56 protein-coding genes (1 of these 56 running past the window's edge) are annotated in these 56,453 nt (G+C 71.9%); 30 read left to right on the forward strand and 26 right to left on the reverse strand.

Annotation, left to right across the window (positions count from 1 at the left end; genetic code table 11):
* Positions 1-108 precede the first annotated feature (108 nt).
* On the reverse strand, positions 109-1,875 hold the full coding sequence (locus AB0L00_RS14200; protein ID WP_364433013.1) for a nitroreductase family deazaflavin-dependent oxidoreductase: 1,767 nt from the start codon (positions 1,873-1,875) through the stop codon (positions 109-111).
* A 225-nt stretch (positions 1,876-2,100) separates the two neighbouring features.
* Between AB0L00_RS14200 and AB0L00_RS14205 the strand changes: the two genes are divergently transcribed.
* The 3 genes from AB0L00_RS14205 (at position 2,101) to AB0L00_RS14215 (ending at position 5,536) form a co-directional block, all read left to right on the forward strand.
* Positions 2,101-3,108: a Gfo/Idh/MocA family oxidoreductase gene (locus AB0L00_RS14205; RefSeq protein WP_364433016.1), complete on the forward strand. Its 1,008-nt coding sequence runs from the start codon at positions 2,101-2,103 to the stop codon at positions 3,106-3,108.
* Complete coding sequence (locus AB0L00_RS14210; protein WP_364433019.1) at positions 3,105-3,983, forward strand: TIM barrel protein; 879 nt, start codon at positions 3,105-3,107, stop codon at positions 3,981-3,983. Before AB0L00_RS14205 ends, AB0L00_RS14210 begins: the two co-directional genes overlap by 4 nt.
* Positions 3,984-4,228: 245 nt before the next feature.
* A complete protein-coding gene (locus tag AB0L00_RS14215; protein ID WP_364433021.1) occupies positions 4,229-5,536 on the forward strand; it encodes a hypothetical protein in 1,308 nt (435 codons plus the stop codon).
* Between the two features lie 32 nt (positions 5,537-5,568).
* Here the strand turns inward: AB0L00_RS14215 and AB0L00_RS14220 are convergent, their stop codons facing one another.
* Positions 5,569-7,275, reverse strand: a complete 1,707-nt coding sequence (locus AB0L00_RS14220) for an NAD-binding protein (protein ID WP_364433023.1) — start codon at positions 7,273-7,275, stop codon at positions 5,569-5,571.
* 158 nt (positions 7,276-7,433) lie between these two features.
* On the opposite strand from AB0L00_RS14220, the gene AB0L00_RS14225 reads away from it, so the two are divergent.
* Positions 7,434-8,186, forward strand: coding sequence for a hypothetical protein (locus tag AB0L00_RS14225; RefSeq protein WP_364433025.1), 753 nt, complete (start codon positions 7,434-7,436; stop codon positions 8,184-8,186).
* A gap of 4 nt (positions 8,187-8,190) precedes the next feature.
* Here the strand turns inward: AB0L00_RS14225 and AB0L00_RS14230 are convergent, their stop codons facing one another.
* Positions 8,191-9,105: a TIGR03621 family F420-dependent LLM class oxidoreductase gene (locus AB0L00_RS14230; protein WP_364433028.1), complete on the reverse strand. Its 915-nt coding sequence runs from the start codon at positions 9,103-9,105 to the stop codon at positions 8,191-8,193.
* Positions 9,106-9,285: 180 nt separating this feature from the next.
* On the opposite strand from AB0L00_RS14230, the gene AB0L00_RS14235 reads away from it, so the two are divergent.
* From AB0L00_RS14235 to AB0L00_RS14250, 4 genes are read left to right on the forward strand one after another with little or no spacing between them, the layout of a single operon-like run.
* Positions 9,286-10,059, forward strand: a complete 774-nt coding sequence (locus AB0L00_RS14235) for a phytanoyl-CoA dioxygenase family protein (protein ID WP_364433030.1) — start codon at positions 9,286-9,288, stop codon at positions 10,057-10,059.
* 1 nt (position 10,060) lies between these two features.
* Positions 10,061-11,023 carry a phosphotriesterase-related protein gene (locus tag AB0L00_RS14240; protein WP_364433032.1) on the forward strand — a complete coding sequence of 321 codons (963 nt, stop codon included), beginning with the start codon at positions 10,061-10,063 and terminating at the stop codon, positions 11,021-11,023.
* Positions 11,020-12,249 carry a cytochrome P450 gene (locus tag AB0L00_RS14245; RefSeq protein ID WP_364433034.1) on the forward strand — a complete coding sequence of 410 codons (1,230 nt, stop codon included), beginning with the start codon at positions 11,020-11,022 and terminating at the stop codon, positions 12,247-12,249. The genes AB0L00_RS14240 and AB0L00_RS14245 overlap by 4 nt, the downstream gene beginning before the upstream one ends.
* Positions 12,246-13,043: an SDR family oxidoreductase gene (locus tag AB0L00_RS14250; protein WP_364433036.1), complete on the forward strand. Its 798-nt coding sequence runs from the start codon at positions 12,246-12,248 to the stop codon at positions 13,041-13,043. The genes AB0L00_RS14245 and AB0L00_RS14250 overlap by 4 nt, the downstream gene beginning before the upstream one ends.
* 92 nt (positions 13,044-13,135) lie before the next feature.
* Here the strand turns inward: AB0L00_RS14250 and AB0L00_RS14255 are convergent, their stop codons facing one another.
* A complete protein-coding gene (locus AB0L00_RS14255) occupies positions 13,136-13,804 on the reverse strand; it encodes a YdcF family protein (RefSeq protein ID WP_364433038.1) in 669 nt (222 codons plus the stop codon).
* Between the two features lie 16 nt (positions 13,805-13,820).
* A complete protein-coding gene (locus tag AB0L00_RS14260; RefSeq protein ID WP_364433041.1) occupies positions 13,821-14,855 on the reverse strand; it encodes a hypothetical protein in 1,035 nt (344 codons plus the stop codon).
* Positions 14,856-15,111: 256 nt separating this feature from the next.
* Between AB0L00_RS14260 and AB0L00_RS14265 the strand changes: the two genes are divergently transcribed.
* Genes AB0L00_RS14265 through AB0L00_RS14280 form a run of 4 tightly spaced genes read left to right on the forward strand, consistent with a single transcriptional unit; the run spans position 15,112 to position 17,436 of the window.
* Positions 15,112-15,396 (forward strand): hypothetical protein, encoded by a 285-nt coding sequence (locus tag AB0L00_RS14265; RefSeq protein ID WP_364433043.1) that lies wholly within the window; start codon positions 15,112-15,114, stop codon positions 15,394-15,396.
* A gap of 32 nt (positions 15,397-15,428) precedes the next feature.
* On the forward strand, positions 15,429-15,755 hold the full coding sequence (locus AB0L00_RS14270) for a hypothetical protein (RefSeq protein WP_364433045.1): 327 nt from the start codon (positions 15,429-15,431) through the stop codon (positions 15,753-15,755).
* Positions 15,752-16,888, forward strand: a complete 1,137-nt coding sequence (locus AB0L00_RS14275) for an adenosylhomocysteinase (protein ID WP_364433047.1) — start codon at positions 15,752-15,754, stop codon at positions 16,886-16,888. The genes AB0L00_RS14270 and AB0L00_RS14275 overlap by 4 nt, the downstream gene beginning before the upstream one ends.
* Positions 16,885-17,436 carry an NUDIX domain-containing protein gene (locus AB0L00_RS14280; protein ID WP_364433049.1) on the forward strand — a complete coding sequence of 184 codons (552 nt, stop codon included), beginning with the start codon at positions 16,885-16,887 and terminating at the stop codon, positions 17,434-17,436. Before AB0L00_RS14275 ends, AB0L00_RS14280 begins: the two co-directional genes overlap by 4 nt.
* A 312-nt stretch (positions 17,437-17,748) precedes the next feature.
* Here AB0L00_RS14280 and AB0L00_RS14285 read toward each other — a convergent pair whose 3' ends face one another.
* From AB0L00_RS14285 to AB0L00_RS14300, 4 genes are all read right to left on the reverse strand, one after another.
* Entirely contained in the window at positions 17,749-18,714 is a 966-nt protein-coding gene (locus tag AB0L00_RS14285; protein ID WP_364433052.1) for a Gfo/Idh/MocA family oxidoreductase, read from the reverse strand.
* Positions 18,715-18,774: 60 nt separating this feature from the next.
* A complete protein-coding gene (locus AB0L00_RS14290) occupies positions 18,775-20,208 on the reverse strand; it encodes an aldehyde dehydrogenase (RefSeq protein WP_364433055.1) in 1,434 nt (477 codons plus the stop codon).
* A gap of 117 nt (positions 20,209-20,325) precedes the next feature.
* Positions 20,326-21,117, reverse strand: a complete 792-nt coding sequence (locus AB0L00_RS14295) for an ABC transporter permease subunit (protein ID WP_364433057.1) — start codon at positions 21,115-21,117, stop codon at positions 20,326-20,328.
* Positions 21,111-22,025, reverse strand: a complete 915-nt coding sequence (locus AB0L00_RS14300) for an ABC transporter ATP-binding protein (RefSeq protein WP_364433060.1) — start codon at positions 22,023-22,025, stop codon at positions 21,111-21,113. Before AB0L00_RS14300 ends, AB0L00_RS14295 begins: the two co-directional genes overlap by 7 nt.
* A gap of 168 nt (positions 22,026-22,193) precedes the next feature.
* On the opposite strand from AB0L00_RS14300, the gene AB0L00_RS14305 reads away from it, so the two are divergent.
* From AB0L00_RS14305 to AB0L00_RS14325, 5 genes are all read left to right on the forward strand, one after another.
* The gene (locus AB0L00_RS14305) at positions 22,194-23,363 is read left to right on the forward strand and encodes a sensor histidine kinase (protein WP_364433063.1); all 1,170 of its coding nucleotides are present in this window, start codon (positions 22,194-22,196) and stop codon (positions 23,361-23,363) included.
* A gap of 64 nt (positions 23,364-23,427) precedes the next feature.
* Complete coding sequence (locus tag AB0L00_RS14310) at positions 23,428-24,102, forward strand: response regulator transcription factor (protein WP_364433066.1); 675 nt, start codon at positions 23,428-23,430, stop codon at positions 24,100-24,102.
* Between the two features lie 104 nt (positions 24,103-24,206).
* On the forward strand, positions 24,207-24,362 hold the full coding sequence (locus AB0L00_RS14315; RefSeq protein ID WP_364433069.1) for a hypothetical protein: 156 nt from the start codon (positions 24,207-24,209) through the stop codon (positions 24,360-24,362).
* 142 nt (positions 24,363-24,504) lie between these two features.
* Positions 24,505-25,638, forward strand: a complete 1,134-nt coding sequence (locus AB0L00_RS14320; protein ID WP_364433072.1) for an exonuclease SbcCD subunit D — start codon at positions 24,505-24,507, stop codon at positions 25,636-25,638.
* A 49-nt stretch (positions 25,639-25,687) separates the two neighbouring features.
* Positions 25,688-28,702 (forward strand): SMC family ATPase, encoded by a 3,015-nt coding sequence (locus AB0L00_RS14325; protein WP_364433075.1) that lies wholly within the window; start codon positions 25,688-25,690, stop codon positions 28,700-28,702.
* Between the two features lie 69 nt (positions 28,703-28,771).
* Here the strand turns inward: AB0L00_RS14325 and AB0L00_RS14330 are convergent, their stop codons facing one another.
* On the reverse strand, positions 28,772-29,545 hold the full coding sequence (locus AB0L00_RS14330) for a helix-turn-helix transcriptional regulator (protein ID WP_364433078.1): 774 nt from the start codon (positions 29,543-29,545) through the stop codon (positions 28,772-28,774).
* Positions 29,546-30,025: 480 nt separating this feature from the next.
* Between AB0L00_RS14330 and AB0L00_RS14335 the strand changes: the two genes are divergently transcribed.
* The 6 genes from AB0L00_RS14335 to AB0L00_RS14360 all read left to right on the forward strand — a co-directional run bounded on the left by AB0L00_RS14335 (position 30,026) and on the right by AB0L00_RS14360 (position 36,153).
* Entirely contained in the window at positions 30,026-32,908 is a 2,883-nt protein-coding gene (locus AB0L00_RS14335) for an AAA family ATPase (RefSeq protein ID WP_364433080.1), read from the forward strand.
* Between the two features lie 100 nt (positions 32,909-33,008).
* Positions 33,009-33,764 carry a methyltransferase domain-containing protein gene (locus AB0L00_RS14340; protein WP_364433083.1) on the forward strand — a complete coding sequence of 252 codons (756 nt, stop codon included), beginning with the start codon at positions 33,009-33,011 and terminating at the stop codon, positions 33,762-33,764.
* 119 nt (positions 33,765-33,883) lie between these two features.
* Complete coding sequence (gene cpt, locus AB0L00_RS14345; protein WP_364433086.1) at positions 33,884-34,417, forward strand: chloramphenicol phosphotransferase CPT; 534 nt, start codon at positions 33,884-33,886, stop codon at positions 34,415-34,417.
* A 125-nt stretch (positions 34,418-34,542) separates the two neighbouring features.
* A complete protein-coding gene (locus AB0L00_RS14350) occupies positions 34,543-34,740 on the forward strand; it encodes a Scr1 family TA system antitoxin-like transcriptional regulator (RefSeq protein WP_364433255.1) in 198 nt (65 codons plus the stop codon).
* A gap of 31 nt (positions 34,741-34,771) precedes the next feature.
* Entirely contained in the window at positions 34,772-34,864 is a 93-nt protein-coding gene (locus AB0L00_RS14355) for a DUF397 domain-containing protein (protein ID WP_364433089.1), read from the forward strand.
* A 74-nt stretch (positions 34,865-34,938) separates the two neighbouring features.
* Positions 34,939-36,153 (forward strand): GDSL-type esterase/lipase family protein, encoded by a 1,215-nt coding sequence (locus AB0L00_RS14360; RefSeq protein ID WP_364433092.1) that lies wholly within the window; start codon positions 34,939-34,941, stop codon positions 36,151-36,153.
* Positions 36,154-36,202: 49 nt separating this feature from the next.
* On the opposite strand, the gene AB0L00_RS14365 is transcribed toward AB0L00_RS14360, so the two are convergent.
* The 6 genes from AB0L00_RS14365 to AB0L00_RS14390 all read right to left on the reverse strand — a co-directional run bounded on the left by AB0L00_RS14365 (position 36,203) and on the right by AB0L00_RS14390 (position 40,352).
* Positions 36,203-36,742, reverse strand: a complete 540-nt coding sequence (locus AB0L00_RS14365) for a hypothetical protein (RefSeq protein ID WP_364433095.1) — start codon at positions 36,740-36,742, stop codon at positions 36,203-36,205.
* A 100-nt stretch (positions 36,743-36,842) separates the two neighbouring features.
* Positions 36,843-37,316, reverse strand: coding sequence for a cupin domain-containing protein (locus AB0L00_RS14370; RefSeq protein ID WP_364433097.1), 474 nt, complete (start codon positions 37,314-37,316; stop codon positions 36,843-36,845).
* A gap of 227 nt (positions 37,317-37,543) precedes the next feature.
* Positions 37,544-37,714 carry a glycoside hydrolase family 47 protein gene (locus AB0L00_RS14375; RefSeq protein ID WP_364433100.1) on the reverse strand — a complete coding sequence of 57 codons (171 nt, stop codon included), beginning with the start codon at positions 37,712-37,714 and terminating at the stop codon, positions 37,544-37,546.
* Positions 37,715-37,822: 108 nt separating this feature from the next.
* Positions 37,823-38,398, reverse strand: coding sequence for a YkgJ family cysteine cluster protein (locus tag AB0L00_RS14380; RefSeq protein WP_364433102.1), 576 nt, complete (start codon positions 38,396-38,398; stop codon positions 37,823-37,825).
* On the reverse strand, positions 38,395-38,997 hold the full coding sequence (locus tag AB0L00_RS14385; protein WP_364433105.1) for a hypothetical protein: 603 nt from the start codon (positions 38,995-38,997) through the stop codon (positions 38,395-38,397). The genes AB0L00_RS14380 and AB0L00_RS14385 overlap by 4 nt, the downstream gene beginning before the upstream one ends.
* 146 nt (positions 38,998-39,143) lie before the next feature.
* On the reverse strand, positions 39,144-40,352 hold the full coding sequence (locus AB0L00_RS14390; protein WP_364433107.1) for an MFS transporter: 1,209 nt from the start codon (positions 40,350-40,352) through the stop codon (positions 39,144-39,146).
* Between the two features lie 76 nt (positions 40,353-40,428).
* Here AB0L00_RS14390 and AB0L00_RS14395 point away from each other — a divergent pair, with 76 nt between their 5' ends.
* Positions 40,429-41,397 (forward strand): LacI family DNA-binding transcriptional regulator, encoded by a 969-nt coding sequence (locus AB0L00_RS14395; protein ID WP_364433110.1) that lies wholly within the window; start codon positions 40,429-40,431, stop codon positions 41,395-41,397.
* Positions 41,398-41,451: 54 nt separating this feature from the next.
* Here AB0L00_RS14395 and AB0L00_RS14400 read toward each other — a convergent pair whose 3' ends face one another.
* Positions 41,452-44,025, reverse strand: a complete 2,574-nt coding sequence (locus AB0L00_RS14400) for a hypothetical protein (protein WP_364433113.1) — start codon at positions 44,023-44,025, stop codon at positions 41,452-41,454.
* Positions 44,026-44,217: 192 nt separating this feature from the next.
* The gene (locus AB0L00_RS14405) at positions 44,218-44,823 is read right to left on the reverse strand and encodes a Uma2 family endonuclease (protein ID WP_364433116.1); all 606 of its coding nucleotides are present in this window, start codon (positions 44,821-44,823) and stop codon (positions 44,218-44,220) included.
* A gap of 157 nt (positions 44,824-44,980) precedes the next feature.
* Between AB0L00_RS14405 and mgrA the strand changes: the two genes are divergently transcribed.
* The gene (mgrA, locus tag AB0L00_RS14410) at positions 44,981-46,006 is read left to right on the forward strand and encodes an L-glyceraldehyde 3-phosphate reductase (RefSeq protein ID WP_364433119.1); all 1,026 of its coding nucleotides are present in this window, start codon (positions 44,981-44,983) and stop codon (positions 46,004-46,006) included.
* Positions 46,007-46,009: 3 nt separating this feature from the next.
* Here mgrA and AB0L00_RS14415 read toward each other — a convergent pair whose 3' ends face one another.
* Entirely contained in the window at positions 46,010-46,648 is a 639-nt protein-coding gene (locus tag AB0L00_RS14415) for a hypothetical protein (RefSeq protein WP_364433258.1), read from the reverse strand.
* A 2-nt stretch (positions 46,649-46,650) separates the two neighbouring features.
* A complete protein-coding gene (locus AB0L00_RS14420) occupies positions 46,651-48,048 on the reverse strand; it encodes a selenium-binding family protein (RefSeq protein ID WP_364433122.1) in 1,398 nt (465 codons plus the stop codon).
* Positions 48,049-48,280: 232 nt separating this feature from the next.
* Here AB0L00_RS14420 and pdhA point away from each other — a divergent pair, with 232 nt between their 5' ends.
* Together pdhA and AB0L00_RS14430 are read left to right on the forward strand one after the other, a co-directional pair.
* A complete protein-coding gene (gene pdhA, locus AB0L00_RS14425; RefSeq protein WP_364433125.1) occupies positions 48,281-49,339 on the forward strand; it encodes a pyruvate dehydrogenase (acetyl-transferring) E1 component subunit alpha in 1,059 nt (352 codons plus the stop codon).
* A 178-nt stretch (positions 49,340-49,517) separates the two neighbouring features.
* Positions 49,518-49,751 (forward strand): hypothetical protein, encoded by a 234-nt coding sequence (locus tag AB0L00_RS14430; protein WP_345364706.1) that lies wholly within the window; start codon positions 49,518-49,520, stop codon positions 49,749-49,751.
* Positions 49,752-49,875: 124 nt separating this feature from the next.
* Here the strand turns inward: AB0L00_RS14430 and AB0L00_RS14435 are convergent, their stop codons facing one another.
* Positions 49,876-50,694, reverse strand: a complete 819-nt coding sequence (locus AB0L00_RS14435; RefSeq protein WP_364433128.1) for an NAD(P)H-binding protein — start codon at positions 50,692-50,694, stop codon at positions 49,876-49,878.
* A gap of 119 nt (positions 50,695-50,813) precedes the next feature.
* On the opposite strand from AB0L00_RS14435, the gene AB0L00_RS14440 reads away from it, so the two are divergent.
* A complete protein-coding gene (locus tag AB0L00_RS14440; RefSeq protein WP_364433130.1) occupies positions 50,814-51,134 on the forward strand; it encodes a co-chaperone GroES in 321 nt (106 codons plus the stop codon).
* 153 nt (positions 51,135-51,287) lie between these two features.
* Here the strand turns inward: AB0L00_RS14440 and AB0L00_RS14445 are convergent, their stop codons facing one another.
* The 4 genes from AB0L00_RS14445 to AB0L00_RS14460 form a co-directional block, all read right to left on the reverse strand.
* Positions 51,288-52,061 carry a serine protease gene (locus AB0L00_RS14445; RefSeq protein WP_364433133.1) on the reverse strand — a complete coding sequence of 258 codons (774 nt, stop codon included), beginning with the start codon at positions 52,059-52,061 and terminating at the stop codon, positions 51,288-51,290.
* 170 nt (positions 52,062-52,231) lie between these two features.
* Positions 52,232-52,966 (reverse strand): SDR family oxidoreductase, encoded by a 735-nt coding sequence (locus tag AB0L00_RS14450; protein ID WP_364433136.1) that lies wholly within the window; start codon positions 52,964-52,966, stop codon positions 52,232-52,234.
* A 16-nt stretch (positions 52,967-52,982) separates the two neighbouring features.
* A complete protein-coding gene (locus tag AB0L00_RS14455; protein WP_364433138.1) occupies positions 52,983-53,678 on the reverse strand; it encodes a maleylpyruvate isomerase family mycothiol-dependent enzyme in 696 nt (231 codons plus the stop codon).
* A gap of 130 nt (positions 53,679-53,808) precedes the next feature.
* Positions 53,809-54,222 carry a hypothetical protein gene (locus AB0L00_RS14460; RefSeq protein WP_364433141.1) on the reverse strand — a complete coding sequence of 138 codons (414 nt, stop codon included), beginning with the start codon at positions 54,220-54,222 and terminating at the stop codon, positions 53,809-53,811.
* A 171-nt stretch (positions 54,223-54,393) separates the two neighbouring features.
* On the opposite strand from AB0L00_RS14460, the gene AB0L00_RS14465 reads away from it, so the two are divergent.
* Together AB0L00_RS14465 and AB0L00_RS14470 are read left to right on the forward strand one after the other, a co-directional pair.
* On the forward strand, positions 54,394-55,575 hold the full coding sequence (locus AB0L00_RS14465) for a cupin domain-containing protein (protein ID WP_345364692.1): 1,182 nt from the start codon (positions 54,394-54,396) through the stop codon (positions 55,573-55,575).
* A gap of 284 nt (positions 55,576-55,859) precedes the next feature.
* Positions 55,860-56,222, forward strand: coding sequence for a hypothetical protein (locus AB0L00_RS14470; RefSeq protein WP_364433144.1), 363 nt, complete (start codon positions 55,860-55,862; stop codon positions 56,220-56,222).
* 115 nt (positions 56,223-56,337) lie between these two features.
* On the opposite strand, the gene AB0L00_RS14475 is transcribed toward AB0L00_RS14470, so the two are convergent.
* Positions 56,338-56,453, reverse strand: partial view of an ABC transporter ATP-binding protein gene (locus AB0L00_RS14475; RefSeq protein WP_364433147.1) — the end only. The gene runs 1,513 nt beyond the window's last position; only the last 116 of its 1,629 coding nucleotides appear in the window; its start codon lies beyond the right edge, outside the window — the gene reads right to left on this strand; its stop codon occupies positions 56,338-56,340.

The following is a 56,453-nucleotide window of genomic DNA, read 5'->3' on the forward strand; positions in this document are numbered from 1 at the left end:
CCCGCCGCGGGGGGGGGTGTCGGCGAGACCCCCCGCCGGGGGGGCCCCGCCCCCCCGCCGCGCCGCCCCCCCCCCGGCGGGGCGGCCCCGCCGCTCGCGTACGGGCGGTCAGTCCCGCGGTTCGAGGCGGAAGACCCGCAACTCCCGCCCGGAGCGCTCGACGTACCGGTCGAACGTCGGCCAGACCTTCACCAGCCGGGGCCAGACCTCGGCGCGCTCGGTCCCCTCCAGCAGCCGTGCGGTGACCGGGATCGTACGGCCCCGGTGGTCGACCTCGGCGTTCGGCTCGTGCAGCAGGTTCGTCGTCCACGCGGGATGGTGCTCGCGGCCGAAGTTGCTGCCGACCACGAGGTAGGAGCCGTCCGGTTCGGGCAGGCAGGCCAGCGGCGTCCGGCGGGCCACGCCGCTGCGGTGCCCGGTGGCCGTCAGCACGAGGCTGGGCACGATGTACTGCGCCAGGAGGAGCCGGCCGCCGGACAGCCGGTGCAGCGCGCGGTCCAGGGGCGGGACCACCTTCGGCCCGACCTTGGCGAACCACGCGGATCCGGCCATCCGCTGGACCGGCGGGGAGATGACGGTCTTGAGCCTGCTCGGTGCCATGACAGGTCCTGCCTTTCTGCGGGCGGCACTCGTGGTGTCGTTCGGGGCTGCGTCGCCTGAGCCCGGACCGGGCGCCGGCCGTGCGGCTCTGGCGGGGGAGGGATGTCCGGTACGGCCGGAGGTCGACCGTGCGGCCCGGGCGGGGGAGGGGCGTCCGGCACGGCCGGTGGCCGGGCGTCCTGCCCGGGCGGGAGCCGGGCGTCCGGAACGGCCGGTGGCCGGGCGTCCTGCCCGGGCGGGAGCCGGGCGTCCGGCCCGAGCCGGGGCCAGGCGTCCGGCGCGGGCCGGGGCCAGGTGCCCGGCGGCGGCGAGCCAGCGCAGGGAGTCCGTGAGGCTCTCCTCGACCGGCCGGAGCGTGAGGCCGAGCGCGTCGATGGTCGCGGCGTCGTCGGAGGGCACGAGGGTCACCATGATCCGCGCGGCGTCCTGGGTCAGCGGATAGTCGAACGTGCGGATCCGCTTGACCGCGTCCAGCAGCGCCCCGAGCGCGATCATCCCCGCTCCGGGGACCGGGATCCGGCGGCAGCGCACGCCGGTGAGGGCGTCGCAGCGGTCGGCGAGCTCCGGCCAGGTCAGGTAGTGCCCGCCCAGCATGTACCGGCGCGGCCCGAGACCGGGAACGGTCGCACGGGCCACGGCCTCGCCCAGGTCGCGTACGTCGAGGAGCGACACACCGCCGCCCGGCGTCGGCCAGATCAGGTTGAGCGCCCCGGCCAGGCCGGCCATCATCGCGTCCAGGTGCGGTTGCCGGGGGCCGATGACGCCGCCGGGATAGAAGACGGTGACGGGCGCGCCGTCGGCCTGCAGGCGGCGGACGTAGCGTTCGGCCGCGACCTTCGACAGACCGTAGTCCGTACGCGGGTGCGCGAGGGGATCGTCCGCCCGGATCACCGGCCCCGCCGGTGGGACGAACGCCGCGACCGTGGACACGTGGATCACCGGGTCGAGTCCCCGGGCGACCGCGCCACCGACCACGTTGCGGGTGCCGGCGACGTTGACCTCCAGGACGCTCGTGCGGGGGTCGGTGACGCCGAGCGCGGCCGCGGCGTGGACGACGGCGTCGCAGCCGTCGAGGGCCTGGGCGACCGCCTTCGCGTCGAGCATGTCTCCGGGATACATCTCCACGGCCTCCGCGTCGATGCCCACACCGCCGAGGACCGTGGCCGCCCGGCGGGGGTCGCGTACGAGCACTCGCACGTGGTGACCCGCCCGGAGCAGCGCCGCGACGGTGTACGAGCCCACGAATCCGGAACCACCGGTGACGAGAACGCGCATGAGATCAAACTAGCGCTTGGTGTCCGATCGAGGCAGGAGTGGCAGGGGGTCGCGAGTAACGGATCGGCCTTGTCCGGTCAATTCGTGGACGAGGGGCGTGCCGCGGTTTAGCTTAAGTGGCACGTCTGAAATGTCCTGACAATCGCAATCCGACGTGGAACGTTCCAAAACGCCTCCCGTCAGGTCGCGGGCGTCCTGATAGAGATCGCCGACCAGGAGGACTCTATGAGAATCGGGCTCGCCGGGGCCGGCCGCATCGGTGCCCGCCACGCAGAAACCCTCCGCGCGCTGTCCTCTGTCGACGGCTTCGTGGTGGCCGATCCGGACGGGGAGCGGGCGCGCCGGCTTGCAGAGGAGTACGGCGGGTCGGTCGCCGAATCGGTCGACGCCCTGTTCGGTGAGCGGCTGGACGGCCTGGTGGTCGCCGCCGCGACGGACGCGCACGCCGAACTCGTGACCCGGGCCGTGCGGGCGGCCATCCCGACCTTCTGCGAGAAACCGGTCGCGCCGGACAGTCTTGGAACGCTCCAAGTCGTTCGTGAAGTGCGCGCGGCGGGCGTCCCCGTGCAGGTCGGATTCCAGCGCCGCTTCGACGCCGGCCACGTCGCGCTCCGGGACGCCGTCGCGGCCGGCCGCCTCGGCCGGCTGCACACCGTACGGTCCTGCACGCTCGATCCCGCGCCGCCGCCCGCCGCGTACGTCCGGGTATCCGGCGGCATCTTCCGCGACTGCGCCGTCCACGACATCGACGCGGTCCGGTTCGTGACCGGGCGGCAGGTCGTCGAGGTCACGGCGACCGGGGCCAACAAGGGGGAGGAGTACTTCGCCGCGTGCGACGACGTCGACACCTGCGCGGCCGTGCTCACCTTCGACGACGGGACCCTCGCCCTCATCACCGAGACCCGCTACAACGGCGCCGGATACGACGTCCGCTTCGAGGCGTTCGGCGCCAAGGACAGCCTCGCGGCCGGGCTGAACACCGGGACGCCGCTGACGCCGGTCGACGGCGGCCCGGCGGCCGCCACGCTGGGCGCGCTGCCCTGCCAGGGCTTCCTCGAGCGGTTCGGGCCGGCGTACGAGGCCGAGCTCGCGACCTTCCTCCGGGTCGCCGCCGGGCAGGCCGAGAGTCCGTGCCCGCCGGAGGAGGCCCTGGAGGCGTTCTACGTGGCCGAGGCGTGCGACCGGTCCCGCCGGGAGCGGCGCGCCGTGAGGATCGAGGAGGTCCGGAAGTGAGGATCGCGGGTGCGCCCATCTCCTGGGGTGTGTGCGAGGTACCGGGATGGGGTCACCAGATGTCCCCGGACCGGGTGCTGGCCGAGATGCGGGACACGGGGCTGACCGCGACCGAGTTCGGCCCGGACGGGTTCCTGCCGGCCGACCCGGCCGAACGCGAGGCGCTGCTGGCCTCCTACGGTCTGACGGCGGTCGGGGGCTTCGTCCCGGTCGTCCTGCACGAGCCGGAGCGCGATCCGCTGCCGGAGGTGGAGCGGGCGCTGCGCGGGTTCGGCGACGCACCGATGCTCGTGCTGGCGGCCGTCACCGGCCGGGACGGGTACGACGAGCGCCCGGTGCTGTCCGCCCGTGACTGGACGACGCTGCTGACCAACCTCGACCGCATCGCGGCGTACGCCGCGGGGCTGGGACGCCGGACGGCCCTGCACCCGCACGTCGGCACGATCGTCGAAGGCCCGGACGAGGTCGACCGGGTCCTGACCGGCTCCGGCGTACCCTTCTGCCTGGACACCGGGCACCTGCTGATCGGCGGCACCGACCCGCTCGCGCTGGCGCGGTCGGCCGCGGACCGCATCGCACACGTGCACCTCAAGGACGTCGACGCGAGCGCCGCCGACCGGGTGCGCGCGGGCCGGGCCACGTACACCGAGGCCGTGCGCGACGGGCTGTACCGTCCGCTCGGCACCGGCGACGTGGACATGGCGGGGATCGTGGCGGCGCTCGACCAGGCCGGCTACCAGGGCTGGTACGTCCTCGAACAGGACACCGTCCTGGCCGCCGAGCCGGCGCCCGGCGACGGCCCCGTCGCCGACGTCCGCGCGGGAGTGGCCTTCCTGAACGGCTTGAAAACCGTTGCCGACGTGGGAGGACGTTAACCGGACCGACGACGGGGAATGATCGCCCGCGTCAAGATGGGCAAGCCACCCCCCGGCCCATGTTCGAGATCGGCCGGCACGGGGGTTGTGCGGTGTTCACTGGGTACGTCGGGTCGGGATCCTTCCGTTCAGGCCGCCGAGGCTCGGCCGGCGCGAATGTCCGGTGGCCGGCCCTCGTCACGGCGGTCGCGCTGGGCTCGGCCGCCGGATGCTCCGGCGGCGGCTCCCACCACCAGCGCGGGCCGATGACCGCGGCGACGGCCCTGAAGCCCGTCGCCGCCGAAGTGCAGGAGGCCGCGGCCCGGGTGTGGCCGGAGGCGGCGAAGATCTGGCCCGGCACGGTCCTCAAGGACCGGCGGGTCATCCTCGGCGAGGGCGGCCGGGCGCGGTTGGTCAGCGTGGACGGCGTGACGGACCTGAGCGCGGCCGAGCTGCGCAAAAGGAAGATCGACATCCCGCGCGGCGGCTCCTCCTACGCCACCTGGGACGGGCACCCCGCCGTCATCCTGAACGTCGCCGACCCCTCGTACAAGTCGGACTCGGTGACGTCCGGGATGCCGCTGTCCGCCACGTTGTTCGCCGCCGCGACGGACGAGCTCTTCCACGCCACGCAGCAGAGCTGGCAGGCGTGGAGGAAGAGCGGCGAGATGCTGCGCGGCACGGACGTCCCGCTCGCCGTCACGCCCCGGCTGTACCGGGCCATGGTCTACAACGACATGGTCGCCGCCTTCAACGCGCCCAAGCAGCGGAACCAGCGGCTGGCCGGTGCGGCGTACTGGTGGTCGAGGTGGCACAAGGAGTTCCCCGGTGAGGTGAAGCGGGCCGCGGTCACCGACATCGGCGACGGCGCGGCGGGCTACTTCGGCGCCATCTCGATGGCCATGGCGATGGGCGCCAAACGCGAGGACCTCCCGGCGATCCGCAAGAACGCGCAGCTCCGGCCGCTGGAGGGGAGGCTCGATCCCGGGCAGATCACCCTGGACGGGGAGAGCACGGAGCTGGGCGGCGTCGCCGGCCTGCTCCTCGACGAGACCCGCAAGGACTGGAAGCGGCAGGTCACCCAGGGCCGCCAGACGCCGGTCGACCTGCTGCTCACGGGCGTGAACCCCGTCGCCGAGCCGGCGCCGGACTCGCTCCGGCAGTCCATCCAGGACATCCTCAGCAAGCTGAACACCGATCTGATCCCGCGGCTGAACCCTCTCGTCTCCGCCTACCGGGACACCGGGCACGCACTCGTCCTCGTCCCGATGAACACGGCCGAGGGCGACCTGGATGCGGGCGGCTACTACGTCTCCCATGAGGTCCCGTACGAGATCCTCGCCCGGCTCACCGGCACGTTCCGGCTGAAGAGCGGGACGCTCCAGGCCAAGGAGGCGTCCGTGCTCGCGGGGGTGGTCGACGGCCGCTCGTATCTGATCATTCCCACCGGCGACAAGGGCACCAAGGGCCAGGTGTCGTCGAACCGGGCGCAGTTCGACGGCGGGTCCCTGACCGGCTCCTTCCAGGTGTCGCCGCGCCACGAGGGCGGCCGCGAGCAGTTCGTCGCGCGCTGAGTCGCGCGCCCGGCCAGGGGAGGTCGCGGGCGTCAGCGCGGCGACGGGACCGAGCCCAGGTCGGGCGGCCCGATCGTACGGGCGCGGATGTGGCCGATGCCCGACCGGGTCGCGAGCACGACGAGCCGGTCGCCGGGGATCAGCAGGTAGCCGTCCTGCACGTCCCAGTCGAAGCGCGGGCGGCCGCGGCGGCCGAGTGCCAGCACGCGGGCCTCGCCGGGGAGGTTCGCCTCCCGCAGCGGCCGGCCGTCGAGCTCGGAACCCTCGCCGATCGGCATGTCGGCGATCAGCATGACGCTTCGGCCGACCGGGATCGTCCCGATGACCTGGCGCTCCAGCATGGCGGCGGCGAACGCCGGGGCCGCCAGGAAGGACACGCTGCGCGACACCGGGATCTTGAAGTTGCGGTGCACGCGCGCCGCCAGGTCGTCGTCGAACAGCCGGAGCACGACGCGGACGTTGTCCCGCAGGGCGCGGGCGTTCAGCCCGGCCTCCAGGTTGGCGATGTCGTCGCTCGTGACGGTGACGACGGCACGGCAGGTGCCGACCCACGCCGCGCGGAGCGTCTCCCCTCGGGTGGCGTCGCCGAACACGATCGGCAGCCCCAGGCGGCGGGCCAGGGGCACGCCGACCGCGTCCTCGTCGGCCTCGACGCAGACCACCGGGACGCCGAGGTCGTGGAGCTGCGACACGACCCGGAGGCCGACCCCGCCGAGGCCGACGACCACGACGTGCCCGCTGATCGGATCGCGCAGCCGCTCGAGCGGCCCCGCGAGCCGGGCCCGGACCACCGCGTCGACGACCGCGGCGGTGATCGCGGGCACCAGCGCGAGGCCGCCGAGCGTGATGATCACCTGTGTCACCTTGGCCGCCCCGCTCAGGTCCGGGTCGGGGTTGGCGGCGCCGGCGATGTCGAGGAGGACGAGGTACAGCGAGTACGTGAAGCCGTGGCCGTCGCTGATGCTGAGCGCGGTGCTCCCCACGGTGACCAGCATCAGCAGGGCGACCGCCACCTGGAGGAGTCGCCGGCTGAGCACCAGGCGCAGGCTCCGGGTGAGCCCGGACACCGGACGCTGGGCCACCGGAGGGCCGGAGAGGGACGTGGGCGACGTGCCGTCGGCGACCGCGAGCACCAGGTTGGCCCGTTCCTGGTCCACCGGAAGCAGGCGTGGTCTCCCGTCCGGTCTGCGGGTGTCCGCGAGCGCGCAGATGACGTTGCGGACGCGGTCGCTGCGGTGGGCGACGTAGAGGGTGCGGCCCGCCACGCGGACGTGGCTGGGCGGCAGGTCCCCGAGGGCGGCGGCCACGAACGACGGCGCGGCGACCGCGCTGTCGGACAGCACGGCGCAGTCCTTGAAGAGCGTGCGGATGCGGTTGCCCAGGGTGGTGTTCGACATCCGGACGACCAGCCGGATGTCGGGGTTGAGCTCCTGGACCCGCAGCGCCGCGTGGATGTTGCCGACCTCGCTGTTGCTCACGAGGGCGACCGCGAGCGCCGACTCGATGTGCACGGCCCGGAACGCCTCGTCGTCCAGCTCCGCCGCCTCGTGCACCCGGACGCGGGGCAGCTCGGCGATCTGCGGCCCGTGGTTGCGTCTCTTGGAGGGCACGATGACGGTGACGTCCTGCAGGTAACGCGTGGACAGCTCGTCGGCCAGCCGGAAGGCGAGCGGCGTGTCGCCGCAGACGATCAGGCGACCGCGAACGGGGCTCCGGAGGCGGGGGACGACGGTCGGCACGGCGTGATCATAACGGCCACGGCTCCGACGCTCTGTGTACGGACGCACGCAGCGCGGGCCCGATGACGGCGGGCTTGCCGTCGCCGGGCCGACTCTCTAATGTCCCAAGCAAGCGCTTGCCAAGAGGCGGGTGCGGGCCGGAACGACGGGAGCGGCGCATGCGGCGGGGCATCTGTCTGCTGGAAGAGGTCGAGTTCCATCCGATGAACTCGCGGCGGCCGCTCGAGTACCTGCGGTGGCTCACCGCGTACAAGAAGGAGGACGAGACGCTCGAACCCGGCCGGCACGTGCTCACGAAGGGGCGGTCGATCCGCTCGCGCGACATCGACCTGGTCGGCGCCTTCTACGCCGTCGGCATCACCGGGCATCCGCAGTTCAAGGTCGTCACGCTGTGGGACTGCCGCGGCGGCTGGGACGGCGGGTGGCGGCAGATGCTGGAGATCTACACCGGCGTCAAGGAGAACCTCTTCCTGTCCTCCATCGACGACCTGCGCTTCACCGCCTACTCCCGGCCGCTCGGCGCCGCCCCGGGCGGCCCGGCCCTGGCCGACGCGACGGGCGCGGAGCTCTTCGTCCTCGAGAGCGCCCGCGTACGCCCCGGCGCGGCGCTCGACTACCTGGCGGCGGTCCGGGAGGAGCGCGTCCCCCTGCTCGCCGACCACGGCCACCGCCCCGTCGGCCTGTACGAGGTGCTGCTGTGCGACACCGAGGTCGTCACCGTCTGGGCGACCGACCTCGACTCCCACCTCGCGCTGCAGCGGTCGTACGACGCCGCGCTCGGGCTGGACGACGAGATCGACGCCGACGAACGCCTGCTCGCCTGGCGCAAGCGCGCCCGCGAGTTCCTCGACGGCACCTGGCGCGAGACGCTCCTGTCCCCGTACCCAGGCTCCCGCCTCGCGCCCGCCTGACCCGTCAGGTGCCGGCCAGGCGCTCCACGACGGGAACGAACGCGTCGAGGTCGGCCTCGTTGTGCAGGACGTAGTACGAGACGCCGAGGTCGTCGCGCCAGTGCCGGAGCGCGTCGCAGACGGCCGGCGTCCCGCCGGTGAGCACCTGCGGGGTTCCGGACTGCGCGGCGGGGTCGGCGGCGCTCCACGCCTCGGTCGTACGGCCCGGGCCGACCCGCAGCACCGACGTGCCCAGCTCGATCGCCTCGAACCGGGACCCCGCCGCCTCCCGTACGATCTCGATCTTGCGCCGGAAGGCGTCGGGGCCGCCGTCCGCGGTGTCCGGTCCGGAGCCGTCCGCGCGCACCCGCAGGGTGAGGTTGACGACGTCGGCCTCCCGGGCGGCCAGGCGCAGCATCCGCGGGCCCCCGCCACCCAGGACCAGCGGGGGGTGCGGGCGCTGCACGGGAAGCGGCCGCTGCTCCAGCCCGCTGAGGGTGTAGTGCTCGCCAGTGAAGGAGTACGGGCCGCCGCGCCACAGCCCCTTGAGCACCTGGATCGCCTCGGCGAGGCGTGAGATGCGGGTGCCGGGCGGGTCGAGCCGCAGCCCGGCGCCCGCGTAGTCCCGGGCCATCCACCCGGTGCCGAGGCCGAACTCGAGCCGGCCGCCGGACAGCAGGTCGATCGTCGCCGCCTCCTTGGCGAGCACGGCCGGGTGCCGGAAGTCGTTGGCGAAGACCAGCGTGCCGACCCGGAGCCGGGTGGTCGCGCACGCCGCGGCGGTCAGCGCGGCGATCGGCGCGAACCGGGGGCCGACGAGATGGTCGGGGACGAGGAGGACGTCGAAGCCGGAGTCCTCGAGCCGGCGGGCCTTGGCGGCCCACGCGGCGGCCGTGTCCGCGTCGCGGAGGACGGCGCCGAAACGGAACGGGCGCTTCACCCCACAAGGCTATACCAAGCGCTTGCTCGCTGCCCGACGAGCGTCTATCGTCGCGGCAGGACGGCGTCGCGGCGTCCGTCGACCGAGCGGTTTCCGGTGATCGAGCGTGGTCGCCGGGCGGGCCGTTCGACGCGACGGGGTCCGCGGCCAGGCCCGTGGCGGCGATTCGAGGCGGTGTCGATGGCTGCACCCGTACGGGACGTGACCGAGGAAGAGGTCCGCTTCTTCCGCGCCAACGGCTGGGTACGGCTGCCCGGCCTCGTCGGACCGGACTTCGTCGACCGGCTGCGGCGGCGCGCCCTCGACCACCTCGCCGCCCGCCGCCGGGCACCCGGCGCGGGCTTCGTCGACGAGGCGTTCGGGCAGGATCGCGACATCGCCGACCGGGACGAGGACTTCCGGGCGCTGGCGACGTCCCCGGCACTCGGCCGCGCGGCGGCGCGCCTGCTGACGGGCGTCGATCGGGTACGGCTGCAGGTCACCAACGTGCTCGTCAAAGAACCGGGCCGGCACGGTCGAACCGTCTTCCACCAGGACTTCCCCTGGATGCCGATGGACACCTCGGCGATGCTGACCGTGTGGCTGGCGCTGTCCGACGTGCCCGCCGACATGGGCTCCCTGCGGTTCTTCACCGGGTCGCACCGGCACGGCACGCTGGGCCGCACCTTCGTCCGGGAGGGCGACGACGCGCTGACCCGCCACCCGTGGCTGCGCGACCTGGAGCTCTCCCCGTCCCTCGACCTGAGGGCCGGAGACGCCACCGTGCACAGCGCGCTGACCGTCCACGGCGCGCCGCAGAACCGCCGGAACACCCCGCGCCTGTCGTTCACCGCGACCTACTTCGACGCCGCCGCGCTCTACACCGGCGCGCCGTACGGCCAGACCGACGGGCTGGGCCTGGAGATCAACCGGCCCTTCGACCACCCGAAGTTCCCCCTCATCCCGGTGGAGTGACATGGTGCAGACCGTTCGCGGACCGGTGGCCGACCCCGGGGCGACGCTGATGCACGAGCACATCTTCGGGCTCAGCCCGGAGATCCTCTGGAACTGGCCGGACCTCCCCGAGGGCTGGGACCTGGAGGAACGCGCCCGCGAGGCCGCGGGAAAGCTCAACGAGCTGAAGGCCGCGGGCGTCGACACGATCGTCGACCTCACCGTGGTCGGCCTCGGCCGGTACGTCCCCGCCGTCCAGCGCGTGGCCGAGCGGACCGAGCTGAACATCGTCGTCGCGACCGGCCTCTACACCTACGACGCGCTGCCGCCGTACTTCGGCAACCGCGGGCCCGGCACGCTCTTCGGCGGCCCGGACCGGCTGGCCGAGTTCTTCGTCCGCGACATCACCGACGGCATCGGCCGTACGGGCGTGCGGGCGGGCATGCTCAAGTGCGCGACCGGGCGGCAGGGCATCACCCCCGGCGTGGAGCGGGTGATGCGCGCGGTCGCCGAGGCCCACCGCGCCACGGGCGTGCCGATCACCACCCACAGCGAGTCCGCCACCCGCAACGGGCTCGACCAGCAGAAGCTCCTCGCCGCCGAGGGCGTCGACCTGGGCCGCGTCGTCATCGGCCACGCCGGCGACTCCACCGACCTCGCCTACCTGGAGGAGCTCATCGCGAACGGCTCGTACCTCGGCATGGACCGGTTCGGCATCGAGTTCACCTCGTTCGAGGACCGGGTCGCGACCGTCGCCGCGCTGTGCGAGCGCGGGCACGCCGGCCGGATGGTGCTGTCCCACGACTCGTACTGCTTCAACGACCGCTTCGACCCCGACGTCGTGCGGCGGCGGCACCCGAACTACCACCTGCTGCACATCTCCCGGGACGTGCTCCCCGCCCTGCGCGGGCGCGGCGTCACCGAGGAGCAGATCCACCAGATGCTGGTCGACAACCCCCGGCGCGTCCTGGGAGGCGCATCGTGAGCGGACCCGAGACGGCGACCGACTTCGACGTCACCGCGGACTGGCACGTCGCCGATCCGTACCCCTTCCTGACCCGCCTGCGCCACGAGCGGCCGGTGTTCTGGAGCGACCACCTGCGCATGTGGGTGCTCACCCGCTACACCGACGTACGGGACGCCTACCGCGACGCCCGCCGGTTCTCCTCCATCGGCTCGCTCACCATCTCCCGTACGCTCACCGACGAGGTCAAGGAGTCGCTCGGCGAGCACCGGTCGTTCCTCGACAACTTCGCCGCCAACGTCGACCCGCCGCAGCACACCCGCATCCGCCGGGCCATCTCCCGCGCGTTCACCCCGCGCGCCGTCGAGCGGCTCGGGGACGCGTTCGCCACCCAGGTCGACGCGGTCCTGGACGCCGTCGAGCCCCGGGAGCACGCCGACCTCGTCGCGGACCTCGCGCATCCGCCGTCGGCGCGGCTGACGGCGGCGTTCATCGGCGTGCCGCCCGAGGACGAGCACCAGGTCAAGCAGTGGGTGTACTCCTGGTTCCAGCTGTTCCTGTCCCCGCAGCCGCCCGCCCGCCAGCGCGAACTCGCCCAGGACTTCCTGAAGTACCTCGACTACGTCGACCGTCTCGTCACCGAACGCCGCGCCGAACCCCGCGAAGACTTCGCCGGGCTCATGGCGGAGCTCATCGACACCGGCCCCGGCGGCCTGTCGCACCGGGAGGTCGTCGAGACCATCAGCGCGCTGCTGCTCGGCGGCAACGACACCGTCCCGAACAGCCTCGGCAACGCCGTCCACCGCATGCAGCGGGACCGCGCGTCCTGGGCGGCCGTCGTCGCCGACCCCGCGCTCGTCCCCAACCTGATCGAGGAGACGCTGCGCATCGACGGCGCCAGCCTCGGCAGCTTCCGCCGCACCACCGAGGACGTCACCCTGCACGGCGTCAGGATCCCGGCGGGCGCGGAGGTGTTCCTGCACGCCGACTCCGCGGGCCACGACGAGACGGTGTTCCCCGACCCCGAGCGGTTCGACATCCGCCGCCCGAACGCCCGTGACCACATGGTCTTCGGCTACGGCATCCACCACTGCGTCGGCGCCGCGCTCGCCCGCCTCGAACTCCGCATCGCCCTCGAGCGCATCACCGCCCGGCTGCCCGGCCTGCGCCTCGTCCCGGACCAGGACGTCGCCTACCGCAAGAGCCTGGTCGGCCGCGGCATCCCCACCCTCCTGGTCGAGTGGTGAGGTTCACGGACCGCGTCGCGCTCGTCACGGGCGGCGGGTCGGGCATCGGCCGCGCCGTCGCGGTGCGACTCGCGGCCGAGGGCGCGCGGGTGGCGGTCGCCGACATCCGGTACGACACCGCGCGCGAGACGGCCGAGATCCTGCGGAGGACGGGTGCCACGGCCCTCGCCCTGGCGGCGGACGTCGGCGACGAGGAGGCCGTACGGCGGATGGTCGCCGACACCGTACGGGAGTTCGGGCGCCTCGACGTGCTGCACAACAACGCCGCCGCGCTCGGCCGCGACGTCTACGGCCGCGACCTGGACCTCACCGCCATGGACGTCGAGGTGTGGGACCGGACGCTCGCGGTGAGCCTGCGCGGGGCGATGCTCGGCTGCAAGCACGCCGTGCCGGCGATGCGGACCGGCGGCGCGATCGTCAACACGTCGTCGGTGTCGGGCCTGCTCGGCGACACGGACCACGCGGCGTACGGCTCCGCCAAGGCCGCGCTGACCTCGCTCACGCGCTACGTCGCGACCATGTACGGCGCGCGGGGCATCCGCTGCAACGCCGTCGCCCCCGGCCTCGTCCTGACCGACGTCGCCCGCGCCGTGATGACGCCCGAACGGCTGGCCGAGAAGGCCGCCGAACGCGTCCTGCCGTACGCGGCCGAACCCGCGGACGTCGCGGCGCTGGTCGCCTTCCTCGCCTCCGACGAGGCCCGCTGCATCACCGGCCAGACCATCGTCATCGACAGCGGCACCACCACCCACCGCCCCGAACACGCCATCCGCCAAGCCCAGTCGCCCATCTAACGCCCCCGGCTCCCGCCCGCAAGGCCGCCCCGGATGCCCGGGGAAGGCGTAGCCCGGGCAGGGCGGCGGTGAATGTCTCCGGTGGGCGGCGGTCAGCGTTTCAGAAGTCTGCTGTCGAATCCGGCGTCCACGAGCCGGTCGTAGGCGGCGGCGATCTGGTCGGGAAGGTCCTGTGCGATGGCGAAGCCGAGCCCGGGATATTCGATGATGCGCTGGAGGTCGCCGACGAGCATGTCGATCACCAGGCGTTCGTCGCCGATGGATTTGAGGTAGTCGTCGAAGCTCAACGGTTCTGACGCGCAGACGGGTTCGACCTGGGGCCAGAATTTGCGGCAGGTCGCATATGCCCGTCGTTCCATGTACGGCTTGCTGATCAACAGCACCGAGGAGGTTTCGACACCGGCCTGCTGTAGCGCTTGCCGGGACATGGTGATGTTGTCACCGGTGTTCTTCGCACACGGTTCGACGATGATCGCGGAGCGGGGTACGCCCAGGGCCACGGCGTGTTCGGCGTAGTGGACGGCTTCGCCGCGCGGGAACCGCTCGGCGGTGGTGGGGCTGTTGGCGCCGCTGAACACCAGCACCGGGAACAGACCGGCGCGGTACAGCTCCGCGGCAAAGCCCGCCACGCCCAGGTCATGGCTGCCCAGCCCGATCGCCGCCGAACACGGCCGGAGCCGGTGACGCATCTGGTGATAGTCCCAGATGATCTCGGCGTCGGCGCGCTGGGCATCGGTGACGGCGATTCGCGCGTCGGTCACGAAGTCTCCCTTTTAGTCATCGTCTTACGTTGATCCCGCCGAAGTGCTCCACCTCATGGCGGATGGCATCGATGCTGCGAAGTTGATGGTTCAGCCTGCAGTCGTGAGCGAGCCGGCCGGTTTCCTCCAGCCGGGCAATACCCTCGTCGCGTGTGGCGCGATCGGACACCAGGATGTGCGCGTATGCAGTGTTGAGGCGTACGCGCTGCATGGGCGTGTCCTGAGCGCCGCCGGTGCGGGCAGCCTCGATCAGGCGCAGTGCCTGATCGATGTCACCGGCGCCGCGGTAGGCCAGTGCGAGCTTTTGATGGGCCACCGACCAGTCCTCGGCTTCATCGAGGTCTTCAAAAACATTCGTTGCCTCGGCCATCACGCGAGCGGCGTATTGGTGCTCGCCGGCCTTGCTCAGCGCCGTTCCCACCCACAGCAGCGAGCGGGCGCGGTCGCGGTCGCTGAGCCGCTCGTCGTCGGCGAACAGTCGATAGCGGCGTGCGGCGCTATGTAGATCACCGACCATCTCGTCGATCACCGCCAGCGACAGTGAGACCTGAGCGATCCGGCATGGGATGTCCAGATCGGCGAACATGCTCAGTGCCCTCCGGTAGGAGCGTTGTGCTGACCCGGGACCGACCAGCATGCCCTGATCGCGCTGCACATCACCGGCCAAGACGAGCGAACGGGCACGGAGATATAGCCCCCGGGCGTCGAGCCGGTCGGCGGGGAACCGGAGTAACCAGCGGTTGATGAGCGCGCTGGCTGCCGGGAAGTTCTGTCGGCTCAGGTAGACGACGGCTCGTTCGATGTCATCGGCCCAGGCTTCGTGACTCCACGAATGCACGCCTGCCTCACCGGCCGGTGTGCCGGCCATGGGGCCGATTTCCGCCAGCAGCGATTGGAAGCGTTGTTGAGCGGCGGCGTCTGCGCGGTTCAGCGCAGTGTCCAAGATCGCCTGGGTGTCGGGGCGCGGCACGATGGCGGCTTGGAGTTTCTCCCACTTGGCAACCGTACGAACGTTGACCCCCAGCTCCTCGGCGAAGGCTCGGATGCTCATCCGAACGGCCCTGCGCAGCGCTCGGGCCTCCCGGCCAGTCCAGTGACGCACAGTGGGCACGCGCGTACCACCTCCTCTCCAGTCCGATCGAAGCATGTTCCCCCTGCTTGATGCATCGAAAGTGCAACGCGAGTACAACATCGGACCGTTTCGGCCGCGCCTTGCGGCATCGATGCTCGAGGCCAGTCGCGATGGGGACGGGTACCGGTCGCGACGGCACGGATCGTGCGACAGGACCGGGAACAGGGGACAACCGATGGTGAACGAGAGTGGCCGCAGCCGGGATCTGTGCCGGCTGGTCGAACTCTGCCGGGAGCTGGCGAAGCTCGGCGTGCACGTGGGGGTCAGCGACGCGCGGCCGGCGCTGTCGGCTCGCGGTGATCTCACCGGCCGGAAGGTGTGGGTCGAGATCGATGCAGGGTCGTTCGTGTGGCGGCGGGACGACCTGGCACGGCATCCGGCGGACGACCCGGCCGGCGCGGCGGCACACCTGACCGACTACCTGAAGAACCGCGACACCGGACCCGGCGGTCGGCCATGAGACCCGATCAGGCTCGGTACCACGCTCCAGACATGACCCACCTGTCCGGCGGTCCTGTGGGGACGATGAGGGCCGGTTCGGGCATGGTGCTTCGGCGGCGGTTTCCCGGCCTGGTGTTCTGGTACGGCCTCCGTACGCGCTCGTGGTGGGCGATGGTGCGGGTTTCGCAAGGGTGGCGGCTCGTCGAGGCCGTGGACGCCGACGAGCTGACCCAGGCGGTTCTGATGGCGGCCACCTGGCCGTACCCGCCGGCGCGGCGACCGGCCCTCGCCCCGAAGCGTTCGGGTCATTTCGGCTCGGCGTTCGACAAGAAGGGGAGCTCCATGGGGATATCGGACAAGTGGCGGGGGAACGCATGACCGCGTTGGAGGACTTCGAGCTGTCGCGGGTGGACGCGTTCTTCCGCAAGATCACCAGTCGATACGAGGTACCCGAGCCGGTATCCGCGCTGGTGATCACCCACCTGCTGGGGGAACGGCCTGCATTCCTGCGGGCGGTCGGGCGGCTGGCCGAGGTCGCCGCCGTCCTGCCCAAGCCGAAGTCGATCGACGCGCGGGCACTGGAGGAGGTCAAGACCTTCTTTCCGGTGGACGGTCTGGAGCGTGCGGCGTTCGCCGACCCGACCCGTGCGCTGGAGTATCTCGAATCGCGGGCGGCTGGCCGACAGATCGTGTTGCTGGACGTTGGCGGATACTTCGCGCCTGCCCTGGAGCACGTGTGCGCCGAGTTCTCCGGTCAGATCGTCGGAGTGGTGGAGGACACCGAGAACGGACACCAGCGGTACGAGGCGCTGGGCAAGCTGCCCTGCCCGGTGTTCAGCGTCGCCCGCTCACCGCTCAAGGACCCCGAGGACTACCTCGTGGGACAGTCGGTCACCTTCTCCGCCGAGGCACTGATCCGGGCGCGGGGCGACATCCTGCAGGGCCGCCCGGCGGCCGTCATCGGGTACGGGAAGCTGGGCCGGTCGGTGGCGGCGATGCTGCACGCCAAGCACGTCGGCGTGACCGTCTACGACTCCGACCCCATCCGGCGGGCACAAGCCCTCTCCCAAGGGTTCCGTACCACCTCCACCCTGGCCCAGGCCATCGCAGGAGCCGGAGTGATCGTCTGCGCCACCGGAAACCTGGCGTTGCGCGAAGACGACTTCGCCAGGATTTCCAACGGCGCCTACATCGCCAGCGTGACCAGCAGCGATGACGAGCTGGAACTGGGAGCACTCGACGGACTGTACGAGCGGACCCCGACCGAGGAACACATCACCCGATACGCCCGAACCGGGCACTACTTCTACGTCCTGGCCGACGGGAATGCCGTCAACTTCCTTCACGGCGCGAGCGTCGGTGCTTTCATCTTCCTGGTGCAGGCCGAGATCCTGGCCGCGCTCGGGTCCTTGGCCGCCGCCGGCCACGAACCCGGACTACACGAACTGGACGCGACCGAACGCAGCCTGATCGCGACGACCTGGCTGCGCTACTTCGATGGGACCTCATGAGCAGCATCGGTATCGAGGAGATCCGTTCCACCCTGGCGCGTTACCTCGACCGCCGTCCCGACGAGGCCGACCAGCTTCGGCCCCTGTCCGAGGCTTTGGCGGCCGGAGCCGAGCTGACCTCACGCAAGGAGTTCAATGGCGGGCACATCACGTGCGGGGCCGTCGTGATCGACCAGGACGGACGCCTGCTGCTGATCCAGCACAAGGCACTCGGGCGGTGGCTCCTGCCCGGAGGCCATCTGGAGCCGGAGGATTTCAACCTGCCGGGGGCGGCCCTGCGCGAGCTGGAAGAGGAGACCGGCATCTCCTGGCACGACGCGGTAGCCCAGTCCGGCCACGACGCGACCCCAGTGGACATCGACCTGCACGCCATCCCGGCCAACCCGGCCAAGGGCGAGCCCGAACACTGGCACGCCGACTTCCGCTGGCTGCTCCGGGTACAGGAGCCGAAGGTCGTACTTCAGGCTGAAGAGGTCGACGGCTACGCCTGGCGTCCCTGCGCCGACGCCCCCACGCCCAAGCTGGCCGCCAAGCTCGCGACCCTGTGACCTCCGCAGTGTCGAAGGCGGGGAGTGACATGAGCGCTCGAAAGACCTGGGCCGACAAGCGAGCTGAGATTCTGGGCCGACCGGGCGCCGGCGTGGCGTACGAGGCGGCGCGTACCCGTTACGAGGCAGAGTGGTCAGGACCCGCTGCGAGCAGCCACAGCGCCGATGGCATGGAGTCCACCGTCGAGGCGCCCGCTTAGCCGCCGCAGTGGTCACCTTGCCGTCGTAGTGGACCGGGTTCCGTCCTATTTGGGTCTTCTGTCCGGTCGACGCTGACTGCAAGGTTGCTGCTGCCGCCGGCTCTGCTGGGACTCAGGTCGCGGGGGTGAGGCGGGCGGCTATCTGGTCGAGGGTGCGGATGATGGCGACGGACTCGTCCAGGGGGATGATGGCCGACTCGGTGCGGCCGTCGGCGAGGCAGCGGGCGACCTCCTCGGCCTGGTAGGTGTAGCCGTGACCCGGCAGGTCGGTGGTGAACGTCTCCGGCTCGGCGCCGTTGCGGTGCAGGGTCATCGCCGTCGGCCGCCAGGCCGGTGACGCGACCTCGACGCGGCCGGTGGTGCCGACGATGGTCGCGGTCTGCGGCGAGTCGCCGAGCAGGCCGCAGTGCAGCAGCGCCACCGCGCCGGAGGCGTAGCCGAGCAGGATGCCGGTGTTGGCGTCCACACCGGTGGGCGCGCTCGTCGCGACCGCCTGCACGCTGTCGGGCTCGCCGAGCAGCATCCACGCGAAGGACACCGGGTAGACGCCGAGGTCGAGCAGGGCGCCGCCGGCCAGTTCGGGCGCCCAGAGCCGATGCTCCGGGTCGTAGTCGGCGGCGAAGGAGAAGTCGGCGTAGACCGCCTTGACGTCGCCGATCGCGCCGTCGGCGATCAGCTCGCGCAGCCGGGTGACGATCGGGTTGAACCGCGTCCACATCGCCTCCATGGCGAACAGACCGCGGTCGCGGGCGAGGGCGACCAGCGCCTCCGCGTCAGCCGCGCTCGTCGTGAACGGCTTCTCGACCAGGACGCCGCGCCCGGCCTCCAGACAGACGCGGGCCGCGTCGTAGTGGCCGCTGTGCGGCGTCGCGACGTAGACGACGTCGACCTGGTCATCGGCCGCGAGCTCGGCGTAGGAGCCGTACGCGCTCGCGATGCCGTACCGGTCGGCGAACGCCTGGGCGGTCCGCGGGGCCCGTGAGCCCACGGCCGCTACCTTGTGGCCCAGCAGGAGCAGGTCCTCGGTGAACGTGCGCGCGATGCCCCCGGTCCCGAGGATTCCCCACCGAATCGTCATGGCCGGGATCGTACGGGCCGGGGCCGGCGGGGGGAATGCCGGCCCCGGGGCTTCTCCGGGTCAGCCCATCCGGGCGATGGACTTGTACTCCAGGTAGGCGGCCAGGCCCTCGGGGCCCAGTTCGCGGCCGACGCCGCTGCCCTTGTAGCCGCCGAAGGGCGACGACGCCTCGATCATGTACATGTTCACGCCGTACGTCCCGGTGCGGACCTGACGGGCGATCTCCAGCCCGCGGTCATCGTCGGCCGTCCACACCGTGCCGGCCAGCCCGTACTCGCTGTCGTTGGCGATCCGCACCGCGTCGGCCTCGTCCTCGTACGGGATCACCGACAGCACCGGGCCGAAGATCTCCTCGCGTGCGACGCGCATGTCGTTCGTGACGCCGGCGAAGACGGTCGGCGTGACGTACCAGCCGCGGTCGTACGGCCGGCCGGACCCGCCGAGCACGACCTTGGCGCCCTCCTCCTGACCGATCCGGATGTAGCCCTCGACGCGTTCCTGCTGGCGCTTGGCGACGAGCGGGCCGATCTCGGTGGCGGGGTCGGCCGGGTCGCCGACCGTCATCCCGCGCACGGTCTCGGCGAGCGCGTCGACGACGTCGTCGTAGCGGTTCCGGGAGGCGAGGATCCGGGTCTGGGCGACGCATGCCTGGCCGTTGTTCATCAGCGACGCCATCTTGAGCCAGCCCATCGTCGCGGCGAGGTCGGCGTCGTCGAGGATGATCGCCGCGGACTTGCCGCCGAGCTCGAGCGTGCAGCGTTTGAGCTGCTCGCCGCAGATCGCGCCGATCTTCCGGCCGGCCGCCGTCGAGCCGGTGAAGGCCACCTTGTCGACGCCCGGGTGGCGGACGAGGTGCTCGCCCGTCTCCCGTCCGGCGGCGACGATGCTGACGACGCCCTCGGGCACGCCGGCCTCGGTCAGCAGCTCGGCGAGAACGTATCCGTCCAGCGGCGTCTCGGGCGCCGGCTTGATCACGATGGTGCAGCCGGCGACCAGCGCCGGGGCGAGCTTGAGCGCGATGATGAACTGCGGGACGTTCCACGGCACGATCGCGGCCACCACGCCGACCGGCTCGCGGCGGACCGTGACCGGCCCCATCAGCCCGGCGCGCTCCTCCTCCCAGGCGATCTCCTTGCCGAGCGCGGCGAAGTAGCCGTAGACGGCCTGGGCCTGCCCGGTCTGGCCGAGCTGGGAGAACGAGATCGGGCAGCCCATCTCGGCGGTGATCAGCTCGGACAGGTCGCCGAGGCGCCGGCCGTACAGCTCGGTGAGGCGGCCGACGACGGCGGCGCGCTCGGCCGGCGCCATGCGCGGCCAGGGCCCGTGGTCGAAGGCCTCCCGGGCCGCCGCGACGGCCCGGTCCATGTCCTCCGGGGTCGCCTCGGGCACCCGCCCGATCACCTCTTCGGTGTGCGGGGAGACGACTTCGATGGTGCCGGTGCCGGCGGGCGCGACCCACTCGCCGCCGATGTAGAGCCGATCGTGTTCACGCATGCCGTACCTCCGGAGGCGGGAGGAGCTTTGACCGAGTGCTTGCTTGGTATCTTCTCCATCCCGTCGCCCCCTGTCCAGCGTGGCATGGGTCACCGCGCGTCCCGTACGCCGGTGGGGTCAGGCGTCGCGACGGCGGAGGAGGAGATACCCGCCGGCACAGGCGGCCGCGGCCCAGAGCACGAGGATGCCCAGCGCCGTCCACGGTCCGAAGGGGCGGTACGAGACGAACGAGTGATCTGGCCGCACCGCCTGCATCATCACCTGCCCGACCTGATCGGGCAGGAACTGCGCGACCGTCCGGACCTTGGGGATGTTGCCGAGCCCCTGGGAGTCGAGGAAGAGCAACGGGATCATGATCCCCAGAGACAGCGCCGTACTGCGCAGCATGGTCGCCACGCCGATCGCGAAGGCGCACAGCAGCGTCAGGTAGACGCACGCGAGCACGACCGCGCGCGGCACTCCCGGCTCGCCGAGGGCGGTGCCGTGCGGGCCGAGGGCGGCCTGTGCCGTGAAGAACGTCACGAGGACGGTGACCAGGGAGAACGCCAGGGCCGACGTCGTCGCGGCCAGCACCTTGGCGCCGTAGAACACGCCCCGGCGCGGCACCGCCGCGAGGGAGGCCCGGATCGTGCCGCTGGTGTACTCGGTGCCGACGCACAGCACGCCGAAGACGACGAGCGGGATCTGGCCGAGCGTCAGACTGTAGAAACCGGCCGCGACGGGGTCGAAGTTGACGCGTGCCCGCTGGTCCATCCGGTCGAAGCCCTGGCGAAGGGCGAGACAGAAGAGGACACCGAGCCCCACGCTGAGGATGAAGGTCAGCGCGAGGGCCCAGGCCGTGGACCGAACGGTGCGGACCTTGATCAGTTCAGCGCTCAGAGCCGCTCGCGCGGCGACCGTGTTCACCACTGCGGCCCTCCGGCCCGGTAGTCGACGACGTTCCCGGTGAGCCGCATGAACGCCTCCTCCAGCGAGGCGGTCCGCATCGCGACCTCGTGCACGATCAGTCCCTTGGCGGCGGCGATCTCACCGATCGTCGCGGGCTCGGCCCCGTCCGCCTCGAGGGTGCCGTCCGCGGCCCGGGTCACGGTGATGCCGGCCGCGGCGATCGCGTCCCGCATCCGCTCCGGCTCGGGCGTCCTGACCCGTACGAACGAGCGGGTGTGGGCGGCGACGAACCCGGCCACGGTGGTGTCGGCGAGCAACCGGCCGCGGCCGATCACGACGAGGTGTTCCGCGGTCAGCGCCATCTCGCCCATGAGGTGACTGGAGACGAGAACCGTTCTGCCCTCGGCCGCCAGCGCCTTCAGCAGATTCCGGATCCACACGATGCCCTCGGGGTCCAGTCCGTTGAGCGGTTCGTCGAAGAGCAGGATCGGCGGGTCGCCGAGCAGCGCCGCGGCGATGCCGAGTCGCTGGGACATGCCGAGGGAGAATCCCCTGACCCGCCTCCGGGCGACGCCCTCCAGCCCGACCATCGCCAGGACCTCACGGACCCGCGTCTTCGGGATCCGGTTGCTCCGTGCCAGCCACCGCAGGTGGTCCTGTGCCCGGCGGCCGCGGTGCACGGCCGTGGCCTCGAGCAGCGCCCCGACCCGCCGCAGTGGCTCGGTCAGCCGTTCGTAGGGCCGCCCGTCGATGAGAACCCGGCCCTCGGCCGGGCGATCGAGGCCCAGCATCATCCGCATCGTGGTGGACTTCCCGGCGCCGTTCGGTCCGAGGAAGCCGGTCACCTGGCCCGGCCGGACCGTGAAGGACAATCGGTCGACGGCGACCGTGCCGCCGTATCTCTTGGTGAGGTTCCGCACTTCGATCACGGTCTCGACGCTCTCGTACGGCGGGCCGCCGGCGCTTCGGAGCGGTGGTGGAATCGCGGCCTCCGCCCGGGCGCGTACGGCGGCTCGCGGAGCGCGGTCCTCTCCGACCAGGGGATGAGGGACTCGGGTCGGAGGCGGGGGCGAACGAGGGCCGGTACGGTTCGGACGGTGCGCGAACCCGATCCGGTCTTCACCCGGCGGCTCGGCCGGGGCCGGTTGATCGCCCTCGACGCCGTGGCCGCCGTCGGATCGACCCTCGTCCTGCTCGGCGTCGCCCTCGCCCGGCCGGTGGACCTGCCGATGTGGGCGACCTGCCTGCTCGTCGGGGCGGTCGGGCTGCCCGTCGCCGTACGGCGCCTGTGGCCGCTGCCCGTCTTCGGGATCGTGTTCGCGGCGTCGGTGGCGGCGATGCTCGCCGGCGTCGGCTGGAACCCGCTGCTCGTCGCGGCGTTCGCGTTGTACCTGGTCGCGCTGACCGAGCGTCGCCATCCCAGGGAGCCCACGCTCGTCATCGCGGGGATCAGCGTCTTCGGCGTGCTCCTGGCCACCCTCGCCGGGCAGCGTGGCGGCTCGGGGGCCACCGACTTCGTCCTCATCGGCCCGCCGGTGCTCGGCGGGGCGTGGACGGTCGGCCGGGCCGTGCGCGAACGCCGCGCGTACGCCGCGCGGGCGGCCGAGCAACTCGCCGACCGGGCCGTGACCGAGGAGCGCCTGCGGATCGCGCGGGAGCTGCACGACGTGGTGTCCCACACCCTCAGCCTGATCGGGGTGAAGGCCGGAGTCGCGGGCTACGTCCTCGAGTCGCGCGCCGCGGGGGACGCGGCCGCCGGCGGCGAGGTACGCGAGGCGCTGCGCGTCATCGAGACGACGAGCCGTGACGCGCTCGGCGAGATGCGCACCATGCTCGGCATGCTGCGCTCCGACGACGCGTCCCCCGAGCTGCGGCCGACCCCCGACCTCGCCGCGCTGACCGAGCTGTGCGAACGCGCCGCGACCGCCGGCGTCCGCGTCGAGCTGGCGGTGCACGGCGTGGCCGGGCTGCCCGAGGGGATGGGGCGCTCGGTGTACCGGATCGTGCAGGAGGCGGTGACGAACGTGGTCCGGCACGCGGCCCCGGCGCACTGCCGGGTCGTCGTGGCGGGCGACGCGAAGGAGGTACGGATCCGGGTGACCGACGACGGGCCGGGGAACCGGGTGCCCCCGGAACCCGGGCACGGCATCATCGGGATGCGGGAACGCGCCCACCTGTACGGCGGAACGCTGACGGCCGGGCCGCGCCCCGAGGGCGGGTTCGAGGTGTCCGCCCGCCTGCCCCGTCCCGCCCCGGAGGATCCATGACCGAGCGAAGCGAGGGAACCAGGAAGCACAGCACCTTGGTCATGGGGCCGACGAAGGAGGTCCCGTGACCGCACCCGTTCGCGTCCTGGTCGCCGACGACCAGGCGCTGCTGCGCGGAAGTTTCCGTGTCCTCGTCGACACCGCCCCGGACCTGCTCACGGTCGGCGAGGCGGGCACCGGGGCGGAGGCGGTCGAGCTCGCCGTCCGCGAGCGGCCGGACGTGGTGCTGATGGACGTCCGCATGCCCGAGATGGACGGCATCGAGGCGACCCGGCGCATCTGCGGTCCGGACGGGCCGCCGGGCGTCCGGGTGCTGATCCTCACGACGTTCGACCTGGACGAGTACGTGCACGCGGCGCTGCGCGCGGGGGCCAGCGGGTTTCTGCTGAAGAACACCCCGCCCGCCGACCTGCTCGCCGGGATCCGGGTCGTCGCCTCCGGCGAGGCGCTGCTCGCGCCGGCCGTGACCCGGCGCCTGATCGCGGAGTTCGCCCGCCGGCCCCTGCCCGCCCGGCAGCCCGCGCGGGAGCTGGAAGGGCTGACGGGCCGGGAACGCGAGGTGCTCACCCTCATCGCCCGAGGCCTGTCCAACGGCGAGATCGCCGATCATCTGTACCTGAGCCCGGCGACCGTGAAGACGCACGTGGGGAACCTTCTCGCCAAGCTTGCCGCCCGCGATCGCGCCCAGCTCGTCATGGTCGCCTACGAGACCGGGCTGGTCACTCCGACACCCCGCTGACGGCCTCGCCGACACGCTACCCCAGTGACCGGTAAAACAGGTGTGACGTGCGATAATAGGGGTACCTCGCTTCCACCAACCATCTTCTGTCAGTGGATATCGCCATGCCTAAGTTCCGTCGCGTTGTACACCGCTTCGTCAATCGCCGTACCGTCCAGTCCCTCCGGCTCATGGAGAGCCTGGAGCAGTGGGAGCGGCTCGCCACCCCGGAGGAGCGGGCCCAGCTGCTCGCCAAGTCCGACCTGGGGGAAGCGGCCTGACACGGCAGCACCCATCGAGCGCAGACCCTCGGCGAGTCCCTCGCCGGGGGTCTTTCGCGTCCAGCGGGATGTTCCTCACTAAAGGGACCTGATGCGGCGTGTGAGGTCCGTGTTGTCGGCGGGGCCTGTTAGCTTGCCGGGCATGCCCCGCCTCCTGCACACCTCCGACTGGCACCTCGGCCGGTTCTTTCACCGCGAGGACATGCTCGGCGCGCAGGCGGCGTTCGTCGACCACCTCGTCGAGACGGTCCGATCCGAGGGAGTCGACTGCGTGCTCGTGTCCGGCGACCTGTACGACCGGGCGCTGCCGCCGGTCGACGCGGTCGACCTGTGCGACGAGGCGCTGCGGCGGCTCCTGGCCGAGAAGGTCCGGGTCGTGCTGATCAGCGGCAACCACGACTCCGCGCGGCGGCTCGGCTTCGGCGCCGACCTGATGGACGCCTCCGGCGTGCACCTGCGCACCGACCCGGAGACGGTCGGCCGGCCGGTCCTCCTCGACGACGGCACCGCGATCTACGGCATCCCCTACCTCGAGCCCGAGGTCGTCCGCGGCCGGTGGGAGCTCGCCGAGCGCGGCCACACCGCCGCGCTGACCGAGGCGATGCGCCGGATCCGCGCCGACCTGGCGGGGCGCGGCGGCCGGTCGGTGGTCCTGGCGCACGCGTTCGTCACCGGGGGAGCGGCGAGCGACAGCGAGCGCGACATCGCGATCGGCGGAGTGGCGAACGTCCCGGTGAGCGTCTTCGACGGCGTGGACTACGCCGCCCTCGGCCACCTGCACCGCGCCCAGCCGCTGACCGAGACCGTGCGCTACTCCGGCTCGCCACTGGCCTACTCCTTCTCCGAGGAGAACCACGCCAAGGGCACCTGGCTGGTCGACCTCGGCGAGACGGTGCACGCCGAGTTCGTCGAGGCGCCGGTGCCCCGCCGGATCAAGCGACTCGAGGGCCGCATCGACGACCTGCTCACCGCCGAGCACCTCGCCGCGTACGAGGACCACTGGCTGCAGGTCACGCTCACCGACGCTCAGCATCCCGTGGGCGCCATGGACCGCTTGCGGCGGCGGTTCCCGCACGTCCTCGCGCTGGCCTTCGAGCCGGAGCGGACCGCGGACACCGGCGAGCGGACCTGGGCGGAGCGGGTCAAGGGCCGCTCCGAGACCGAGATCGCCTGCGACTTCGTCACCGAGGTGCGCGGCGCGGCGCCGGACGAGGCCGAGCGCGCGCTGCTGCACGAGGCGTTCGAGCACTACCGGCGCGAGGAGGCGGCCCGGTGAGACTCCACGACGGTGCCCGCTCGGTGAGGTCCTGCGCGGAGGCGGCCCGATGAGACTCCACCACCTCACGATCACCGCGTTCGGGCCGTTCGCCGGCACCGAGCGGATCGACTTCGACGCGCTGTCCGACGCGGGCCTGTTCCTCATCAATGGCCCGACCGGCGCGGGCAAGACCAGCGTGCTCGACGCGGTCTGCTTCGCGCTGTACGGCCGGGTGCCCAGCGTCCGCAACGACGCGAAGAACCTCCGCAGCCACCACGCGCCGCCCGACCGCTCACCCGAGGTCGCCTGCGAGGTGACGATCCGCGGCCGCAGGTTCCGGATCACACGGTCGCCCCGGTGGGACCGGCCGAAACTGCGCGGCACCGGCACCACGGAGGAGAAGGCCAAGGTCCTCCTCCAGGAGTGGCGCGCCGGTGAGTGGGAGGCCCTGTCGACCCGGTTCGACGAGGCCGGTCAGAAGATCGGGGATCTGCTCGGCATGTCCGCCGAGCAGTTCTGCCAGGTGGTGCTGCTGCCACAGGGCGACTTCGCGGCCTTCCTGCGCGCCGACGCCGAGAAGCGGCGCGCGGTCCTGGAGCGGCTGTTCGCCACCGAGATCTTCACCGACGTCGAGAAGTGGCTGCGCGACAAGCGCCAGGAGACCGGGCGCGCGGCCGAGGCCCTGCGCACCACCGCCGGATCCATCGCGGACCGCGCGGCCGAGGCGGCCGGCGCCGAGCGGCCCGACCTCGACCCCGACGCGCTCGCCGCGTGGGCCGTCGAGCTGTCCGCCCACATGGACGACGTCCGCGCGGCCGCCGAGGACCGGGTCACGGCCGCGGTGAGGGTCCTGGCGGCCGCACGGGCCGCCGCGGAGCAGGGGCGCGCCGTCGCCGACCGGCGGGCCCAGCGCGCGGCCGCCGAGGCCGACGCGGCGGCGCTGGCCGAGCGGGCCGGTGAGCGGACCGCGCTGGCCGGCGCCCTGCGCGACGCCGAGCGGGCCCGCCGCGTCCTCCCGCTGCTGCACGTCGCCGAGGGCCGTGCCGCCCGCCGCGACCAGGCGGCGGCCGTGGTGGCCCGGCAGCGGGACGCCGTGACCAGGCTCGTCCCCGACACCGCCGACGCCGACGTCATGCGCAAGGAGGAGCGCGCCCGCCGCGAGGAGGCCGCCGTCCTCGAACAGCGCCGCGACGACGAGCGACGGCTCGCCGCCCTCGGCCGGGAGCTGAAGGAGGCGGAGGACAGGGGCCTGGATCTCGAAGCGGCTGAGGCCGAGCTCGCCCTGTTCCTCACCGACTCTCCGCGCCACCGCAAGGACCTGGCCGAGCGACTGGAGGGGACACGCGCCCGGCTCGCCGCCCGGCCCGTGGCCGAGGCCGCCGTGGACACGGCCCGACGGCGGCTGGACGCCGCGGTGCGGCGCGACACGCTGGCGGCGGCGCTGGCGCGGACGGAAGAGGAGCACCGCGTCGCGACCGACGCCGCCCAGGCGGCCCGGGACGCCTTCCAGGAGATCCGTCAGGCGATCCTGGAGGGCATGGCGGCCCGGCTCGCCCGGGAGCTGACGCCCGGCGAGCCCTGCGCCGTCTGCGGATCCACCGAGCACCCGGCGCCCGCGACCCCGGACCGGGACCTCCCGGACGAGGCCGCCGAGGCCGCCGCCCAGGCCGCCTACGAGCAGGCCAGGGAGGACCGGGAGCGGATCTCCACCCGCCTCGCCGAGCTGCGCGCCGAGCACGCGGCGGCGGCCCAGGACGCCGGCGACGATCCCGTCGACGACCTGCGCGCCGCCCTCGTCGCCGCGCAGGAGGAGCTGGCCGGCCTGACGGCCGCCGCGGCCGACGTCGAACGGCTCGAGGAGGACCTCCGGCAGGTCGACGCCGAGTACGAGGAGGCCCGCGACCGGCAGCGGGAGGTCGACACCGCGCTCACCGAGAACCGCACGCTGCGCGTCTCCCTGACCGCCGAGTCGCTTCGCCTGCGCACCGGCCTGGACGAGGCGCGCGGCGGCGACCCGACCCTGGAGGCCCGGATCCGGCGTCTCGGCGCCGAGGCCGACGTGCTCCGCGACGCCGCCACCGCGATCGAGCAGCTCCGCGCGGCCACCGACGACGCCGACACCGCACGGCGTGAGGCCGCCGGCGCCGCCGAGGCCGAGGGCTTCCCCTCGGTCGAGGCCGTACGCTCCGCCACTCTCGACGACGCGGCCCACGAGGAGCTGACGCGGCGGGCCAGGGCCTTCGACGACGAGGAGGCCAGGGTCACGGCGCGGCTGAACGACCCTGAGCTCGCCGCGGCCGCCGCCGAGCCGCCGCCCGACCTCGACGCCCTCGAGGCCGCGCTCGCCGACGCCGACCAGGCCCACCAGGCCGTCTCCTCGGCGCGCGACCGCGCCCGGCACCGCCGTGACCGGCTCGCCGCGCTCGCGGCCGAGCTGCGGCGGCACGCCGCCGACTGGCGTCCCGTCGCCGGGCACCACGAGCTCGTGTCCCGGCTCGCCGCCCTCGCGTCCGGCGACCCGGCGGTGAACACCGCGCGGATGCGGCTGTCGGCGTACGTCCTGGCCGCCCGGCTGGAGCAGGTCGTGGCCGCCGCCAACCACCGGCTGGCCCGCATGTCCTCCGCCCGGTACATCCTCGAGCACACCGTCGAACGCGCGGCGGGGGAGCGGGGCCGCAACGGCACCGGCGGGCTCGGGCTGCGCGTCATCGACGGCTGGACCGGGCAGCACCGCGACCCGGCCACCCTCTCGGGCGGGGAGACGTTCATCGCCTCGCTCGCGCTGGCCCTCGGCCTCGCCGACGTGGTGACCGCCGAGGCGGGCGGCGCGGAGATCGGCACGCTGTTCGTCGATGAGGGGTTCGGCACGCTCGACGAGGAGACCCTCGACGAGGTGATGGACGTCCTCGACGGCCTGCGCGACGGCGGGCGCGCGGTCGGCATCGTCAGCCACGTCGCCGAGCTGCGCACCCGCATCCCCACGCAGCTCCGGGTCCGCAAGACCCGCACCGGCTCGGCCCTCTCCGTCACCGGCGCCGGCCAGGACGCCCCGACCCCCCGGACGGCCGTGACGCTCTCCTGAGCCCATGGTCCGAGCGTGCAGGCGGTTCTGGTCGATCCGCGGCTCGCTCGCGGATAAGTCCATTCGATGTCAGCCGCGCTCCCAGCATCCGGCGAGTTCGGCCCGGTTCGAACAGCCGGTGACGGCGTACACCTGGGTCAGGTGCTTCTTGACCGTGTCGCGAGTGATGTAGAGGGCAGCGGCGATGTCGTCGTTGCGGAGGCCGAGGGCCGTCAACTGGGCGATCTGCATCTGCCGGGGTGTCAGCCCCGCGGTCGGCAACGCTGTGGTGCGGGGGCAGATCTGGCGGTCGAGGAGGGGCGCGAGGTATTGGCCGATGAGTTCGGCCCGGGCGAGATCCACGGGACCGAACGCACCGGGCTCTTGGGCGAGCAGGCCGATGCGACCCGTCTTGATGGTTCCTCGGATCGGGATGACGAGCTTGGCGCGGACGCCACCGGGAAACAGGAAACGCTCCAGGTAACGCCGGTGTTCGGGACGCAGTCTTGAGTGAAGGGCGTCCAGACTGGCCGGGCGGGCTGAGTGCGCGAAGGAAGCGAACGGGTCATTGCGGTGGAACTCTTCGACATAGCGGGGAACCATTTGGATGGCGCGGCCGAGTGCCAGGGGGGACTTGTCGGTGGAGACGCCGGTGAGGGTGTCACCGATGAAGAAAGTGGTGGTGCGATAGTCGAAGTGCCGGGCGAGGCCTTCGAGGACGGTCTCGCGGAGCGCCGTCATGGTCGTCGCTTGACCGCACTCCTTGAGAAGGCGAAGTAGGCGCGCCAGATCACGACGGTTGAGGACGTCGATCGGGTCTGGCGTGGATGCGAAGGCGGGACCTCTCGCCAGCGGCTCATCCATCCCGGCTGACGCCCGCCGGCCTGCCTCGTCGGCTCTGCCGACGGATCGCCCGACCCGAGTGCTGAAGGAATCGACGACAGACTCGACCGGTTCCGACACAGGGATCTTCCTCTCAGGTGCGGAGAAATGTTCTCGGGGTGAAGCGCCAGGTGCCCCAAGCTTGCGGCCGCCGCCGTTTCTCCGTGAGGATGTGGGCGCATCTTCGAACATTGGAATGGACAAGTGCCTGCCTACCCGGATGGGGATCGGAGAACAGCACTGCCGGATGCGGGTGATGGACGACGTGGCGGGCCGCGACGCAAAGGCCGTCGGCCTAACCAGATCACGGGTGAAGGCGCCCGAGAGGACCTCGCACGGGAGCTGACGAAGCTGCTCGACGTGCGTGGACTGACGCGTAGCGAACTCGCCCGGCGCATTCACTACCGGAATACGACCGTCTCTGAGGTATTCGGAGGGACCAGGCTGCCCTCTGAGAGGCTGTTGGCGGCGATCGTCACGGAACTGGGCGAGCACCCTGAACCCTGGCTCGAGCGGCGTACGGCCATCGAAAGCCGGCAGAACGCCTCGGCGCAGGAGGCTCCCAGCCAGGCGCGAGGCCCATCCCGCCCGGCATCCGACCTACTCGGCCGCGCCACCGACATCGAGCGTGTCGAAGCCGTGGTCGAGGCCGCGGCGGCCGGTCGCAGTGGCGTTCTGGTCCTACGGGGCGAAGCAGGCGTCGGAAAGTCCGCCCTGCTGGCCGCTGCCACGGGTGGCTCTGAGATACCTTCCCTGTCGATGCGCTGCGTGCAGAGCGAGGCGGAACTGGCCTTCTCCGCGCTCAGCGGACTCCTGCGGCCGCTGACCCACCTCATTCCGCGGCTGCCGGGCCCGCAGAGGCGGGCGCTGGAGGTGTCCCTGGCGCTGAGCGCTCCTGAGCCCGGCGAGTCCGCCCCCAGCGCCGTCGCCATCGGCCTCGGCGTGCTCAGCCTTCTCGCGGATTCGGCACCTGCGGTCGTGGTGCTGGATGACGTTCAGTGGATGGACCAGGCTTCGGCTCTGGCGCTGTCCTTCGCCATCCGACGGCTTGGCGGAGAGGGCGTCGGCGTCCTCGTGGCGGTCCGCTCGGAGGGCTCCTGCCCAATGGATCTGACCGATCATCCTGCGGCGGAGTTGACCGGTCTCGACCGGAGCGCCGCCGAGGAACTCGCGAATCGTGTCCGCGACCGCCCGGTCAGCCACGGCGAACTTGACTGGCTGATGCGTCATACGGGCGGGAATCCGCTCGCGGTCAGTGAATTGTGCCGACCGGGCCGGCCACTCGGCGGGGCGGCCGACGACGGACCACCTCCGGCGCTGCCGGAGGTCCTGACCGAGTCCTTCCGGCGGCGCCTCGAGTCACTTCCCACGGCCACCCGACGGGCGTTGCTCGTCTGCGCCGCCGGCTACAGCACGGATCTCGCCCAACTCGCCGAGGCGCTTGGTGACGGAGGTCTCGACCATCTGGAACCGGCGGAGACCACTGGACTTCTCGTGGTCGCCGATAACCACGTGGAGTTCGCGCACCCTCTGATCCGCGCTGCGGTCTACCACGCGGCCGCGCCTGCTCAGCGGCGCGGCGCGCACGCTCACCTCGCCCGTACCCGGAACGGCCCTGGTGTCAGTGCCGCGGACCAGCGCGCCTGGCACTGGGCCGAGGCGACGCTCGGCACCAACGAGGAGGTGGCGAGCGGACTCGCTGACACGGCGGAGCGTGCTCGGCAACGGGGCGCCCTCGCGGCGGCGTGCTCGGCGTACCGACGGGCCGCCGGGCTCACTCCTCAGCCGGAGACCCGCGCACGGCGGCTGCTGGCCGCTGCCACCAGCGCTTACCTCCTGGGACGGCCGGACGATGCCATCCCATTGCTCGACCAGGTCTGCGACCTCACGACCGAGCCGGGCGTCCTCGGCGAGGTCGACTACATCCGCAACCAGATCCGGCAACTCCGCATGGCACCTGGTGAGGTCTTCGCCGAACTCACCGCTGCGGCCGCCGGCGTCAGGGATCGTACGCCCGAGGCCGCGGTGGCCATGTACGCTACGGCCGCCTCAGCCGCCATCATGGGCGGGCTGATCCCCCAGTCCATCGACGCGGCGACGGCTGGTCACGCGCTGGCATGTGCGGCCATCGGGTCGGACACTCTCGCATCGATGGTGCTGTGGATGACCGTTCTCATCGTGTCGGGACGGTCGGCCGAAGCCGCCATGGTCTTCCGCCGCGACGGCCACCGGCTGTTCGCAGCCGACCCGCTCGCCCACGGCACAGAGGTCTTCGGCTACGCGGCTCTCTGCCTGATGTGGCTGAATGAGCATGCCGCGGCGTACCGCTTCATTGAGACGGCGATGCGCCGCCTTACCGCGGCCAACGCCATGGAGCGCGTCGCCTGCCTCACCAGCGTTCTCGCCGAACTGGAGTTTCGGCGGGGGCGATGGAACGCCGCATACGCGACAGCGTCTCGCTGCGTCGCGCTCGCCGACGTCCAGGGGCAGATCGCGTTCTCCGGCTACGCCTCGTACACATTGGGACGTATCGAGGCCGCGCAGGGTCAGAGCAGACGATGCCGTGAGTACGGCGAAGGTGCCCGGTCTCGCCTGGAGCTCGCCGAATACGCGGGACTTTCCCTCTACGCCGGGGTGCCGCTCGCCGAGCTCGCGCTGAGCCAAGGCGACGACGATGCCGCCGAGCTCTTCCTCCGGCTGGACGGCCGCAGGGAGGCACAAGGCTTCCGGAATGCCGCGATGTTCCTCCACCACGCCGAATTGGTCGAGGCCTGCTTGAACGCGAACCGTCGCCATGAGGCGTGGGAGGCGCTCAGACGACTCACCGACGAGGCCGGCTCCTCACTGCAGGATTCGGTCCATGCCGCACTGGAGCGCTGTCGGGGGCTGCTGGCGACCGACCCCGACCTCGCCCACGAACATCTCACGGCGGCGATCGAGCTATATGACCGATGCACCGACCCGTACGCTCTGGCGCGCACCCGGCTCTCGTGCGCGCAGGCATTGATGAGGGCCGGGCGGCAGCCGAATCTCGCGCGTGATCACCTTGAGGAGGCCCGACGCCTGTTCCGACAGCTCCATGCGGTCCCGTGGCTCCAGCAGACCGAACGGGCGCTCGGGCTACGACCCCGCCGATCTACGAAAGACGCCTATGCGAAGTTGACGGCGCAAGAGGTCCAGGTCGCGCGGCTGGCCGCCCAGGGGGCGACGATCACCGAGACGGCCGAAGCGCTCTTCCTCTCGACGCAGACGGTTGAGACCCTCCTGGCGACGGCCTGCTCCCGACTACGCACTCGCTCCCACGCCGAGCTCGCCGGCCTTCTCGCAGATACCGATCGCGCCTGAGAGGCGTTCGGGCAGAACACTCGCAGCACGGCCCGAGGACTTACGGACAGCACCGCGTAGTCCGATGCCGCCGGCGGTGGCTCTCCGGGACAATGTCGGCATGGCTAGGTCGTTCGAAGATCTCGTGGCGGAGGCCGAGGCGGTCTCGGTAGAAGGCTGGGACTTTTCCTGGCTCGACGGGCGGGCCACGGAGGCGCGGCCCTCGTGGGGTTACCAGCGGCTCATGAGTGAGCGGCTGGCGTCGGCGAGCGCGGGGTTGGACATCCAGACCGGGGGCGGCGAGGTGCTCGCCGGGGCGCCCGTCTTCCCCGTGACGATGGTCGCCACCGAGTCATGGGCGCCGAACGTGGCGAAGGCGACCCGGCTGCTGCACCCACGCGGCGTTGTCGTCGTCGCAGCCCCGGACGAGCCTCCGCTGCCCTTCGCCGACGCGGCCTTCGACCTGGTCACCTCCCGGCATCCCGCCACCGTGTGGTGGGGAGAGATCGCCCGAGTGCTGCGCAGTGGGGGAACCTATTTCGCCCAGCATGTCGGCCCCGAGACCTCGTGGGAGCTCGTCGAGTACTTCCTGGGCCCGCAGTCGGAATCCCGTCACCGGCGCCACCCGGATCTGGAGACGGCCGAGGCCCGCGCCGCCGGGCTGGAGATCATCGACGTGCGGATGGAACGCCTGCGAATGGAGTTCTTCGACGTCGGCGCCGTCATCTACTTCCTTCGCAAGGTCCTCTGGACGGTCCCCGGCTTCACCGTCGACGAGTACCGCGACCGGCTGCTCGAACTCCACCGACAGATCCATGAGCGGGGCGCGTTCATAGCGCATTCCACTCGTACGCTCATCGAGGCCCGCAAGCCCTGACAGCCCCTCGCAGCCGGCACCCTGGGCGGGCTCCGACATCCTCCTCGGCACCACCGCACCGTCGGCCAGGCCGCCAAAACGCCTTTCCGAGGTCGCCGGCGCGCCTTTACTGTGGCGCGGTGACGACTCAGGTGATCGTTCTGAACGGCGGGTCCAGCGCGGGGAAGTCCGGGATCGCCCGGTGCCTGCAGGCGGTCCTGCCGGATCCGTGGCTCGCCCTCGGAGTGGACACATTCATCCAGGCGATGCCCGCGGCCGCGCGGACGTCGGAAACGGGGATCGACATCGCCGCGGACGGCGAGGTCGTCATCGGGCCGGAGTTCCGCATGCTGGAGGCGGCATGGATCGAGGGCGTGGCGGCGATGGCCCGCGCCGGCGCTCGGATCATCGTCGATGAGGTCTTCCTCGGCGGCGCCGAGTCCCAGCGCCGCTGGCAGAAGGCGCTCGACACGCTCGAGGTCCTGTGGGTCGGCGTTCAGTGCGAGAGCGCGGTCGCCGCGGGTCGCGAGATCGCCCGGGGCGATCGGGTCATCGGAATGGCGGCGTCCCAGGCGAAGATCGTTCACCAGGGCGTCGTCTACGACCTGCAGGTGGACACCACCAGTACCGAGTCCCTGGAATGCGCCCGGACCATTGCCGCCCACGTGCGATGAGTAACGGCCTGAGGTGAGGTCGCCTTCCGACTGGCCCGACGCCTGTACGCTCCTGACGTCCGTCGATCTACGGACCACCGCGCACGGTTACGCCGGCTGATCGCGGGATCGGTCGTGACGACCGAATAGTCCCCACCCGAGCCCACCGCGGCGTACGCGGGCCGTTCGCCGTCGCGACCTCGGAGGACGGAAACGAGACCGCGCACGCCGAAAGCGCCTTTGGCGGCGCGGTCTCCACACGGCAAGAGGATCTCGCTACGGTGGTGTCGATCTGGGAATCGATCCGGACCGACGCCTGCCCGTGGACACGTCGAGAGACCTGATCCGCCGAATCGCAGAGGAGCTCTGGAGAACATGAGCAACCTGGAGTGGCGCAAATCCAGCCGTAGCAACGACACCGGAGGAATGTGCGTCGAGGTGGCCCTGACGGACAAGCGGCAAGCCTGATCCTCGTCGGGTTCGGGCGACGCGCGGGGCGGAAAGGATGTGCGGATCGGGCGGGCGGTTGGCAGGGTGATGGTATGAACCACCAGCATGACGCCGTCTCCGGCTCGCCCGAGGGGACGGACTGGATCACCACGCCCATCACCGAGGAACTTCTGCGCGGCGCGCTCGACCTGGAGCGTACCGAGCATGGTGTGCTGCCGCACCGGCTGCCCGCCTGGGCCCGCGCCCAGGCCGCCGATGGGCAGGTGGCCATGGCGGAGGCGCAGCCCTCCGGCGTACGGGCGGTGTTCCGGACTCGGGCCACGGCGATCGAGCTGGACACGCTCCGCACCAAACCGGCCTACGAGGGCGCGCCGCCCCGCCCGGACGGCGTGTACGACCTGCTCGTCGACGGCCGGCTGGCCGGTCAGGCCAGTACGACCGGCGGGAACGTCCTGATGATGGACATGGCCACCGGGTCCGCCGAGACCAGGCCCGGCCCGGTGGGCACCGTCCGGTTCACCGGTCTGCCCGAGCGGATGAAGGACGTCGAGATCTGGCTGCCGTACAACGAGATCACCCAGGTGGTCGCCCTGCGCACCGACGCGCCCGTCGAGGCCGTGCCGCAGGGGGATCGCCGGGTGTGGCTGCACCACGGCAGTTCGATCAGCCACGGCTCGAACGCCGCGAGCCCTACCACGACCTGGCCCGCGCTGGCCGCCGCGCTGGGCGGCGTCGAGCTGGTCAACCTCGGCTTCGGCGGCAGCGCCATGCTCGATCCGTTCACCGCCCGCGTCCTGCGGGACACCCCGGCGGACCTGGTCAGCGTCAAGATCGGCATCAACCTGGTCAACGCCGACGTGATGCGGCTGCGCGCCTTCGCCCCGGCCGTGCACGGCTTCCTCGACACCATCCGCGAGGGGCATCCCACCACGCCGCTGCTGGTCGTCTCTGCGATCCTCTGCCCCATCCACGAGGACACCCCCGGCCCCAGCGCACCGGACTTCAGTGACCTCGGCTCGGGAGTGCTGCGGTTCAAGGCCGCAGGCGATCCCGCGGAGATCCCCTTCGGGAAGCTGACCCTGGGCGTCATCCGCGAGGAACTCTCCCGCATCGTCAAGCAGCGGGCGGCCGACGACCCGAACCTGTACTACCTCGACGGCCGCGACCTCTACGGCGAGGCGGACTTCGCCGAACTGCCGCTGCCCGACCGGTTGCACCCGGACGCCGCCACGCACCGCCGCATCGGCGAACGCTTCGCCGAGCGGGCCTTCGGCACCGGCGGACCGTTCGCCGCCCCACGCGCCTGACGTTCGTTCCCCGCTCCGCGGCCCCCGCCTTGGTGCGGGGGCCGCGCGCTCACAGGTCGTCGGGATCGGGCAGCGCCCGGCTCCAGGCGTCCTCGAAGCGGGAGACGTCGATCTCCATGGCGACGTACCGCGGGTCGTACAGGTCGATGGGCGGGTTGATCGGCCAGTTCGCGGAGTCGGTCCTGATCCCGGGGCCGTCGCCGGTGAGCGTGACCTGGCGGAGCCATCGCCCGTCGGGGCCGAACTCCACCAGGTACCGGGTGTCGTCCTCGTCCTCGCTCGGCATGTCGAGGTGGACGCGGTCCCGGCCGACCAGCGCTCCGTAGCCGGGCTCGTGCCGGTACGCCTCCCGCTTGTCCCGCAGGCCCGACAGGGCGGGGTCGGCCGAGAGCGCGTCGATGTCGACCTCGTCGAGTGACCAGGTCTCGGCCCGCGCGACGGCCTCCGGGTCGGTGATCACCTCGACCTCGGCGCAGGTGTCGATGATCTGCCGCGCCGACGAGGCGCGGATCCACCACCAGAGGCCGCCCATCCCGTAGTCGTGGAGGACCAGGTACCGGGACTTGGCCGGCGTGGGGGAGTCGGTCACGGCGCCAACACTACCGATCTTGAGCCGAGCGGCCGGCCAGGTGAAACCCCCGTACCGACGTGGTCGGCCGGACTCAGGCGGGGAACCTCGGACAGTGTGATCACGCGGGATGAGGCGTCGTCTGGAAGCGGCTGCGGAACTCGGTCAGCAGGGCGTCGGTGACCTCCGCCCCGGCCTGGACCTCGGCGTGCACCTGCCGGAAGTAGTCCTCGTAACCGGCCGGGGTGTACAGGCACAGACCCCGTGCGGGGACCTCTCCGGCGTTGCGGAAGCCGTGCGGGGTGCCGCGTACGGCCGCCAGCACGTGGCCGGGCCCGGCCGTGATCTCGCCCTCGCCGTCATGCAGGGTCAGTTCGCCGTCGAGGACGTAGAAGTACTCGTCGTGGCCATGATGGACGTGAGGGCGTGCGCCGATCACCCCCGGTCCCAGGGTGAACTCCTCGAAGGCGAACCGCCCGCCGGTGTGCGCCGCGGTGAGCCGGAACAGATGCTCGACGCCGGCCACCGGGATCAACTCTCCGTCGTCCGGCCGGCGCAGCAGCGGGCGGGCGGGCGGCTCCACGAAGTCGGTCATGATCACATCATCGACGACCGCGAGCGCCGAAGTCCCCCCGGGGCGGGCCCGCCACGCGCGCCCGGCCATCGCCGCCGCCCGCCACGCCTACGACGACAGCACGAAAGGAGGACGAACGCCCGCCGTCACGACGTCCGTCAGTGCCGGATGAATCCCTTGAAGACGTCGCCCTCCGTGGACAGGTAGTTGTCGCGGTAGTCGAAGCGCGGGCAGTCGGCGAACATGAGCTACCAGTACTTCATCTGCTCCGACCACCAGTAGCCGGAGGTCAGGTCGCCGAGCTTCGGGGGTGTCGTGGTGACGTCGGCGACGACGGTCCAGCCGTTCGCCACGCGGGAGAAGCGCTTCTGGGTGAGGTAGTAGTCGTACGCGCGCTCCCGGTAGACCTCCCTGCGCACGTGGTGCGCGGCTCGCCATCATCACCCTGCGTAGCTTGATCCGCCGCGTTGAGACGAAGGTCGTCACGCGCGACGAACTGGAAAAGGGGCTACACGCGGCCGTGGCGTTCAGTCTTCGTGACCTTGCGCCGCCGCTTCGAGCGGGCAGTCCAGCAGATATTCGTAAAGGTCGTGGGGCGTCGCCTTCCAGCCGCGGTCTTCGACGACCTTGTTCCAGGCCCGCATGACCTGTCGATGTTCGGCCCGGGCTGATCGGTCGCGGGTGAGGTCGCGCCGGTAGGCGGGAAGGTCCATCGTGGCGAGGTTCCACGAGTCGGGACCGCAAACCGTGTCCTCGCGGGTCGTCACCACGCCACGTTGAAGGCGCAGGGGAAAGGTGCTGCACACCAGCGGGCGGTGGGCGTAGACACCGCATCGGGCACGGCCGGAGGCGATCTCCATGAGGAACACGCAGGCGCCGGTCTCCGGTCTGCGTTGCAGGCAGACTTCCTTCGCGGGCCCGCCCGGCCGAAGGCGGAAGCCCTCCTTGTCGGTGTCCTTAAGCCTGAGGAAGTCGCTGGGATGCATGGCGGTTCCTTCGGCGAGCGCCCGCACGTCCCTGACGGTGATTCCGACGACGTACGAGCGGCAGCATTTGCCGGCGCAACCGGCACAGCCGGCGACATTGGCACCGCTGCCGTTCATGCCGTCACCTCCTCGGGCCACCCGGCGCCGGCCTCACGGGCGTACTGCGCCTCGAGCAGGTAGCGCTGGAAATCCTCGATGCCCAGTTCCTCATCGGACTCGGTGGCCAGCGCGTTCCACCGCGCCACGACCTCGAACCAATGGTCGCGATCGGCCGACCAGGTGCGCAGGGCTTCGGTCAGCGCCTCCTGGTCCAGATCCTCCAGCTTCCACTCCCGGCAGTCACATCCGGGCTCGGGACGTACCTCTGGAGCGCCGTCCTTCGTGGCGGCCGGGAAGATCCGGCATGAGGCCGGAGCGACATCTCCCAGGCCACAGCAGGTCGCGCCGCTGGGAGTACGGACTGAGAAGACGCACCCGTGCATGGCGTTGGCGAGCTTGAGGAAGACCCGGCGCCGACCTTTGTCAAGGACGATCCCGGTGGGGTCGCCGGCCACGGCGGGCGCGGTCTGCGTGAAATGCCACGGCTCCACGGCAAGCGTGCGGGAGATCCGGACGATGTCCGCCCCGGTGACCTGCCGGGCACCACGCGCACAGCGGGTCTTCGCCCGGCACGACTGCCATTGGGCCCGCACGCCCGGCGATTCATCCGACAGCACTGCCTCATCCCCCTCGCTACGGCGACACGGACCAACCCTTCTCCGGCATACGGAGCGGAACGCCTGACGGTTCAATCCAGCACGCTCGCCCGGGCGGACTTCGCCGCCGTCCTGGATCGGCGATGGCACGCCTTGGCGCGCGATCTCTAGAAACTGACCACGTCCGGCACCTCCCTGTTCTCGGCCTGCCTCCTGCCGCCGATGGGGCCGGCGAGGAGGATGACCAGGAGGGCCAGGACGCCGCCCGCGCCCGCCACCGCGAACGCCGCGTGGACGCCGCCCGCGTCGCTCGCCAGGCCGGCGAGGGCGGCGCCCACCGAGCTGCCGACCCCGAACGCCGTCACCAGCCAGGCGAACGCCTCCGTCACCGTGCCGCGCGGCGCCAGGTCGTCGACCAGCGTGAAGGTGCACGCCAGCACCGGTGCGAGGAACACGCCACTGGCCAGCGCCAGCACCGGCATCACGAGGAGCCCCGGCGCCCACGTCAGCGGGAGGTAACCGGCGGCGAGACCCCCCATCAGCAGCACCAGCCGCCGGTGCGCGGGCCCGGTGCGGGGCCGCAGCCCGTACGTGATCCCGCCGGTCAGCGCGCCGGCGGACATGAGCGCCAGCAGCAGCCCGGACGCGTACGAGGCGTGGCGCGCGTCGGCGTACGCGACCACCGCCACGCTGAACACTCCGAGCGACACGCCGACGCAGGTCAGAGAGATGATCAGAACGCGGATCCCGGGGGAGCGCAGCGGACCGGCCCAGTGCCCGCCGCCCTGCTCGCCGCGCCACACGCGTGAGGGCCGCGACGTCGTGACCACCAGCGTGCCCGCGACGCCCAGAGCGCCGGTGAGGAGCAGCGCCGCCTCCGTCGAGACGACGGTGGCGGCGATCACGAACATGGGGCCGAACGTGAACAGCAGCTCCTGGGCGGCGGCGTCCAGGGCGTACGCCGCCTGGACCTCGGCGGGGCCGTTCAGGACGGACGGCCAGAGCGCCCGCAGGCCCGCTTCGAGCGGCGGCGTGGCGAACCCGGCCAGGACGACCGCGGCCGTCGCGATCGCCGGCGATCGCACGTCGAACGCCGCCAGCAGCGCGAACCCCGCCGCGGCGGCCATCGCGGCGGAGGCCAGGATCCGGGGCTGGCCGTACCGGTCCATCGCGCGTCCGAGCACCGGCTGGCCCGCCGCCATGGCGAGGCCGTACACCGCCGACAGCACTCCGGAGAGGGTGTAGCCGCCGCCGTGCCCCCGGACGAACAGCACGATGGCCAGTGCGGCCATGCCGTTCGGCAGCCGGCCCAGGAGCGTGCCGCCGAGCAGCCGGGCAGCGTACGGCTTGCGCAGGAAGTCGAGGTAGGCGCGCATCGGATCCTTGTCATACGTATTACGGAGGCTTCCGTCATACGTATCACCGATCGGTTCGCAGGTCTAATCTTTTGCCGTGGACAAGAGACCGACCAGCCGAGACGTCGCCCGGGCCGCCGGGGTGTCCCAGTCGACCGTCTCGATCGTGCTGGCCGGGAAGGCGGAGGGCAGGGTCAAGCCCGAGACGCGCCAGGCGGTGCACGAGGCCGCGCGGCGTCTCGGCTACCGGCCCAATCTGGCCGCCCGCAATCTCCGGCTCGGTCGCACCCGTACGGTCCTGCTGGTCGTCCCGACCCTCACCGGCCCGGTCTTCGGCCCCATCTACGCGGGCGCCGCCGAGGTCGCCGCCGCCCGCGGCTTCGGTGTGGTGGTCCACCCCTGGCCGGACGACGCCGGTCCGGCGCGCAGCCACGTCGACACCCAGGCCATCGAGGGCGTTCTCGCCTCGTCCATCGTCGGCGGCGTCACCGACTTCGGCGACCTGCCCGTCGTCATGATGGACAGCGATCCGGCCGCTCCGGCGCCGACCATCAACTTCGACGTCGCGGGGGGCATGCGGGACATCGCCGGGCACCTGGCCGGGCTCGGCCACCGCAGGATCGGCCACCTGGCCGCCGCCGTCGACGCCTGGACGTTCCGCGTACGCGGCGAGGCGCTCGCCGACGCCTTTCCCGGCTCGCTCACCCGCGAGGCGACCCCGATCGACGTCGCGGCGGCCCGGCGGGCCGCGCTGGCGCTGCTGGACCGGCCCGACCGCCCGTCGGCCCTCGTCTGCGACGACGACCTCATCGCGGCGGGCGCGTACAAGGCGGCCCGGGCGCTGGGCCTGGACATCCCCGGCGACCTGTCCGTCACCGGCTTCGACGACGTCCTGCTGGCCACCGCCCTCGAACCCGAGCTGACGACCGTCCGGCTGCCCGCCGAACAGCTCGGCGCGGCGGCCATGACCGCCCTCCTGGAGCTCCTCGACGGCCGTCGCCCGCCCGGCCTCTCCCTGCCCGGCGAGCTCATCGCCCGCCAGTCCACCGCCCCACCGGCGGCCTGAACGGCGCCGGGGCCCGTGCCCCGACGGGGACACGGGCCCGCGTGGGGCCGGCCGTCAGAGGCGGGTCAGCCGCCACAGGCCGCGGCCGTGGGTGGCGACCAGGAGGGCCGAGCCGGACGGGTAGAGCGCCAGGTCGGCGGCGACGGCGTGCGGCAGGCCGCGGCCGAGCCGCGACCAGCGGGCCGGCGTCCGCGTGTCGGCGACGTAGACCAGATGGTCGGTGGCGAGGACGAGGTGACCGTGCCACACGACCAGGTCGTCACCGGGCACGTCGGGCAGGTCGCCGCTGATGTCGGTCCAGGTGGCGCCGCCGTTCCTCGACTCGTAGACGTGGCCGACGCCCGCGTCCGGGATCCAGTGGCGGGAGTAGCCGCTGAAGACCACGTAGACGTGGGCCGGGTCCGCCGGGTCCGTGGTGATGGCCGCGACGTACCGGTTCGGCAGGTTCGGCGCGTTGATCGTGTGCCAGGTGCCGCCGTAGTTCGTGGCCAGGCCGCGGACGAACCCGGTGCCCTCGTCGTCGAGCGGGTTGCAGGGCCCGCACCAGCCCGCGTAGCTCACCCCGTGGTTCGTCTCCACGGCCGTGATCGAGCTGCCGTCGCCGGCGTCGAACACCGCCTTCCAGTCGCAGGTCGCTCCGGCGCAGACCGTGTCGAAGCCCTTCGCCGACTCCCACACGTAGCGGCCGCCCGTGATCCAGTGGTTCAGGTCGGTCGCGTCGTGCTCGAAGGGCGCGATGAACCGCGGGCTCGGGTCGCAGCCGGGAAGCGTGGAGTTCCACTCGCAGGCGGGCGAGATCAGCCGGAACGACGGCGTGGTGCCGTCCGACCGCCCGCCGTTCGCGGTGACCGCGATCGAGGCGTCGGTGTACTCCACCGCGGCGCGGTCGGAGCTGTTCGGGTCGACCAGGACGTCGCCGCCGTCACCGCCGAACGGGGAGACCATCGCCGGGGAACGGCCCGGCAGCAGGCTGGTGCCGTTGTCCTGCAGCCCGCCCCAGATCCCGGTGCCGCCCTGCGGGTCGTGGCCGGTCTCGGCGTAGTAGTACTGCAGGGTGTGCAGGTCGCGGTTCAGGTCGGTCCACCCGGCCACGGTGCCCAGGGACGTCGGGCGCGACCACACGCCGCCGTCGTTGCCGACGTACAGGGTGCCGTCGCCGCCGATGGCGATGCCGTGCTGGTCGGGGTGGGTGGTGAACGGGCACTTGTCCGGCCCGCCCGGCGTGTAGCACTGCGGTAGGAGGTTCCAGTACGGGCCGATGGCGTGCCAGGTCCGCCCGCCGTCGCGGGTCTCGAAGACCTCCTCCAGGCCGAGGTAGACGTGCTGGGGGTCGGCCGGGTCGACGCGGATGTACTCGTCGTACCAGGCCTGGATGCCCGGCTCGTACGTCGAGGGGAAGGTCAGCGCGGAGCCCGACCGCGCGAGCACGGCGGCGTCGGCGACCTGCGTCCAGGGGCCGTTCGGGTCGCCGTTCGCCGACTTGTACACGCCCTTGAGCGCGGTGCTCTGCGCGGGGGCGGGCGGTCCGTCGTTGGTGTAGTCCGGCGACTGGATCACCGCGTACAGCGCGTCGCCTTTGGGCGTGTAGGACAGGCTCGTCCGGCCGACGTCGGAGTCGTCGAGACCGGCCGGGGCGATCCGCGTGAAGCTGCCCGCCGCCCCGCCCTTGTCCGACAGGTAGAAGCCGTTGTACTGCGAGCCGCCGCGCCAGCCGAGGACGGCGAGGACGCTCTGCCCGCCGCTGCCGGGCCGGATCGCCACATCGGTGATGAACGACGTCTGGTACGGCGAGTCGGTCGGGTTCGGGTCGGGCTTGAGGACGAGCCGCCAGGGCGTGCCGGCCGGGTCCTGCCGGCCGCGGCGCCACAGGCCCCGGCTCGTGGCCGCGAAGACGTAGCGGTCGCTCGCGGTGATGGTGAAGGTCAGGCCGTTGCGCAGCTCGGCCCCGCCGACCTGCCGGAAGGTGCGGCCGTGGTCGGTGGAGCGCCAGACGCCCTGGCCCGCGTACGAGTCGGAACTGGTGTTGGCCTCCCCGGTACCGACCCACAGCGAGTGGTCCGCCGGGTCCACCCACAGCGCGCCGATCGAGGACGTCACCTCGTGCTGGAACGTCGGGCTCCAGTGCCGGCCGCCGTCGCGGGAGGTCCACACGCCGCCGTCGGCGAACCCCGCGTACAGCCATCCGCCGTCGGTCGCCAGCGCGGTGTTCCGGCCGGACACGAGGCCCCAGCCCGCGCCGTAGTTCGACCAGACCGGATCGGCGTAACCGGCGGCGTCGTTGTCGTACGGGCCGGTCGTCACCTGCGCCCAGGTGCCACCCCGGACGGGCAGCCTGCCGGCCTGCGCGGCCGCCTCGCCGAGCGCGGCGCCGGGGACCTGGAGTCCCGGAGAGGTCCGGGCCTCCGACCACTGCGCGCTGCCTTCGAGCACTTCGCTGCCGGACTCGGCCTCCCGGTCCGTGGCGGCGGTGCGCTCGCGCGTCTTCTGCAGCCGGTGGTTGGCGTCGAACTGGCGGCGAGCCGAGGCGGGCGGGGTGGGTTTCGGCGAGGGTGCGGCGAGCGCGGGCACCGCGCCGCCGACGAGCGTCGCGGCTGCGGCGAGCGAGATGAGCAGACGTCTTTGTCGCATCATGGACCTTCCACGTGAAGATCAGAGCCACGCGGAGCGTAGAACCGCGCTTTTCTGTGCGGAAGGCGCTAAAGCAGACCACGATCGGCCAATTCCGGCACCGCCGCCTCGGCGGCCCGGTGTTGCTGGAACCGGGTGGTCGCGGAGGGCCGGTCCTGTTGACCAGGCCTCGGCGGCCGCCCGGCCGCGGACCTATCGCGGCAGATCGTCGAGGTCGATGTCGATCGGGAAGGGCACGGGCACGCTCAGCTTGCCGTGGTGGATGCCGGTCAGGGCGTACGTCGCGGTCGCCGGGTCCAGTTCGTACACGTAGACGACCGGTCTGCCGTCGCTCTCCTCCACCCGCCAGAAGTGCGCGATCCCCGCCTCCGCGTAGCGCGCCGGCTTCAGCTTCCGGTCCCGCTCCTCCGACTCGGGCGACACCACCTCGACGACCAGATGCACCTCGGCAGGCGTGTAGAAGGTCCGGTCCATGTCATCCGCCGCGGCGGCGTCGATGACGAGCACGTCCGGGCACGGGCGCATGCGATGTCCGAGCTTGACGTCCATCTCCAGCAGCGCGGCCAGATCGTCCGGCACCTGGTCGTTGAGGCTGTTGGTCAGCCCGCGGATCACTCGCTCGTGGAAGCGTTTCTGGGGGGACATGAAGACGAGGGCTCCATCGATGAGCTCGACGTGCTCGAAGAAGTCGGGTTCGCCGTTCGGCCCGTCGGAGGGCAGACGGTCCATGTCGTCGGCGGTCCATCCCCACGGGGGAGGGGACGGCCAGTACTCCAGTGCGCTGGTCACGTCGTGCATGCTAGATCCATCCCCGTCGCGGTGTGTGCTCATTCGCATCTTCTCGGTAACCGACTTCCGTCCTCACTTCATTCTCGGGCAGGACGGCTCGCCAGGGATAGGCGGTCGGCTGGGCTCGATGTCCGGCGGGCCGGAGCGGCGGGGCAGACTGGCGGCCATGAGTTACGTGGCCGCCGAGAACAGGTATGACCAGATTCCCTACCGCCGTACGGGACGCAGCGGGCTGAAGCTGCCCGCCGTGTCCCTGGGGCTGTGGCACAACTTCGGAGACGACAAGCCCCTGGAGACCCAGCGGGCGATCCTGCGCCGTGCGTTCGACCTGGGCGTCACCCACTTCGATCTCGCGAACAACTACGGCCCGCCGTACGGCTCCGCCGAGACCAACTTCGGGCGGATCTTCCGGGAGGACTTCCGGCCGTACCGTGACGAGTTGGTCTTGTCGACAAAGGCGGGTTACGACATGTGGCCCGGGCCGTACGGCGAGTGGGGTTCGCGGAAGTACCTGCTGGCCAGCCTCGACCAGTCGCTCGCCCGGATGGGCGTGGACTACGTCGACATCTTCTACAGCCACCGGTTCGACCCGGAGACGCCGCTCGAGGAGACGATGGGCGCGCTCGACCACGCCGTACGGTCGGGCAAGGCGCTGTACGCCGGCATCTCCTCCTACTCGCCGGAGCGCACCGCCGAGGCCGCCGCGATCCTGCGCGAGATGGGCACGCCGCTGCTGATCCACCAGCCGTCGTACTCCATGCTGAACCGCTGGATCGAGGGCGGCCTGCTGGACACGCTGGAACAGGAGGGCGCCGGCTGCATCGCGTTCTCGCCGCTGGCGCAGGGCATGCTGACCGACAAGTACCTGAACGGCGTCCCCGAGGGATCGCGGGCCAGCCAGGGCAAGTCGCTGTCGCCGGACCTGCTCACCGAGGAGACCCTCCGGCACGTCCGCACGCTCGACGCGATGGCCAAGGAACGCGGCCAGACGCTGGCCCAGATGGCCATCGCCTGGACGCTGCGGGACCAGCGGGTCACGTCCGCGCTGATCGGGGCCAGCAGCGTGGCGCAGCTGGAGGACAGCCTCGGCGCGCTCGCCCGGCTGGACTTCACCGACGAGGAGCTCGCCGCGATCGACAGCGACGCGGTCGAGGCCGGCATCAACCTCTGGGCCGCCTCCAGCGCCCACTAGTCCTCACACGGCGATCAGGAGGGTGGCCGCGCCCGCGCCGATGAGCGCGGCCGCCCACAGCCGGTCCAGGTTGAACCAGGCGTGGCGCAGGATGGCCAGGCCGACGACCTCGTACACGATGACGGCGATCGTGCCGGCGACGACGAACATGGCGAGCGTGTGCACGCCCGTCACGAACACCGCTGCCATCACCGCGCTGCCCGCCCCCGACGCCATGCCGTGGGAGTGGCCGGGCACGGTGACCGCGCCGTGGGTCAGCACGGGCAGCAGCATGAGCCCGGCCCCGTGCGCCGACGACATCAGGAACGACCAGCAGGCCAGTTGCCACAGCGACAGCCGCATCCCCACCCAGCGAAAGTGCCGGCTGGACAGCAGCCGCCACAGGCCGAACCCGACCAGCACGACACCGCCGCCGATCGACACGATCCGGGAGGTCAGCACCGACCCGGTGAGCGTGACCACGGCCGCGATCACGAACACCGACGCGGCGTGCCCGGCGGCGATCGCGGGCAGCGACTGCAGCACCAGGGCCCGGGACCGCTCCTGCAGCCCACGGGCCACGGCGAACAGCCAGCCCATGCCGGGGTTCAGCCCGTGGAAGGCGCCGAGGGCGACCAGGGCCACGAGCGAACCATCGTTCATGGTCACGGGTAGCAGTACGAGTCGGAGGACGCGTCCCCGCCCTGGAGGCGGGTCTGGTGCGGGCGCAGCCCGCGGAAGTCGTCGCCGTGCGGGAAGAACCTCTCGTCGAGGGTGAACCCGTCGGCCGAGTCGATCTTGGCCGCCCACGCGCCGACGCCGTCCGGGTAGAACTGGTCGTCCCAGGAGCCGTACAGCGAGTTCGTGACGTAGACCCGCCTGCCGTCCCGGCTCACCTCGACCATCTGCGGGCCGCCGGCGAGCGGGAGGTCGGGCGCCGCCGGGTGCGGGGCGCGGCGCACGATCCCGCCGATCCGCACCGATCCGGCCTCCACCGCGTTGAACGGGTCGGACACGTCGTAGCGTTTGAGCTCGCCGGTGCCCCAGCAGGAGACGTACAGGTAGCGGTCGTCCACCGACAGGTCGATGTCGGTGACGAGCGGCGGCACCGCCCCGAACGGCGCGATCACCGGCGGCAGGTCTTTCGCCTCCGCGGGCTCGGCAGGGATCGTGATGACCTTGCGGGCCTTGAACTCGCCGTCCTCGCGGTACCAGACCCAGACCGAGGCGGACAGGTCCTCGACGCTGACGACGACGCCGGCGAAACCGTACGTTCTGGTCGGGTCGTGCGCGGGCCGCAGCTCGAGGACCATCTGGTGCTCGTCGCCGAGGTCCACCGTCTGGACGTGGCGACGCTTGCGCAGGTCCCAGAAGTGCAGGGCGTGGCCGTACTTGCGGCCGAGCAGCAGCTCCGCGTTCACGCCGTCCTCGATCATCGACGGCGTGCCCCACTCGGACGTGACCATGACGTCCTGCGTCAGGTGCCACCAGAAGTCGTACGCGAGGTGCTGCGGACCCCGGTCGGCCTCCCAGGCCCCCACCACCTCGAACGAGTCATGGTCGAGCACCGCGATGCCGCCCGGACCATCGTGACCGTTCGCGCCGCCCAGCGCCGAGACGTACAGCCCGTCGGGGCCGCAGTGCACCGTGTGCGGCCGGGAGTAGCCGGCGCGCCCGGCCAGCTCCTCCGGCTCGATGACCTTGACGACCGACGGCTTTCCGGGGTCGTCCTTGACGTCGAGGATGTAGATCCGGGAGGAGCGCAGGCCCGGCACGACGAGGTATCGCCGCTCGACGTGGGGATGCGGGGCGTTCGGGCACAGGGCGCTGCTGCAGGCGTTCCACCCGAAGTGGTGCAGCTCATCACCGGTGTAGGGCAGGTCCGTCCAGCCCACCACCGAGCCGTACGAGGTGGAGTCCGGATCGACGTCGACGACCGCGATCGCGTCGGGGCGCTGGGCCGACCGGTCGAACGCGGCGATGTACGCGAGTGTCTCGGGCGGGGCGTTCACCGCTTCCCGGGGCGACGGATAGAAGGTCGGATCCGGTCTCCACAGAGCCATGTCACGCTCCTTCGGACGGCGATGCCGTCACTCACCGTGCAGGCGCTCTTACGGATTCATCCTCCCTGAAGTTCCCTAGCGGATCAATGGAGAATTCGGCGGCGTCCGAGGCCGTGGCCTGGGTGCCGGCCCTGAGTGGCGCTGTTGAAGCAGTGAGCCGAACGAGGTTCTGGAGACGCTAACGCACCCGGGTGACGAGACAGCGCGGCCGATGCTGGCAAAATCAGCTCGTGTGACCGACCTCGTGCAGCTGCTCACCCCCGAGGGGGAGCGGATCGACCATCCCGGGTATCCCTTCGAGATCAGTGCGGAGGAGGCCCGGGCCCTGTTCCGCGACATGACGCTTGTACGGCGGCTCGACCTCGAGGCCATGGCGCTGCAGCGGCAGGGCGAGCTGGGCCTGTGGGCGCCGCTCCTCGGGCAGGAGGCGGCGCAGATCGGCACCGCCCGTGCCCTGCGGCCGGAGGACTTCGTCTTCCCCAGCTACCGCGAGCACGGCATCGCGTACAGCCGTGGGGTTCCGCCGTCGAACCTCCTGGAGCTGTGGCGGTGCACCTCCTACAGCGGCTGGGACACCGAGAAGTTCCGGATGATGGGGTACACCCTGGTCATCGGCGCCCAGGCGCTGCACGCCGTCGGGTACGCCATGGGCGCGCAGCGCGACGGGGCGGCCGAGGCGGTGCTGGCCTGCTTCGGCGACGGCGCGACCAGCCAGGGCGACGTCAACGAGGCGTTCGTGTGGGCGGCCACGCAGAACGCACCCGTCGTGTTCCTCTGCCAGAACAACCACTGGGCGATCTCCGCGCCGTTGGAGACGCAGGCCCGGGTGCCGATCTACCGCCGCGCGGCGGGCTTCGGCTTTCCCGGCGTGCGGGTCGACGGCAACGACGTGTTCGCCTGCCTGGCCGTCGCCCGTACGGCGCTGGAGCGCGCGCGGGCCGGGGAGGGGCCGACACTCATCGAGGCCGACACCTACCGGATGAGCGCGCACACGAGCTCGGACGACCCGAAGCGCTACCGCGCCGACGCCGAGGTCGAGGAATGGCGGCTCAAGGACCCGCTCGAGCGGGTCCGCGCCTACCTGACCAAGAATGAACTGGCCGACGCGGACTTCTTCGAGGCGCTTGACGCCGAGGCGGACGAGCTCGGCGCCCGCGTCCGCGCCGAATGCCGGGCGCTGCCGGATCCGGACCCGCGGGAGATGTTCGACCACGTGTACGCCGACGTGCACGCGCAACTGGCCGAAGAACGCGCGGCTTTCCTCGCCTATCTCGACACGTTCGCCGACTGACGGGGAATGATGGAGCCGAACGCCGCACGTGGCGGGCGCGCCGCCGGCCGATCATCCGGTCGGGGGAGGGGGGACGCCGCCCCGCGCAGGCCGTTCGTCTACGATTTTTGCGTCTCGGCATCCGCGGTGGTGACCGTGCCGTAGACGGCCCGCACCGCCGCCACTCCAAGGAGAAGCGTTGAGCAGCCCGAGTACCAAAGACAACCTGGATCTCGCCGAGCACGCGCGGGATCTGGCCGATCGCGCGCCGGCCGGATCGCTGGAGAAGGCCGCCGCCGGGTCCGTCGCGGTCACCTGTGCGACCACCCGTGACGTCGAGCAGGCGCGGACCGTCCTGGGCGGCGTCGTCCCGGCCGACGTACGCCAGGCGGCGATCGCCCTGCTCGAACGGCTCGCCGCCGACCAGGCCTGATCGCTCGGCGGAGGCCGGCGGCGCGATCCCGCCGGCCTGCCCGATCGCCCGGCGGAGGCCGGCGGCGTGATCCCGCCGACCCGGGCCGATCGGCCGGCGTCATCCGCCGGTTCTGGTTGATCGTTCAGCGGAAGTCGGCGGCGTGATCCGCCGCCCACTGAGCGAACGTGCGGGCCGGCCTGCCCATGATCCGCGCCACGTCCGGTGACGCCTCCGCCGGACGGCCGACCGCGTCGGCGAACATCCGCAGCAGGGCGTCCGCGACCGACGGCGGCACGTGCCCGCCGATCATCTCCGCGCGCGCCGCGTCCGGCGTGAGCTCCTCGAAGCGCACCGGCCGGCCGATCGCCTCACCGATGACGCGGGCCTGGTCGATCTGGGACAGCGACTCCGGGCCCGTCAGCACCGGCGCGGTCCCGACGAGGTCGTCGCCGAGCAGCGCTCGGGCCGCGACCTCCGCGATGTCCCTCTCGTGGACCGGGTTCACCTGCGCGGCGCCGTACGGCGCCCGGACGACGCCCTGCGAGCGGATCGTGCGGGCCCACGGCAGCGTGTTCGACGCGAACGCGCCCGGCCGCAGGAACACCCACTCCAGGCCGGACTCCTCGACGGCCCGCTCGAAGTCCCGGTGCGTCACCGCGATCCAGTTGTCCGCGTCGCCGTCGAGGGCGGCCTGCGACGACAGCACCACGACCCGGCGCACGCCGTGGTCCACGGCCCTCGTCAGCAGCGGACCGGCCCCGCCCCAGGCGACGGCGGGGTGGAGGAACATCGCCGTGACGCCGTCCATCGGCAGGTCCTCGGTCGCGGCGACCTCGACCCCTTCCGGGAACCCGGCGTCGGCGGGCCGGCGGGTCAGCGCGCGGACGGGGGCTCCCGCGGCGAGCAGGGCGCTCACCAGGGGACGGCCGACGTTGCCGGTGGCACCGGTGATCAGGAACATGGCTTCCTACCTCCTCGCGGATTCGGCTGACGCGGCCTGGAGCGGATGACTCCGCCGAGCGGGGACGTCGGCTCCGGTCGGTCCGGAACACAGGGTGTCATCTCGGTAGAATCCCGACTGTGGCCGAGCCCAAGTTCGAGATACAGATGCTGCACGACCGCGTCATGGTGCGCCCCGAGAAGGAGTCGGGGGAGCGCCGCAGCAGCGGAGGCATCGTGATCCCGGCGACCGCCGAGCAGTCCAGCCGCCTGGTGTGGGGCGAGGTCTGCGGAGTGGGCCACAACGTGCGCGCCGTCAAGGTCGGCGACATGGTGCTGTACCACGACGAGGACCAGTTCCAGGTCGATGTGCAGGGCGAGCAGTACCTCGTGATGCGCGAGCGCGACCTGCACGCCGTCGCCAACGAGCGCCCCGAGTACGGCACCGGCCTCTACCTCTGACCGTCGCCGCCTCCGGGGCGGACGGGGCGTCAGTGACCCGCGTGACGGCGGCGGGGGAGGGTGAACCCGTCCGCGCGGATGATCCGCAGCCGGTCCGAGCGGTCGGTGATCAAGTCGTCGACGTCGTCGCCGTCGATTTCCGTCCACCCTGCCTCACAGCGGCACGGTGAACGCCGACAGGCGGGTGTAGACGCCCGGATATCCCGGGCGCGCGCAGCCGTACGCCCAGGAGGTCAGCCCGGCGAGCCGGCCCTGCAGGATGAGCGGGCCGCCGCTGTCGAACTGGCACGTGTCGGCCTGCGGCGAACCCGCGCACACCATGCCCTTGGCGTCGAAGGCGTCGTGGCCGTACGCCGACGCGCACCGCGCGTCCGAGACGATCGGCACGGTCGCCGCGCGGAGCCGCGCGTTGAACAGGTCCTTCTCCGAGGTCGTGCCCCAGCCGAGCACTCGGGCGCCGGCCCCCGGCGGGTAGGCGCCGTACGAGCCGATCAGCGGCAGCGGCAGGCGGCTCACCGGCCGCGCCAGCGTGAGCAGCGCGACGTCGTCGTGCTCGACCGTCTCGCCCTGGAACGACGTCTCGTGGAAGCCGGGGTGCACCCAGATCTTCTTGATCTGCACGGTCTCGCCGTCCTTCTTGGTCAGGTCGGCGCGGCCGAAGACGGCGCTCAGCAGGCTTGGCACCTGGCGCAGGAAGTTGACGCAGTGCGCCGCCGTCACGACCTTGTCGGACGCGACGAGCACGCCGCCGCAGAACTGCCCGGAGGGGCGGATGAGGAACGCCGGGGTGCCGATCGCCGCCAGCCACGGCGGAGGATCGGCGGGCGAGCCGCCGACGACGGCGCTCGCCGGGGGTGCGGCCAGGCCGGCGCACAGCGCCAGGGCCGACAGCACGACCGCCGTGATACGGCGTGGGAACAGGGGCATGGGGGAACACCTCCGCCGGTCCGGTTGAAACCTAACCGCACCCGGGCGCGCCGCGCGAGTCGGCGAGGTGCTCCACCGGCGTCCGCCGGAATGCCGGGAAGTGCCGTGTTCCTGGCATAGGCCGCAAATCGCGGACGATCCGGGACCGCCGGGCCGCGACGACGGCCGGATCAGTCGTACCTGCGGCCGGTGCGCGAGGAGAGGCGGCCCGCGAGATTGCGCGGAATCAACTTGCCGAGTCCGACCAGCGTTTTGTACTGCGTGCCGGGCACGCTGACCGTGACGCCGCGCCGGAAGTCGCGCAGCGCGTCGGCGACGACGCGGTCGGCGTCGAGCCAGAACGGCTCGGGGATGCCGGAGACGTTCATCCTCGCCCGGTCGTGGAACTCGGTGTGCACGAAGCCGGGGCACAGCGCCATGACCTGGACTCCCGGGACGTCCGCGGCGACGCCCTGGCTGAACCCCACCACCCACGCCTTGGACGCCCCGTACGTGCCCCGCGAGAAGAACGCCGCCACCGACGCGACGTTGATGACGCCGCCTCGGCCGCGCTCCCGCATCCCGGGCAGGGCCGCGTGGGTCAGCCGCAGCACCGCCTCGCAGTGCACGCGCAGCATCGTCAGCTCGTCCTCGAGGGGGACCTCCAGGAAGCGTCCCTTGTGCCCGAAGCCGGCGTTGTTGACGACGAGGTCGGCGCGGCGGGCGGCGTCCTCGCCCTTGGCGAGGCCCTCGTCGGTGGCCAGGTCGGCGACGACGACCTCGGCGTCGCCGCACTCCTCGGCGGTGCGCGCCAGCCGCTCGGCGTCGCGGGCGAGCAGGATCAGGTGGAAGCCGTCCGCGGCGAGCCGCCGGGCGAACGCCGCGCCGATTCCCGCGGTGGCGCCGGTGATGAGGGCAGTGGGCATGGCCTCACACTACCGATCAGGCCAGGCCGCGCAGCGCGTCGCGGAGGCCCGGGTCGAGCGGGTGGTCGTCGGGCAGGCGTCCCACGGTCGCCTCGACGAACTCCGCCGGGGTCAGCCGGCCCAGCGCCCGCGGGGTCCGGACGATCAGGTCGCCGTCGTCGTCCTCGGCCACCTCGACCGGGGCGCCCTTCTCCTCCAGCGCGAACCGGCCGACCGCCACGCGCCAGGCCGTACGCTTCCGGGCGTCCTCGACCGGCACGCCGACGTCGTCGCCGTGGGTGGCGTACTCGGAGGAGTAGTGGAACGCCTGCAGGCCGACGGGGTAGGGCCCGGCCATCGTGGGCAGCCGCGCGTCACGGCCGAGTTCGCGCATCCGCCGGCGGGTGTCGCCGTTCTGGGTGCGCCACTCGTCGAGCACCTCCGCCACGGGCATGCTCCGGCGCGTACGCACGCACCAGTCGTTGAAGTCCGCCAGGCCGGAGACGCCGTTCCGCTCCAGGCGGGACCACAGTCCGTCGAGGTCGTTGTTGAGGCAGGCGTGGTTGTACGCCTCCTCGCCGGCGAGATGGGCGAGAACGTCGCGGACCGTCCATCCCGCGCAGCGGGACGGCCGGGTCCAGTCGTCGTCCTTCAGGCCGGTGAAGAAGTGGTCGAGACGCTCCGCCTCGGCGTCGAAGATGTCGAACGGATCGAGATCACTCAGTGCGGTCACGCCGTCCTCTTGCCCCGGAGGCGCGGGACCATGCCGCTGCGGACGCCGCCCGGCGTGATTCCCTGGCGCGGCCCGGTTCGGAACCGGTGGCGAGACCATCCGGCTGCGGACGCCGTTCGGCGCGGGCGGCTCAGAACCGGTAGTGGAAGCCGACGCCGTACCGGGCGAGCTTCACGGACCTGCTGAGCTTGACCGCGGTGAGGGTGAAGCGCCCGACCGTGACGGACTGCGGGGTCGCCGACGCGGTGATCTTGCGGCTGGCGTGGCCGGAGACGTCGGTCATGACGACCGTCACCTGCCCCGCGTGGACGGCGCCGGCCCGGACACGAAGGCCGCCCGTGCTCTTCGTCGTGCCGGCGGCCTGCCACCAGACCGCCGCCTTGGCGTGCCGCTTGGCGGCCGAGTGCGAGGCGGAGGCCCGCGGAGACGGAGACCTCTTCCGGGCGGCGGCCTGCTCGCGCCGGGCCGCGCCGGCCGGGTCGCTGCAGCCGGCCAGCAGCCCGAGCGCGACGATCAAAGCCGGAAGGCGTACGCCTCCGCGCATTCTTCCTCCTCGTTGAGCGACGGCAAAACCTTAGTCGCTGGCGGAGGCCCCGGTGACCACGCCCGCTCCGCGGGCGCCCGACCAGCGCCGTGACCTTCTGGCGGCGGCCGGGGGCACGGCCTACAGTCGGCAGTGAAGGTGATCGACGCTTTTCCGAGATCCGGAGTGGAGATGCCCTATTACCGCGCCGTCGGGGAGATCCCCCGCAAACGGCACATCCAGTTCCGCAGACCGGACGGCGGACTCTACGCCGAGGAGCTGATGGGGGAGGAGGGGTTCTCATCCGACTCCTCGCTGCTCTATCACGTGCACCCGCCGACCGCCATCGTCAAGAGCGAGGGCGTGGACGTGCCGGCCCAGGCCACCCGCACGTCACCGAACCACCCGCTCCTGCCACGCCATTTCAAGGCGCACGAGCTGACGACCGGGGGAGACCCGGTGCTCGGGCGGCGGCTGCTGCTCGCCAACGACGACGTCCGCATCTCGTACGCGGCCGCCGACACGGACGGCGAGCTCTACCGCAACTCGGTCGGTGACGAGTGCGTGTACGTCGAGACCGGACGCGCGCGGCTCGAGTCGACGTACGGGACGCTCGACGTCGGCCCCGGCGACTACGTCGTCGTCCCGACCGGGACCATCCACCGGTTCGTCCGCACCGAGACCGCCGAGCCGCTGCGCCTGATCGTCTTCGAGGCGTCCGGGCACATCCGGCCGCCGAGACGCTACCTGTCGCAGTACGGCCAGTTCCTGGAGCACGCGCCGTACAGCGAACGCGACCTGCGCGGCCCGGCCGAGCCGCTCGTCCTCGAGGGGGAGGACGTGCCGGTGCTCGTCCGCACCCGCGCGGGCCTGTCCCGGCTGACCTACCGGCACCATCCGCTCGACGTCGTCGGCTGGGACGGCTGCCTCTACCCGTTCGTCTTCAACATCGCCGACTTCGAGCCGATCGTGAAGCGGACCCACGCCCCGCCGCCGGTGCACCAGACGTTCGAGGGGCCGAACTTCGTCATCTGCTCCTTCTGCCCCCGGCCGCTCGACTTCGATGAGGCGGCGATCCCGATCCCGTACAACCACCACAATGTCGACTCCGATGAGGTGATGTTCTACGTCGCCGGCGATTACACGGCGCGCCGGGGGTCGGGAATCGACATCGGGTCGATAAGCCTGCATCCCTCCGGATTCACCCACGGGCCGGCGCCCGGCGCGGTGGAGGGCGTCATCGAGGCGGTCGGGAAAGGTCATACGACCACGACGGAAACGGCCGTGATGATCGATACGTTCCGCCCGCTGAATATCGGCGGAGAGGCGTTGTCCGTCGAAGCGTCCGATTACGCCTGGACGTGGGCGCGCTGACCATCCGAACTTCGGGGTGAAACGCCGGAGATGCCGAGACGGCCGCAGCTCTAATCGACCATTGGCGGCTTTCTCGGCATCTCCGGTCCGCGTCGCGATCATTATCTTTCCAGCATCTCCCCAGGAATGCGACGCCATTCGGGGCTACGCGCGGTATTCGAGGATTACCGAGTGTGATCAAAGGCTCTCTGGGTAGTAGTGGCGATGGATCGATAGGCCGCCGATAAAGGCGACCGAAAAGGTCCGAGCAACGCAGTTCCTGCTACCTCAAAACGGAGATCTGCATGCGAAAGATGTACGCGCTCGGAACGGGAACGATGGCTCTCGCCGCGGTCGTGGCGACCGGTTTCGCCGCCCACGCCGACAAGGGCGAGGCCCCCGCACGGCCGGCCACCCACAAGGCGGCGGCGCTCGACGGGTACCAGGTCGTCGTTCTCCCCAACGCGAACGTCCCCGCCTTCCAGCGGCGCACCGTCTACTGCCCGGCCGGCAAACACGTCATCGGCGGCGGCGGCGAGGCCCAGGGCAACGGGGCCATCCTCGTCGGCAGCTTCCCGACTCCCGACGGCCACGGCTGGATCGCGCTCGGCCGGCAGATCGGCTACAGCACGGTCGGGATCAGCGTCTACGCGATCTGCGCGTCCTGATCGCGTAATGATCCGGCCGCGGGCCGCCGTCCCCGGGTAGGGGCCGGAGACCCGCGTGACGTCCGGCGCCGGCCGCCCGTTCCTCCGGGCGGCCGGCGTCCGCGTTCCCGGCCGGTCAGGCCAGGACGGGCACCGCCGCGAGCAGCGATCGGGTGTACTCATGCGCGGGAGACGCGTACAGCTTCTCCACGTCGGCGAGTTCCACGAGCGCGCCCGCCCGCAGCACCGCCA

It is taken from the genome of Actinoallomurus sp. NPDC052308, assembly GCF_040679195.1.
GTDB classification, from domain to species: Bacteria; Actinomycetota; Actinomycetes; order Streptosporangiales; family Streptosporangiaceae; genus Actinoallomurus; species Actinoallomurus liliacearum.

Coding starts and splice junctions, on each gene's coding strand:
- AB0L00_RS14450 (WP_364433136.1), bottom strand. CDS start 52,966: ATGCCCACTGCCCTCATCACCGGCGCCACCGCGGGAATCGGCGCGGCG.
- AB0L00_RS14380 (WP_364433102.1), bottom strand. CDS start 38,398: ATGAACGGCAGCGGTGCCAATGTCGCCGGCTGTGCCGGTTGCGCCGGC.
- AB0L00_RS14330 (WP_364433078.1), bottom strand. CDS start 29,545: ATGGATGAGCCGCTGGCGAGAGGTCCCGCCTTCGCATCCACGCCAGAC.
- mgrA (WP_364433119.1), top strand. CDS start 44,981: ATGAGTTACGTGGCCGCCGAGAACAGGTATGACCAGATTCCCTACCGC.
- AB0L00_RS14435 (WP_364433128.1), bottom strand. CDS start 50,694: ATGTTCCTGATCACCGGTGCCACCGGCAACGTCGGCCGTCCCCTGGTG.
- AB0L00_RS14320 (WP_364433072.1), top strand. CDS start 24,505: ATGCCCCGCCTCCTGCACACCTCCGACTGGCACCTCGGCCGGTTCTTT.
- AB0L00_RS14280 (WP_364433049.1), top strand. CDS start 16,885: ATGAGCAGCATCGGTATCGAGGAGATCCGTTCCACCCTGGCGCGTTAC.
- AB0L00_RS14270 (WP_364433045.1), top strand. CDS start 15,429: ATGACCCACCTGTCCGGCGGTCCTGTGGGGACGATGAGGGCCGGTTCG.
- AB0L00_RS14360 (WP_364433092.1), top strand. CDS start 34,939: ATGAACCACCAGCATGACGCCGTCTCCGGCTCGCCCGAGGGGACGGAC.
- AB0L00_RS14390 (WP_364433107.1), bottom strand. CDS start 40,352: ATGCGCGCCTACCTCGACTTCCTGCGCAAGCCGTACGCTGCCCGGCTG.
- AB0L00_RS14200 (WP_364433013.1), bottom strand. CDS start 1,875: ATGCGCGTTCTCGTCACCGGTGGTTCCGGATTCGTGGGCTCGTACACC.
- AB0L00_RS14355 (WP_364433089.1), top strand. CDS start 34,772: ATGAGCAACCTGGAGTGGCGCAAATCCAGCCGTAGCAACGACACCGGA.
- AB0L00_RS14340 (WP_364433083.1), top strand. CDS start 33,009: ATGGCTAGGTCGTTCGAAGATCTCGTGGCGGAGGCCGAGGCGGTCTCG.
- AB0L00_RS14260 (WP_364433041.1), bottom strand. CDS start 14,855: ATGAGCATCCGAGCCTTCGCCGAGGAGCTGGGGGTCAACGTTCGTACG.
- AB0L00_RS14420 (WP_364433122.1), bottom strand. CDS start 48,048: ATGGCTCTGTGGAGACCGGATCCGACCTTCTATCCGTCGCCCCGGGAA.
- AB0L00_RS14460 (WP_364433141.1), bottom strand. CDS start 54,222: ATGCGCGGAGGCGTACGCCTTCCGGCTTTGATCGTCGCGCTCGGGCTG.
- AB0L00_RS14315 (WP_364433069.1), top strand. CDS start 24,207: ATGCCTAAGTTCCGTCGCGTTGTACACCGCTTCGTCAATCGCCGTACC.
- AB0L00_RS14235 (WP_364433030.1), top strand. CDS start 9,286: ATGGCTGCACCCGTACGGGACGTGACCGAGGAAGAGGTCCGCTTCTTC.
- AB0L00_RS14215 (WP_364433021.1), top strand. CDS start 4,229: ATGACCGCGGCGACGGCCCTGAAGCCCGTCGCCGCCGAAGTGCAGGAG.
- AB0L00_RS14205 (WP_364433016.1), top strand. CDS start 2,101: ATGAGAATCGGGCTCGCCGGGGCCGGCCGCATCGGTGCCCGCCACGCA.
- AB0L00_RS14445 (WP_364433133.1), bottom strand. CDS start 52,061: ATGCCCCTGTTCCCACGCCGTATCACGGCGGTCGTGCTGTCGGCCCTG.
- AB0L00_RS14275 (WP_364433047.1), top strand. CDS start 15,752: ATGACCGCGTTGGAGGACTTCGAGCTGTCGCGGGTGGACGCGTTCTTC.
- AB0L00_RS14370 (WP_364433097.1), bottom strand. CDS start 37,316: ATGACCGACTTCGTGGAGCCGCCCGCCCGCCCGCTGCTGCGCCGGCCG.
- AB0L00_RS14325 (WP_364433075.1), top strand. CDS start 25,688: ATGAGACTCCACCACCTCACGATCACCGCGTTCGGGCCGTTCGCCGGC.
- AB0L00_RS14225 (WP_364433025.1), top strand. CDS start 7,434: ATGCGGCGGGGCATCTGTCTGCTGGAAGAGGTCGAGTTCCATCCGATG.
- AB0L00_RS14405 (WP_364433116.1), bottom strand. CDS start 44,823: ATGCACGACGTGACCAGCGCACTGGAGTACTGGCCGTCCCCTCCCCCG.
- AB0L00_RS14465 (WP_345364692.1), top strand. CDS start 54,394: ATGCCCTATTACCGCGCCGTCGGGGAGATCCCCCGCAAACGGCACATC.
- AB0L00_RS14290 (WP_364433055.1), bottom strand. CDS start 20,208: ATGCGTGAACACGATCGGCTCTACATCGGCGGCGAGTGGGTCGCGCCC.
- AB0L00_RS14415 (WP_364433258.1), bottom strand. CDS start 46,648: ATGAACGATGGTTCGCTCGTGGCCCTGGTCGCCCTCGGCGCCTTCCAC.
- AB0L00_RS14470 (WP_364433144.1), top strand. CDS start 55,860: ATGCGAAAGATGTACGCGCTCGGAACGGGAACGATGGCTCTCGCCGCG.
- AB0L00_RS14265 (WP_364433043.1), top strand. CDS start 15,112: ATGGTGAACGAGAGTGGCCGCAGCCGGGATCTGTGCCGGCTGGTCGAA.
- AB0L00_RS14240 (WP_364433032.1), top strand. CDS start 10,061: ATGGTGCAGACCGTTCGCGGACCGGTGGCCGACCCCGGGGCGACGCTG.
- AB0L00_RS14400 (WP_364433113.1), bottom strand. CDS start 44,025: ATGCGACAAAGACGTCTGCTCATCTCGCTCGCCGCAGCCGCGACGCTC.
- AB0L00_RS14285 (WP_364433052.1), bottom strand. CDS start 18,714: ATGACGATTCGGTGGGGAATCCTCGGGACCGGGGGCATCGCGCGCACG.